53 protein-coding genes (1 of these 53 only partly in view) are annotated in these 56,654 nt (G+C 64.3%); 25 read left to right on the top strand and 28 right to left on the bottom strand.

The window, feature by feature from the left end; translation table 11 throughout:
• The 4 genes from X738_RS64180 to X738_RS64165 all read left to right on the top strand — a co-directional run.
• A protein-coding gene (locus X738_RS64180; protein WP_023800570.1) for an ammonium transporter crosses the window boundary here: on the top strand, positions 1-785 show its 3' portion. It extends 643 nt beyond the left edge of the window; only the last 785 of its 1,428 coding nucleotides appear in the window; its start codon lies off the left edge, out of view; it ends in the stop codon at positions 783-785.
• Positions 786-1,157: 372 nt separating this feature from the next.
• On the top strand, positions 1,158-3,791 hold the full coding sequence (locus X738_RS64175) for an FtsK/SpoIIIE family DNA translocase (protein WP_023800569.1): 2,634 nt from the start codon (positions 1,158-1,160) through the stop codon (positions 3,789-3,791).
• 167 nt (positions 3,792-3,958) lie between these two features.
• On the top strand, positions 3,959-4,642 hold the full coding sequence (locus X738_RS64170) for an outer-membrane lipoprotein carrier protein LolA (protein ID WP_023800568.1): 684 nt from the start codon (positions 3,959-3,961) through the stop codon (positions 4,640-4,642).
• 368 nt (positions 4,643-5,010) lie between these two features.
• Positions 5,011-5,817 (top strand): exodeoxyribonuclease III, encoded by an 807-nt coding sequence (locus tag X738_RS64165; protein ID WP_023800567.1) that lies wholly within the window; start codon positions 5,011-5,013, stop codon positions 5,815-5,817.
• A 273-nt stretch (positions 5,818-6,090) separates the two neighbouring features.
• On the opposite strand, the gene X738_RS64160 is transcribed toward X738_RS64165, so the two are convergent.
• Together X738_RS64160 and X738_RS64155 are read right to left on the bottom strand one after the other, a co-directional pair.
• The gene (locus X738_RS64160) at positions 6,091-6,546 is read right to left on the bottom strand and encodes a cyclic nucleotide-binding domain-containing protein (protein ID WP_023800566.1); all 456 of its coding nucleotides are present in this window, start codon (positions 6,544-6,546) and stop codon (positions 6,091-6,093) included.
• Between the two features lie 232 nt (positions 6,547-6,778).
• Positions 6,779-7,462, bottom strand: a complete 684-nt coding sequence (locus X738_RS64155; protein WP_023800565.1) for a response regulator transcription factor — start codon at positions 7,460-7,462, stop codon at positions 6,779-6,781.
• An 84-nt stretch (positions 7,463-7,546) separates the two neighbouring features.
• Between X738_RS64155 and X738_RS64150 the strand changes: the two genes are divergently transcribed.
• A complete protein-coding gene (locus X738_RS64150) occupies positions 7,547-8,143 on the top strand; it encodes a L,D-transpeptidase family protein (RefSeq protein ID WP_027155920.1) in 597 nt (198 codons plus the stop codon).
• A gap of 119 nt (positions 8,144-8,262) precedes the next feature.
• On the opposite strand, the gene X738_RS64145 is transcribed toward X738_RS64150, so the two are convergent.
• On the bottom strand, positions 8,263-8,499 hold the full coding sequence (locus X738_RS64145; RefSeq protein WP_023800563.1) for a hypothetical protein: 237 nt from the start codon (positions 8,497-8,499) through the stop codon (positions 8,263-8,265).
• A gap of 164 nt (positions 8,500-8,663) precedes the next feature.
• On the opposite strand from X738_RS64145, the gene gcvA reads away from it, so the two are divergent.
• Positions 8,664-9,599 (top strand): transcriptional regulator GcvA, encoded by a 936-nt coding sequence (gene gcvA / locus X738_RS64140; protein ID WP_023800562.1) that lies wholly within the window; start codon positions 8,664-8,666, stop codon positions 9,597-9,599.
• 60 nt (positions 9,600-9,659) lie between these two features.
• On the opposite strand, the gene X738_RS64135 is transcribed toward gcvA, so the two are convergent.
• The 6 genes from X738_RS64135 to tsaD form a co-directional block, all read right to left on the bottom strand.
• Positions 9,660-10,082, bottom strand: coding sequence for a DUF1761 domain-containing protein (locus X738_RS64135; protein ID WP_023800561.1), 423 nt, complete (start codon positions 10,080-10,082; stop codon positions 9,660-9,662).
• 132 nt (positions 10,083-10,214) lie between these two features.
• Complete coding sequence (locus X738_RS64130; RefSeq protein WP_245277728.1) at positions 10,215-10,814, bottom strand: class I SAM-dependent methyltransferase; 600 nt, start codon at positions 10,812-10,814, stop codon at positions 10,215-10,217.
• A gap of 53 nt (positions 10,815-10,867) precedes the next feature.
• Positions 10,868-11,293: an EVE domain-containing protein gene (locus X738_RS64125; protein ID WP_023800559.1), complete on the bottom strand. Its 426-nt coding sequence runs from the start codon at positions 11,291-11,293 to the stop codon at positions 10,868-10,870.
• A 123-nt stretch (positions 11,294-11,416) separates the two neighbouring features.
• Positions 11,417-11,713 (bottom strand): YciI-like protein, encoded by a 297-nt coding sequence (locus X738_RS64120; RefSeq protein ID WP_023800558.1) that lies wholly within the window; start codon positions 11,711-11,713, stop codon positions 11,417-11,419.
• A gap of 25 nt (positions 11,714-11,738) precedes the next feature.
• On the bottom strand, positions 11,739-12,749 hold the full coding sequence (locus tag X738_RS64115) for an NAD(P)H-dependent glycerol-3-phosphate dehydrogenase (RefSeq protein ID WP_023800557.1): 1,011 nt from the start codon (positions 12,747-12,749) through the stop codon (positions 11,739-11,741).
• Positions 12,746-13,831: a tRNA (adenosine(37)-N6)-threonylcarbamoyltransferase complex transferase subunit TsaD gene (gene tsaD, locus X738_RS64110; RefSeq protein WP_198032846.1), complete on the bottom strand. Its 1,086-nt coding sequence runs from the start codon at positions 13,829-13,831 to the stop codon at positions 12,746-12,748. The genes X738_RS64115 and tsaD overlap by 4 nt, the downstream gene beginning before the upstream one ends.
• Positions 13,832-13,934: 103 nt before the next feature.
• Between tsaD and hemC the strand changes: the two genes are divergently transcribed.
• The 6 genes from hemC to X738_RS64080 all read left to right on the top strand — a co-directional run bounded on the left by hemC (position 13,935) and on the right by X738_RS64080 (position 20,050).
• Positions 13,935-14,861, top strand: coding sequence for a hydroxymethylbilane synthase (gene hemC / locus X738_RS64105; RefSeq protein ID WP_023800555.1), 927 nt, complete (start codon positions 13,935-13,937; stop codon positions 14,859-14,861).
• 1 nt (position 14,862) lies between these two features.
• Positions 14,863-15,579, top strand: coding sequence for a uroporphyrinogen-III synthase (locus X738_RS64100; RefSeq protein WP_023800554.1), 717 nt, complete (start codon positions 14,863-14,865; stop codon positions 15,577-15,579).
• Positions 15,580-15,670: 91 nt separating this feature from the next.
• Positions 15,671-17,164 carry a COG4223 family protein gene (locus X738_RS64095; protein ID WP_023800553.1) on the top strand — a complete coding sequence of 498 codons (1,494 nt, stop codon included), beginning with the start codon at positions 15,671-15,673 and terminating at the stop codon, positions 17,162-17,164.
• A gap of 10 nt (positions 17,165-17,174) precedes the next feature.
• A complete protein-coding gene (locus tag X738_RS64090) occupies positions 17,175-18,776 on the top strand; it encodes a heme biosynthesis protein HemY (protein ID WP_023800552.1) in 1,602 nt (533 codons plus the stop codon).
• Positions 18,777-18,840: 64 nt separating this feature from the next.
• The gene (locus tag X738_RS64085; protein ID WP_023800551.1) at positions 18,841-19,320 is read left to right on the top strand and encodes a TerB family tellurite resistance protein; all 480 of its coding nucleotides are present in this window, start codon (positions 18,841-18,843) and stop codon (positions 19,318-19,320) included.
• A gap of 13 nt (positions 19,321-19,333) precedes the next feature.
• Positions 19,334-20,050, top strand: coding sequence for a glutamine amidotransferase (locus X738_RS64080; RefSeq protein WP_023800550.1), 717 nt, complete (start codon positions 19,334-19,336; stop codon positions 20,048-20,050).
• A gap of 36 nt (positions 20,051-20,086) precedes the next feature.
• Here the strand turns inward: X738_RS64080 and X738_RS64075 are convergent, their stop codons facing one another.
• From X738_RS64075 to X738_RS64050, 6 genes are all read right to left on the bottom strand, one after another.
• A complete protein-coding gene (locus X738_RS64075) occupies positions 20,087-21,322 on the bottom strand; it encodes an MFS transporter (RefSeq protein WP_023800549.1) in 1,236 nt (411 codons plus the stop codon).
• A gap of 301 nt (positions 21,323-21,623) precedes the next feature.
• Positions 21,624-22,085, bottom strand: coding sequence for a MucR family transcriptional regulator (locus X738_RS64070; RefSeq protein ID WP_023800548.1), 462 nt, complete (start codon positions 22,083-22,085; stop codon positions 21,624-21,626).
• A gap of 147 nt (positions 22,086-22,232) precedes the next feature.
• On the bottom strand, positions 22,233-22,937 hold the full coding sequence (locus X738_RS64065; protein ID WP_023800547.1) for an ROK family protein: 705 nt from the start codon (positions 22,935-22,937) through the stop codon (positions 22,233-22,235).
• Positions 22,938-22,953: 16 nt separating this feature from the next.
• Positions 22,954-24,330, bottom strand: a complete 1,377-nt coding sequence (gene zwf, locus X738_RS64060; protein WP_023800546.1) for a glucose-6-phosphate dehydrogenase — start codon at positions 24,328-24,330, stop codon at positions 22,954-22,956.
• A gap of 16 nt (positions 24,331-24,346) precedes the next feature.
• Entirely contained in the window at positions 24,347-25,363 is a 1,017-nt protein-coding gene (gene gnd, locus X738_RS64055) for a phosphogluconate dehydrogenase (NAD(+)-dependent, decarboxylating) (RefSeq protein ID WP_023800545.1), read from the bottom strand.
• Between the two features lie 120 nt (positions 25,364-25,483).
• Entirely contained in the window at positions 25,484-27,880 is a 2,397-nt protein-coding gene (locus tag X738_RS64050; RefSeq protein WP_023800544.1) for a glucan 1,4-alpha-glucosidase, read from the bottom strand.
• A 201-nt stretch (positions 27,881-28,081) separates the two neighbouring features.
• Between X738_RS64050 and X738_RS64045 the strand changes: the two genes are divergently transcribed.
• Genes X738_RS64045 through X738_RS64030 form a run of 4 tightly spaced genes read left to right on the top strand, consistent with a single transcriptional unit; the run spans position 28,082 to position 32,599 of the window.
• Positions 28,082-29,095: an ABC transporter substrate-binding protein gene (locus X738_RS64045; RefSeq protein ID WP_023800543.1), complete on the top strand. Its 1,014-nt coding sequence runs from the start codon at positions 28,082-28,084 to the stop codon at positions 29,093-29,095.
• 49 nt (positions 29,096-29,144) lie between these two features.
• The gene (locus X738_RS64040) at positions 29,145-30,665 is read left to right on the top strand and encodes an ATP-binding cassette domain-containing protein (RefSeq protein WP_023800542.1); all 1,521 of its coding nucleotides are present in this window, start codon (positions 29,145-29,147) and stop codon (positions 30,663-30,665) included.
• 1 nt (position 30,666) lies between these two features.
• On the top strand, positions 30,667-31,647 hold the full coding sequence (locus X738_RS64035) for an ABC transporter permease (RefSeq protein ID WP_023800541.1): 981 nt from the start codon (positions 30,667-30,669) through the stop codon (positions 31,645-31,647).
• A gap of 4 nt (positions 31,648-31,651) precedes the next feature.
• Positions 31,652-32,599 carry an ABC transporter permease gene (locus X738_RS64030; protein ID WP_023800540.1) on the top strand — a complete coding sequence of 316 codons (948 nt, stop codon included), beginning with the start codon at positions 31,652-31,654 and terminating at the stop codon, positions 32,597-32,599.
• A gap of 37 nt (positions 32,600-32,636) precedes the next feature.
• Here X738_RS64030 and X738_RS64025 read toward each other — a convergent pair whose 3' ends face one another.
• The 8 genes from X738_RS64025 to X738_RS63990 form a co-directional block, all read right to left on the bottom strand.
• Positions 32,637-34,145 carry an aldehyde dehydrogenase family protein gene (locus X738_RS64025; RefSeq protein WP_023800539.1) on the bottom strand — a complete coding sequence of 503 codons (1,509 nt, stop codon included), beginning with the start codon at positions 34,143-34,145 and terminating at the stop codon, positions 32,637-32,639.
• Positions 34,146-34,164: 19 nt separating this feature from the next.
• The gene (locus tag X738_RS64020; RefSeq protein ID WP_023800538.1) at positions 34,165-34,509 is read right to left on the bottom strand and encodes a cupin domain-containing protein; all 345 of its coding nucleotides are present in this window, start codon (positions 34,507-34,509) and stop codon (positions 34,165-34,167) included.
• A 24-nt stretch (positions 34,510-34,533) separates the two neighbouring features.
• Positions 34,534-34,884, bottom strand: coding sequence for a cupin domain-containing protein (locus X738_RS64015; protein ID WP_023800537.1), 351 nt, complete (start codon positions 34,882-34,884; stop codon positions 34,534-34,536).
• Between the two features lie 82 nt (positions 34,885-34,966).
• Positions 34,967-36,241 carry a glycosyltransferase gene (locus tag X738_RS64010; protein ID WP_023800536.1) on the bottom strand — a complete coding sequence of 425 codons (1,275 nt, stop codon included), beginning with the start codon at positions 36,239-36,241 and terminating at the stop codon, positions 34,967-34,969.
• Positions 36,242-36,257: 16 nt separating this feature from the next.
• Complete coding sequence (locus X738_RS64005; protein ID WP_023800535.1) at positions 36,258-37,331, bottom strand: ABC transporter ATP-binding protein; 1,074 nt, start codon at positions 37,329-37,331, stop codon at positions 36,258-36,260.
• Positions 37,328-38,122, bottom strand: a complete 795-nt coding sequence (locus X738_RS64000; protein ID WP_023800534.1) for an ABC transporter permease — start codon at positions 38,120-38,122, stop codon at positions 37,328-37,330. Before X738_RS64000 ends, X738_RS64005 begins: the two co-directional genes overlap by 4 nt.
• Entirely contained in the window at positions 38,115-38,957 is an 843-nt protein-coding gene (locus tag X738_RS63995) for an ABC transporter permease (protein ID WP_036269997.1), read from the bottom strand. The genes X738_RS64000 and X738_RS63995 overlap by 8 nt, the downstream gene beginning before the upstream one ends.
• Before the next feature lie 365 nt (positions 38,958-39,322).
• A complete protein-coding gene (locus tag X738_RS63990) occupies positions 39,323-40,387 on the bottom strand; it encodes a polyamine ABC transporter substrate-binding protein (protein ID WP_023800532.1) in 1,065 nt (354 codons plus the stop codon).
• 238 nt (positions 40,388-40,625) lie between these two features.
• Here X738_RS63990 and X738_RS63985 point away from each other — a divergent pair, with 238 nt between their 5' ends.
• The 8 genes from X738_RS63985 (at position 40,626) to X738_RS63950 (ending at position 50,496) form a co-directional block, all read left to right on the top strand.
• Entirely contained in the window at positions 40,626-41,564 is a 939-nt protein-coding gene (locus X738_RS63985; RefSeq protein ID WP_023800531.1) for a GntR family transcriptional regulator, read from the top strand.
• 17 nt (positions 41,565-41,581) lie between these two features.
• Positions 41,582-42,865, top strand: coding sequence for a glycosyltransferase (locus tag X738_RS63980; protein WP_023800530.1), 1,284 nt, complete (start codon positions 41,582-41,584; stop codon positions 42,863-42,865).
• 4 nt (positions 42,866-42,869) lie between these two features.
• Entirely contained in the window at positions 42,870-44,255 is a 1,386-nt protein-coding gene (locus X738_RS63975; protein ID WP_023800529.1) for a glutamine synthetase family protein, read from the top strand.
• Complete coding sequence (locus X738_RS63970) at positions 44,255-45,547, top strand: NAD(P)/FAD-dependent oxidoreductase (protein ID WP_023800528.1); 1,293 nt, start codon at positions 44,255-44,257, stop codon at positions 45,545-45,547. Before X738_RS63975 ends, X738_RS63970 begins: the two co-directional genes overlap by 1 nt.
• A 163-nt stretch (positions 45,548-45,710) precedes the next feature.
• Entirely contained in the window at positions 45,711-46,742 is a 1,032-nt protein-coding gene (locus tag X738_RS63965) for a BMP family protein (protein ID WP_023800527.1), read from the top strand.
• 246 nt (positions 46,743-46,988) lie between these two features.
• Complete coding sequence (locus X738_RS63960) at positions 46,989-48,500, top strand: ABC transporter ATP-binding protein (protein WP_023800526.1); 1,512 nt, start codon at positions 46,989-46,991, stop codon at positions 48,498-48,500.
• On the top strand, positions 48,500-49,552 hold the full coding sequence (locus X738_RS63955) for an ABC transporter permease (protein ID WP_023800525.1): 1,053 nt from the start codon (positions 48,500-48,502) through the stop codon (positions 49,550-49,552). Before X738_RS63960 ends, X738_RS63955 begins: the two co-directional genes overlap by 1 nt.
• Positions 49,552-50,496 (top strand): ABC transporter permease, encoded by a 945-nt coding sequence (locus X738_RS63950; protein ID WP_023800524.1) that lies wholly within the window; start codon positions 49,552-49,554, stop codon positions 50,494-50,496. The genes X738_RS63955 and X738_RS63950 overlap by 1 nt, the downstream gene beginning before the upstream one ends.
• Before the next feature lie 20 nt (positions 50,497-50,516).
• On the opposite strand, the gene X738_RS63945 is transcribed toward X738_RS63950, so the two are convergent.
• From X738_RS63945 to X738_RS63930, 4 genes are all read right to left on the bottom strand, one after another.
• Positions 50,517-50,837 carry a hypothetical protein gene (locus X738_RS63945; protein WP_023800523.1) on the bottom strand — a complete coding sequence of 107 codons (321 nt, stop codon included), beginning with the start codon at positions 50,835-50,837 and terminating at the stop codon, positions 50,517-50,519.
• 4 nt (positions 50,838-50,841) lie between these two features.
• Entirely contained in the window at positions 50,842-51,150 is a 309-nt protein-coding gene (locus X738_RS63940) for a YggT family protein (RefSeq protein ID WP_023800522.1), read from the bottom strand.
• Positions 51,151-51,257: 107 nt separating this feature from the next.
• A complete protein-coding gene (locus X738_RS63935) occupies positions 51,258-53,123 on the bottom strand; it encodes a sodium:solute symporter family protein (RefSeq protein ID WP_023800521.1) in 1,866 nt (621 codons plus the stop codon).
• Positions 53,124-53,137: 14 nt separating this feature from the next.
• Positions 53,138-53,392 carry a DUF4212 domain-containing protein gene (locus X738_RS63930; RefSeq protein ID WP_023800520.1) on the bottom strand — a complete coding sequence of 85 codons (255 nt, stop codon included), beginning with the start codon at positions 53,390-53,392 and terminating at the stop codon, positions 53,138-53,140.
• Between the two features lie 294 nt (positions 53,393-53,686).
• Between X738_RS63930 and X738_RS63925 the strand changes: the two genes are divergently transcribed.
• The gene (locus X738_RS63925; protein WP_023800519.1) at positions 53,687-54,319 is read left to right on the top strand and encodes a hypothetical protein; all 633 of its coding nucleotides are present in this window, start codon (positions 53,687-53,689) and stop codon (positions 54,317-54,319) included.
• 6 nt (positions 54,320-54,325) lie between these two features.
• Here the strand turns inward: X738_RS63925 and X738_RS63920 are convergent, their stop codons facing one another.
• Positions 54,326-56,476, bottom strand: a complete 2,151-nt coding sequence (locus X738_RS63920) for a DUF294 nucleotidyltransferase-like domain-containing protein (protein ID WP_245277724.1) — start codon at positions 56,474-56,476, stop codon at positions 54,326-54,328.
• Positions 56,477-56,654: the final 178 nt, after the last annotated feature.

The following is a 56,654-nucleotide window of genomic DNA, read 5'->3' as shown; positions in this document are numbered from 1 at the left end:
GCTTCGGCGCCATCGACTTCGCCGGCGGCACCGTCGTCCACATCAATGCGGGCATCGCCGGCCTTGTCGGCGCGCTGATGATCGGCAAGCGCATCGGCTACAACAAGGACGTCATGGCGCCGCATTCGATGACACTGACCATGGTCGGCGCGTCGCTGCTGTGGGTCGGCTGGTTCGGCTTCAACGCCGGTTCGAACCTCGAAGCCAACGCCTATGCGGTGCTGGCCATGGTCAACACCTTCGTCGCCACAGCGGCGGCGGCAGTGACCTGGATCGTGCTCGAAACGCTGCTGCGCGGCAAAGCCTCCATGCTTGGCGCGGTTTCGGGCGCTGTTACCGGCCTTGTCGCCGTCACGCCCGCCGCCGGCTTTGGCGGACCGATGGGCGTCATCGTGCTCGGCATCGTCGCCAGCTGCGTCTGCTACTTCTTCGTCTCGGTCGTGAAGAACAAGTTCGGCTACGACGACAGCCTCGATGTCTTCGGCATCCACTGCGTCGGCGGCATCATCGGCGCGCTCGGCACCGGCATCCTGGTCAATCCCGCCCTCGGCGGCGCCGGCATCGTCGATTATTCGACGGCCGACTTCGCCGCCGGCTATGCCGGCACGGCGACCCAGTTGTGGTCGCAGTTCAAGGGTGTCCTGGTAACCGTCCTGTGGTCGGGCATCGGCAGCGCCATCCTCTACAAGATCGTCGATATGATCGTAGGCTTGCGCCCGACAGCCGATGCAGAGCGCGAAGGGCTCGACCTCACCGCGCATGGCGAAGCGGCCTATCACCCGTAAGCCAGGCCACCTGTGGGTCTTGTCTGGGGCGGCCTCGGCCGCCCAACACCTTCCCTCCCGTCGTGACGCTCCCGAAAAGGGCTCACGCATTGAGGCCCGGACCGGTTCCGGGCCTCTTTTTTCGTGCGATGCCGCGCCCGGTGGCAGTCCAGGCTCGGTCACAATCGCTTGATCGGGCGCCTGATCGATCTTGGCGATGAAACATCGGGCTGGCCAGCGTGCCCGCCATTTGTGTGACTGGTTTCCAATCGGGGAGCGCCGGCACGCACCCATGGTTAATGCGGCCTTAACCTTCCCGCCGATAGTCTGGCATCCGAATCTGCCGGAGTGCGTCATGCGTCCGGCCAGTCCAAGACAGACGGGGAACGACGAATGCGTTCAGGGGCTACAGCACCGCTTGCGCTGGCCGATACGGGGCACGGCATCCGGGCGTTCGCGCGGCGTCAGGTCGGCCGGCTGCTTGGCGCCGGCCTGTTTGCGCTGGTCGCCTTCGGCGTCGCCAGCCTCGCCACCTGGAACGTCGCCGACCCAAGCTTCTCCCACGCCACCGACAACATCGTCACCAACGCCATGGGCTATGTGGGCGCTGTCTTCTCTGACCTAGCCATGCAGTTCTTCGGCCTTGCCGCGGTCGCGGCGCTGGTGCCGGCGGTGGCCTGGGGATTTCTGCTGTTTTCGGCACGCGGCGTCGACAGGCTGCCGAAGCGCGGGCTCGCCTGGTTCGGTTACGCGGTGCTTGCCGCGGCCATGGCCGGCTGCGTGGTGCCTCCCAAGACCTGGCCGCTGCCGACCGGTCTCGGCGGCGTGTTCGGCGACATGGTGCTGAAGATTCCCGGCCTCGTCGTCGGCGGCTATCCGACCGGTCTCATCGCCAGCGTGCTCGCCGTGCTTCTGGCCGCGCCGGCACTGTGGCTGTTTGCCTACGGCTCGGCGCTGATTGCACGCAAGAATGGTTTCGCCGTCCTGGAGCAACCGGCCGCAGCCGACCAGGACGACCTGCTTTTCGACAATGATGAGGACGAGGGCGACGAGGGCATTCTGGCGCTAGGCGCGATCACGCATTGGTGGCTGTCGTTGCGGGCCTATCTCCGCCGCCGCGCCGCTCGCCGCCGCGAGCGCGACGATTTCGAACCGGAGCCGCGCGCCAGCGCCTGGCGGCGCGCTGCCGAACGGGTCGAATCGGCCGAATTCGCCGAATCGCGGATGAGCGCCGACGGCCGGGCCCGCGTCGAGCCGGAATTCTTCGCCGCCATGGTCAACGACCGCAGCGCCTCGCTCGATCCCGACGACGCCGATGTTTTTGACGATGACATGGATTTTGCGCCGGAGCCCGCGGGCCAGCGCAGCGCTGCGCCCAATGCGAAGGTGCAGCCGTTCCGCTCCGATGCAGCCACCCGCGTCGCGGCGCCGGCGCCGCGGCCGGTTCCGGGCGCGCGTGTCCAGCGCGAAGCGCAGTCCTCGCTGATCGGCTCCGAACAATTCGAAATGCCGTCGCTGCATTTCCTGTCCGAGCCGAAGAACGTCGTGCGCGACGCCAGCCTGTCCAAGGACGCGCTCGAGCAGAATGCCCGCCTGCTCGAAGGCGTGCTGGAGGATTTCGGCGTCAAGGGCGAGATCATCCATGTCCGCCCCGGCCCGGTCGTCACGCTCTATGAGCTGGAACCGGCGCCCGGCATCAAATCGTCGCGGGTCATCGGCCTGTCCGACGACATCGCCCGATCGATGAGCGCGATCGCCTGCCGCGTCGCCGTGGTGCCGGGCCGCAACGCCATTGGCATCGAGCTGCCGAACGCCAAGCGCGAGACCGTCTATCTCAGGGAAATCATGGCCAGCCGCGATTTCGAGACCACCAAGGCCAAGCTGGCGCTGGCGCTCGGCAAGACCATCAATGGCGAGGCGGTCATCGTCGACATCGCCAAGATGCCGCACGTGCTGGTCGCCGGCACCACCGGCTCGGGCAAGTCGGTCGCCATCAACACCATGATCCTGTCGCTGCTCTACCGACTGACGCCACAGGACTGCCGGCTGATCATGATCGACCCGAAAATGCTCGAACTCTCGGTCTATGACGGCATCCCGCATCTTCTGACGCCTGTCGTCACCGATCCGAAGAAGGCGGTGGTGGCGCTGAAATGGACCGTGCGCGAGATGGAGGACCGCTACCGCAAAATGTCCAAGGTCGGCGTCCGCAACATCGACGGTTTCAACGCGCGGGTGCAACAGGCCGAGAAGAAGGGCGAAAAAATCTCGCGCACCGTGCAGACCGGCTTCGACCGCCAGACCGGCGAAGCGGTCTATGAGACGGAAAACCTCGATCTCGAGCCAATGCCTTACATCGTCGTCATCATCGACGAGATGGCCGATTTGATGATGGTCGCCGGCAAGGACATCGAAGGCGCGGTGCAGCGCCTGGCGCAGATGGCGCGCGCCGCCGGCATCCACGTCATCATGGCGACGCAGCGGCCGTCGGTCGACGTCATCACCGGCACGATCAAGGCCAACTTCCCGACCCGCATCTCCTTCCAGGTGACGTCGAAGATCGACAGCCGCACCATTCTGGGCGAGCAGGGCGCCGAACAGCTGCTCGGCATGGGCGACATGCTCTACATGGCCGGCGGCGGCCGCATCCAGCGCGTTCACGGTCCCTTCGTTTCCGATGACGAGGTCGAGAAGATCGTCGCGCATCTGAAGCTACAGGGCGTGCCGGAATATCTCGATGCCATTACCGAGGATGACGACGAGGACGACGATGAGCCGTCGGGCAAGGGTGGCTCGGGCGGTGGCGGCGGCAATTTCGAGGATTCCGACGATCCCTATGACCAGGCGGTTGCGGTGGTGCTGCGTGACGGCAAAGCCTCGACCAGCTACATCCAGCGCCGGCTCGGCATCGGTTACAACCGCGCCGCCTCGATCATCGAGAAGATGGAGAAGGAAGGCATTGTCGGCCCGGCCAACCACGCCGGAAAACGCGAGATTCTGGTGCCGACGGAGGACGACAAGTTCTGATCCGCCCGGCACCAACCGACAGGATTTTCGCGGTTGCAAGCTGACGGCAGCAACTTTGAACCTTCTGGCGCGTTTGCAACGACCAAGCGCTGTTCGGCCGCCAAACTTAAGCCCAACTGGGGAGCCAAACACTGCGACAACAGATGAACCAGACGAGAGTAACCGGCATGAAAAACTCTTCTTTCGCCATGATCAGCGATTTTGCCCCGACCCGCCGCCAACTGCTTGGCCTCGGTCTGGTGCTGGCAGGTGCCGCGGCCATCAATGTCGTGCCCGGGGTCCAGTTGCTGGCGTCGGCGCAAGCGGCGGTGCCAGCCACCGCGCAGAAGATCGCCGACCATTTTTCCTCGGTCAAATCGATGGCCGGCGAATTCGTGCAGTTCGGACCCAAGGGCGAGCAGACCGGCGGCAAGTTCTTTCTGGAACGGCCGGGCAAGATACGCTTCAACTATGATGGGACGTCGAATTTCCGGGTGATTTCCGACGGCAAGTCGGTGGTCATCCTCAACAAGCGGCTGAAAACGTCCGATCTCTACCCATTGTCTAAAACGCCGCTCAAGCTGCTGCTCGACACCAGGATCGACCTCTCCGGCGGCCGCGTCAAAAGCGTCAAGGAAGAGAACGACGTCACCACCATCCAACTCGCCGACAAATCGGTGTTCGGCAGTTCGAAGATCACCATGATGTTCGATCCGAAAACCTACGAATTGCGCCAATGGACGATCACCGACGCGCAAGGCAAGGACACGACGGTGATGATCTTCAACGTCAGGGAAGGCGTAAGCTTCGCCCCCGACACTTTTGCCATCGACTATACGGCCAACCGCGAACTGAACACCAAGTCGCGGTAGGTTGCCAACGCTGGCGGAAGGTTCCAGGCGTTGGTGCTGCCCCTCACCTGCCTGCCGGCATCCTCTCCCCGTATAGGGACGGGGAGAGGGGACCCTTCATCAATGATTTCGCCAACCATTTGTCAGCGTAGCAAAACGAGCGCCAAGGGTGAGGTCAGCCCCTTCTCCCCGTCACATACGGGGAGAAGTGCCCGGCAGGGCGATGAGGGGCGGCGCCGAGGTCGACCATGACATCAACAGGCCCGGCCAACCGCTGCCGGCTTGTTTTTGCGGTGGGCGGCTGGCAGTAGTTTCCGGGATTGACTTTGAAAGACCTCGTTCCCGTCGGAGCCATCTGGCGGACCTTGCACTGTCCCGGAATCCCAAACATGCCCTTTTCGATCGCGACCTGGAACATCAATTCCGTCCGCCTGCGCATGCCGCTCGTCGAACGCCTGCTTGTCGAACAGGCACCGGACGTGCTCTGCCTGCAGGAAACCAAAGTTCCGGACGAACTGTTTCCTGAGAAGGCGTTTCGCAAGCTCGGCTATCAGCACATCGCCTTCCACGGCCAGAAGGGCTATCACGGCGTGGCGACGGTGGCGCGCCGGCCGATCGCGATTGTCGAAAAGCGCCGCTTCTGCGAGATCGAGGACTGCCGACATCTGTCGGTCACCGTGCGGGCCGGCGGCAAGGCGATCCTGCTGCACAATTTCTACGTTCCGGCCGGCGGCGACGAGCCCGACCCCATCATCAACCGCAAGTTCAAGCACAAGCTGGATTTCGTCGCCGAAATGAACGCCATCCGCGCCGAGCACGACGAAGTCTCCGGCTCGATCCTGGTCGGCGACCTCAACATCGCGCCGCTCGAGCACGATGTCTGGTCGCACAAACAGCTCCTGAAAGTGGTCAGCCATACACCGGTCGAGACGGAAAATTTCGAGGCGATGCGGCTTGCCGGCGACTGGGTCGACCTGATGCGGCTCAACGTGCCCTACGAGCAGAAGCTCTACACCTGGTGGAGCTATCGCGCGCAGGATTGGCAAGCGTCGGATCGCGGCCGGCGGCTCGACCATGTCTGGTCGTCGCCCAACCTGGTGCCGAGCTTTGCCGGCTACGAGATCCTGCGGCCGGCGCGCGGCTGGCGACGGCCGTCGGACCATGTGCCGGTGATCGCTCGGTTCGACCTGGATTAAGTGTATCGATATTCAGATGAGGCCGGCCTGCGAATAGTGGTCTCCTGCGCTTCCGGCCTTCGCCGGCCGAAGCACTCATGAGCGGTCGCAGCAGTTACAGGCTACGGCCGGCGTAGGCCGGTGCTCACGTACCCAAAAGTACGCTCCGGTTCTCGGATCCCACCATTCTCGGCTCGGCCTGATCTGAATCTCGACACGCATCAGCCCCTGCCGCCCCTGATCCGATTGGCTTTCACGGTCTGTTGCGAGAGCGAGTTGCAAAAGCATCCGGTGTCAGTCGTCGAAACGCGGCGCCAGCTTCTCGATGCGGCGGATCATTGCCAGAAAATCCTCTGAGATGCGCTGGTGCAGGTGGACCGCGATATCGGGGTATTCCTCCAGGATGCGGTGGAACATCTTGCGGCTGAGCCGCAGCACTTCTGAATCGATCTCGGCGGATGCGCTGGTCAGCCGGTTGGTGTCGGCGATCAGCGCCAGTTCGCTCAGCATCGTACCGGGGCCGGCCGTGCCTATCGGGACACGGGCACCATCCTGCTCGCGATACAGCACGATGCGCCCGCTGACCACGATATAGGCGCAATCGGCCTCGTCGTCCTCGCGGTAGAGCTTGTGGTCGGCCTGCAGCCTGGTGGTTTCCGCGCCAAAGGCGAGCAGACGCAGCTGTTCCTCCGTGAAGCTTTCGAAGAGCCTCACGGCGGATAGAATGCGGATGTCGTCATCCAACGCCATCTAGCTGTGTCCCCGAACGGCCAGTCCAATCCCTCCATTGGAGCGCCGAGCGTTCCTTTGGACGCGGCAAAGGACGCTCTAAACGCTTTGAAATCGACGCATCGGGCTTTCCAAAAAACGAATCGGGTTTTTGGGCCGTTGCGCCAGCGAGCTCGATCCAGAACCACCTCCAGTCTCAGGATCGTACCCGAAAGCGGCGCCTCCCCTAACCGCTGATTGAATGATTAAATATTTAAGGAACCAGCTTGTAGCCACCACTTTCTGTCACAAGAATTTCTGCGTTGGAAGGATCGCGCTCGATCTTCTGGCGCAGCCGATAGACATGGGTTTCCAGCGTGTGCGTGGTGACGCCGGAATTGTAGCCCCACACTTCCTCGAGCAGCACGTCGCGCGTCACCACCTTCTGGTCGGCGCGATAGAGATACTTGATGATCGAGGCTTCCTTTTCGGTCAGCCGCACCTTGGCGCCGCGCTGGTCGATCAGAAGCTTCTGGCTAGGCTTGAAAGTGTAGGGGCCGACCGAAAAGGTGGCGTCTTCGCTCTGCTCATGCTGGCGAAGCTGGGCACGGATGCGGGCCAGGAGAACCGCGAAGCGGAACGGCTTGACCACATAGTCGTTGGCGCCGGCTTCGAGGCCGAGAATCGTGTCGGAATCGGTGTCGTGTCCCGTCAGCATGATGATAGGCGACTTGTAGCCGCCCTTGCGCAGCATCTTCACCGCCTCTCGGCCATCCATGTCGGGGAGGCCGACATCCATGATGAGCAGATCGATGATGCCGCCGCGGGCCGTGGCGATGCCTTTGGCGGCGGTTGATTCCTGCAGGACGTCGAATTCTTCATAGAGAGACAATTGCTCGACGAGCGTGCCGCGCAGGTCGTCATCGTCATCGACGATCAGAATGGTGCGTGAAGTCATGGATCAATCCGTTGTTTTGAAAAGAAAATTCAGTTGACCGCTGCCTGTTTATGCGGAAGCTGACCGGCACAACAGCCGATCACAATGATTTGTTCCGTGGCACGATCATACAAGAAAAAACGCGCGTGCAATGAGGCGAGCGCATTTTTGCGAAAAGGGCTTCGTGTTCTCACCGTGCGCGCCAGGCCCGGCCACCCCAGCCAGGGACTTCTGCAGGCTGGCAAACTGGTGTTTTCCTGTGCGCTGGGGCGCGGCGGCATATCGGCCGGCAAGCGCGAAGGCGATGGCGCCACGCCGCTTGGGTCGATGCGGATACTGTCGGGATATTTCCGTAACGATCATTTTCCCGGCGGCCGCAAAACCCGGCTGGCGATGGCGCCGATCGGTCGCGATCTTGGCTGGTGCGAAGTGCCTGAGGACCGCAACTACAACCGTCCGGTCAAGATTCCCTATGGCGCCAGCCACGAGCGGATGCTGCGCGCCGACCGGCTTTATGACGCCTGCCTGGTGCTCGACTGGAACATTGCGCCGCGTCGCCGCGGACGCGGCAGCGCCATCTTCTTTCATTTGGCGCGCCCCGACTTCACACCGACGCAAGGCTGCGTCGCGGTGACAGCACGCACGATGGCCCGGCTGCTGCCGCTGCTGTCGGACCGCACGGTGATGAGGGTGGTGAGGTAGGGGAATAGGGGAATAGGGGAATAGGGGAATAGGGGAATAGGGCAGGAAGAAAGTGTCAGTAGGATTGCGCGGACGCGCCGCGTCCTTTCGTTTTCGTACTCCCCTACTCCCCTACTCCCCTACGTCCGCGGCCTCTGCCAGCCGATACCGAGCAGACCCAACCGGCCGAGTTCCCGGTCCATCGCGCGCGCGACATCCTTGCGCTCGGCGCCGATGTCGCGCAATTGCCGGTCCGAAAGGTCGTCGACGTTCTCGGGCGGGAGGTTGACCGCCATTTTTGCATGGCGGAACCAATCAGACACCGCGCGCAGCCAGGCCGGGCGGATGGTTACAGGACTCAAGACGATGTGAGACATGGTGCAATCCGGCTTCTCCGGACATCAAGTCCGGTTTGATGTTCGTTCGATGGTCACATCATGACGGATTGAAATTAAAACGAGAAACGAGTAGTTTTCTCTGCATCTTCAAGTTTTGTTTGAGGATTGAAAATGCTCGACCGACCTCTCCTCGTCCTATTCTGATGGCGCGCCTGCTGCCTGGAACCCGTGCCCTGAGGACGCTGGAAGCAGCCGCCCGGCACCTCAATTTCACCCGCGCCGCGGACGAACTTGGCCTGACCCCGGCCGCGGTCAGCCACCAGATCAAGGAGATCGAGGATCAGCTCGGCATCGTGCTGTTCACGCGCACCAGCCGCACCATCCGGCTGACCGAGGCGGGCGCGGTGCTGTTCGAGGCCTCGACCGACGCGCTCGACCTGCTTGGCCGCGCCGTCTCACGGGCCCACAAGCTGGCGCGTGGAACGGCGTTGCTGAAAGTGACACTCGACGCCCAGTTCGCGACAAAATGGCTGATGCGACGCGTCGACGATTTTCGCAAGCAGCGACCGGGCATCGAGCTCCGCTTCGACATTGCCTCTGAATTGCGCGATTTCGACCTGGACGACGTCGATGTCGGCATCCGTTTCGGCGCGGGAAAATATCCGGGACTTTGCACCCACCGGCTGTTCGACAACATCATCATCCCTGTGTGCAGCCCCAGCCTTCTGGCCTCCGGCCCGCCGCTGCGCGAGCCACGCGATCTCTTCCATCACACGCTCGCCCATATCGAGTGGGCGCGACAGGGCGTGACCTGGCCAAACTGGCGGATGTGGATGGCGGCGGCCGGCGTCGACGATTTCGACGACAGCCGGACGATCGTTTTCGGCACCTCGACCGACGCCGTTCAGGCCGCGCTCGACGGCAATGCCGTTGCGCTCGCCGATTTTGCCATGGTGGCGAACGACCTTTCCGAGGGCCGGCTGATCCGGCCCTTCGAACTTGGCATCAAGGTTCCGCCCGAATTCGCCTACTTCCTGGTCTATCCCGTCGCATCCGCCAATGATCCCAGGATCGTGGCGTTCAGGGATTGGCTGCTCAACGAAGTTCACAACCCGCAGCCGGAGCCGACGCTTGGATGAGCTTCAGGTCGCTCTGAGTGATCAGCTGGCAGTCGTCGACCTATTTTCATGGCGGCAGCGTCAGCCCGCGACATCCGCCGCGCCGAACCAACCGATCACCGCGCCGATGATAAGCAGCACGCCGAGCCAGTGGCCGCAGTCGATGATGGTCAAGTCCCAGTCGAACCCTTGGTAGCGATGATTGGCGGATAGCGTCGTGGCGACGAATCCGAACCAGAGAACGAAGCTGAAGACGAGCCCGGCAACGAGGCTCGGTTCGCCACCGGTCATCGCTGCGACGATCAGAGGCATGACGAGCGCCATGACAATTTCCGCGACGAAGCTGATTACGAAGGGCAGCGGCGATTTACTCATGTTCGCCGGATCAAGCCTGGTGGCCTTTAGCCACGGCTTGCTCAGGCCCATGTACCAGGCAGCGCCGAACAACCACGCCACCACCGCGGCGACGATCACTGCCAGCCAGTTCACTGCTGAAAAATCCATGATTTCCTCCCCGGAAGCATATCGCTCAAAAGCATGCCCCCGGGCCCGAGCCGGGGTGCCCAGCGGTTTTGGGACAACGGCATGCGTATTCTCAAAATCGAAGCGTGATGGAACGCCTGTTCGGCGATGCCGTCAAGAAAACCGCCAGACGGTGGTGCGTTTGACCAGCGCGTCTTCCAGCGCCCGGGTTACCGCCACGTCGTAGACGGCGAGCGGCTCCAGTCCAGCTTTCGGCAGATAGGAGCGGCCGGGATCGCCAACGAGGATGTCGGCGCCACGCGCCTTGAGCGTCGCGAACCATGGCTTCAGCCGGTCGGCGAAGGATTTGTCGTAGAAGACGTCACCGGCCAGGACCACATCCCAGCCCGCATCGGTTCCGATGCAGTCGGTGCCAAGAAACATTATCCCGACGCCATTGGCCTCGGCGTTGAGGCGGATCGCGGTCGCGCAGAACGGGTCGATGTCGGCGGCGATCACCTCTGCCGCGCCGGCCTTCACTGCCGCAATGGCGACAAGGCCGGAACCGGAGGCAAAGTCGAGCACGCGCTTGCCCTGCACATCAGACGGATTGTCGAGGATGTAGCGGGCAAGGCCCTGGCCGCCGGCCCAGGCGAAGGCCCAGAAAGGCGGCGGCAGACCGATTTCGGCCAGTTCGTCCTCTGTCCGCTGCCACAGATCATGCGCCTCGTCGGCCAGATGCAGCAGCATCTCCGGCACATGCGGCGGTGCCATCAGCGCCGTGTTGTCGAGGATGAAGTTTCTCGCGCTGTTTGGCGTCAGCGTCGTCACGGCGCCGGCGTCAGGTCGCCCATGCGGCAGACCTCTTTCCATTCGGCCGGCGTCACCGGCTGCACGGAAAGTCGTCCGAGCCGGACCAGCGCCATCTCGGCAAGCTTGGGGTTGGCCTTGACCTGCTCCAGCGTCACCGGCTTCGGCACATCCTTGACGGCGCGGATATCGACACATTCCCAGCGCGGATCGTCAGTAGTGGTGTCCTGATGGGCCAGCGCGCAGACCTCGACGATGCCGACCACGTCGAGCCCGTCGTTGGAATGGTAGAAGAAGCCGAGATCGCCGATCTGCATCGCCTTCATGTTGTTGCGCGCCGCATAGTTGCGCACGCCGTCCCATTGCGTGCCGGCCTTGCTCTTCGCCTTGAGGTCCTCGAAGGAGAAGACCGAGGGTTCGGATTTGAACAGCCAGTAGTTCATTTTTTGCTCCTCCGCGGCTGGAGATCAGCTGCAGCGCCGCGCGTCTTTCAGACGCGCAAAGGACGCTGTAGCACTTTGATTTTGCGCATGATCCTCTCCGAAAATCGATTCCGATTTTCGGAGTCATGCACTCACTGGCTTGTTGAAGGTCCAATTCCATTGCCGGATTTCGACGCTTTCGAACAGCCCTGCCCTGGCAAAGGGGTCTGCCGCCGATAGCGCTTCTGCCGCCTCCAGATCGAGCGCCTCAACCACGACGAGGCTGCCGTTCGGCTTGCCGTCGGCGTCGAGGAACGGACCGGCGAAGGCCAGCTTGTTCTCGCCGTTCAGTCCCTCCAAAAAGGCAACATGCTCGGGCCGCGTATCGAGCCGCACCTGCAGGCTTCCAGGCTTGTCCTTGCAAATCAGCGCAAACAGCATCTTTCCATCTCCGGATTGTTCAACATTACACGTCGGTTTCGGTCTTCAGCGGCCTTGTCATCAGCGCCGACACAGCCTGGCGGATGGTGATCGTGCCGTCCAGTATGGCGGCGACGGCCGTGATGATCGGCGCGTCGATGTTGCGCTCGGTGGCGATGCGGGCGGCGATCGCCGCCGTCGGCACCCCTTCGGCCAGGGGCAGCCCGGCAAGCGGCTTGCCTTGCCCCAGCGCCAGCCCGTAGGCGAAATTGCGCGACTGGGCGGACGAGCAGGTGAGCAACAGGTCGCCGAGACCGGAAAGTCCCATCAGCGTTTCCGGCCTGGCGCCGAAGGCGGCGCCGATGCGGCGCAATTCGACAAAGCCGCGCGTCACCATGGCGGCCTTGGCGCTGGCGCCGAGCTCGGCGCCGGTGACCGCACCGGCGGCAATGGCGAAGACGTTCTTCAGCGCGCCGCCGATCTCGACGCCGATGAGGTCGTCGCTCGAATAGCAGCGCAGATTCTGCGCCGAAAAGCGTGCGGCCAGGTCGGCCGCCAGACCCTCATTGCCGGCGGCGACCACCACGGCCGTCGGCAGCCCCCTGGCGACGTCAGTGGCGAAGCTCGGCCCGGACAGGGCGGCGACCGGATTTTCAGGCAGGGTCTCTCCAGCGACCGCCGACAGCAATGCGCCGGTGTCGCGCTCGATGCCCTTGGCGCAGAGGACCAGCGGGACGTCCTTCGGCATATGGGCTTTCGCGGTGGCCAGCATGGCGCGCAGCGACTGCGCCGGCGCCACCGCCAGAACGCAGTCGGCGCCGTCGAGCGCAGCCTCGATGTCGCTCGTTGCCACGATGCCGGCCTGGAGCGCGATGCCCGGCAGATAGCGCGGATTTTCGCCACGGTCGATCGCGGCGACGGTCTCCGGGTCGCGCGCATAAAGGCGGACGAAATGGCTGGCGCGCAGCATGGCCAGCGCCAGCGCCGTGCCCCAGGCACCGCCGCCGAGCACGGCAATGCGCCAGCCGCTTGGTACCTCGTGCCCGCTGCCGCTCATGCCTTGGCTCCGCGCCGGCCCGAGCCGACCATCGGAGCGGAGATGCTGTCCAGCGGCCAGCGCGAACGCGGCACGAAATCAGCGGTGTTTTCACCCGATATGCCGGCGCGCAGCCGCTCGATGCCGGCCCAGGCGATCATCGCCGCATTGTCGGTGCAGAGCTTGAGCGGCGGCGCGACGAAAGCAAAACCGGCCTTCTCGCACAGGGCTTCGAGTGTCGTCTTGATCGTCCGGTTGGCGGCGACACCGCCTGCAACGACGAGCGCAGGCTTCAGCTCGCTCGGAAACTCCTGGCGGAAACGGTTCAGCGTCCTCGAAACACGGTCATCCAGCGCATCCGCAACCGCCGCCTGGAAGGAGGCGCAGATGTCGGCGACGTCCTGGTCGCTCAAAGGGGCAATGGCCGTCGCTGCTTGGCGCACGGCGGTCTTCAGCCCGGAAAAGGAAAAATCGGGCTGCGCCGAGCCCTTCATCGGCCGCGGGAAGGCGAAGCGCGCGGCGTCGCCGGTCGCCGCCGCCTTCTCGACATTCGGCCCGCCTGGATAGGGCAGGCCGAGCATCTTGGCCGTCTTGTCAAAAGCTTCGCCGAGCGCATCGTCGATGGTCGTCGCCCAGCGCTGGTAGTCACCAACGCCGCGCACCGCGACGATCTGCGTGTGGCCGCCGGACACCAGCAGCAACAGATAGGGAAAGTCGAGCCCGTCGGTCAGCCGCGCGGTCAGCGCATGGCCTTCGAGGTGGTTGATGGCGATCAGCGGCTTGTTCGCCGCGGCTGCGATCGCCTTGGCCGTCATCAGCCCGACGATCAGACCGCCGACGAGGCCGGGGCCGGCGGTCGCAGCGATCGCGTCGATATCGGCGAGATCGACGCCTGAATCGGCAAGCGCGGCCTCGATGATGCCGTCCAGCGCCTCGACATGGGCGCGCGCGGCGATTTCCGGGACGACGCCGCCGAAGGCGGCATGCTCTTCGATCTGGCTGAGCACGATATCAGCCAGGATTTTCGGCGCGCCGCCGCCGTCCAGCGCTACCACGCTGGCGGCGGTCTCGTCGCAACTCGTCTCAATGCCCAGAACGCGGATCAATTCGTTGCCATCCCTGGAGATTGTGCAACCAGCCTTTCCCCGTTAGGAGAAAGCCCGGAAACGGCCTCGATCTGCCGGGGGTTATCACGGACAGCGCGCCATGCAAACAACCTTGAAAATCGGAACACGCGGCAGCCCGCTGGCGCTGGCGCAGGCGCATGAAACGCAGGCGCGGCTGATGGCCGCTCACGGCATGCCGGTTGAGGCATTCGAGGTGGTCGTCATCTCGACCAGCGGCGATCGCATCCAGGACCGGCCGCTGTCGGAAGCCGGCGGCAAGGGGCTGTTCACCAAGGAAATCGAGGAGGCGCTGCTGGCGCGCCGCATCGACATCGCCGTGCATTCGTCGAAGGACATGCCGACGGTGTTGCCCGACGGGCTGGAACTGTCTGCCTTCCTGCCGCGCGAGGATGCCCGCGACGCCTTCGTCGGCAAGGCGGCCAAAACGATCGCCGGATTGCCGCACGGCGCGAAGGTCGGTTCGTCGTCGCTCCGGCGTCAGGCGCTGATCCGGCGGATGCGGCCGGATCTCGACGTGGTGATGTTCCGCGGCAATGTGCAGACGCGGCTGCGCAAGCTCGACGAGGGCGTCGCCGACGGCACCATCCTTGCCTATGCCGGGCTGAAGCGGCTCGGGCTCGAAGATGTCGTCACCGACCTGATGCCGCTCGACAGCTTTCCGCCGGCGCCGGGGCAAGGCGCGATCTGCATCGAAAGCCGCATCGGCGACCTCGATGTGGAAAGAATGCTGACGGCAGTCCACGACGTGCCGACCGGGCAGGCGCTGGCCTGCGAACGCGCTTTCCTGGCGGCGCTCGACGGTTCCTGCCGCACGCCGATTGCCGGCCATGCGACGATATCGGCCGAAACGGTGTTCTTCGGCGGGCTGATCATCTCGCCGGACGGCGCGCAATCGCATGAGGTCAAGGCGGAAGGCCCGGCGCAGGATGCCGCGCGCATCGGCGACGATGCCGCCAGGACCGTGCGGGCCAAGGCCGGCGAAAAATTCTTCGACGGCTGGGCCTGATATGCGTCGCGTCCTGGTGACGAGGCCGGAGCCGGGCGCCTCGCGCACGGCACAGCGGCTTGAGGACCTGGGTTTTAAGCCGATCCTGCTGCCGCTGACCGAAACGGTGGCGCTGCCGGTTGATCCGGACAGGGTCGCAGCCAATACCGCGGCCGTTGCCGTCACCAGCGCCAATGCCGTGCGCCATGCGCCGAAAGAAATCAGCGCGGCGCTCGCCGGTTTGCCTTGCCATGCCGTCGGCAGACGGACAGCGCAGGCCGCCCGTGCGGCCGGGTTTCTGTCGGTCAGCGAAGGGCCGGGCGATGCCGAGGCGCTGGCGGATGCGCTTGCCGGCGATTGCGCCGGACAAACCATCGTCTATTTGTGCGGGCGGGTGCGTTATTCGGGTTTCGAGCAGCGGCTGCAGTCGGCAGGCGTTCAGGTTCGCGCCGTTGAGACCTATGACACTGTCGCGCTGGATTATTCCGATGAGGCCGTTCTTGCGCGCTTGTCCGGCCTGCCGGTCGAGGCGGTGCTGCTCTTTTCGGCCAAGGCCGCCACAGCGCTGCAGGCACTGGCTGGGCGGCCGGCGCTGCGTGAGCTTTTTAAAAAGACATGTTTTTTTGCGCTGTCCGGACGTATCGCCGCAGCCTTGGAGACGGTTGCCTCAGAACAGCTCCGCGTTGCGCCGGAGCCCAGCGAGGAGGCGCTGCTGGAGCTTTTGCGGACGTCGCCTTGACCCCGTGTCATCACGCCGCCCCTTTTCACCGCTTGGTGATGTGCTAGACCCTTCCTGAACCATCCCGAAGCGAAATTTGCGGAGCCCAAGCATGGTCAAGACGCCGAAGATGCGGCATTCGAAAAGCCGTCGCGAGCCGGTGACCATCGAGCTCGATCCCGGCGCTGTCTCGCGCGTTGCCGACGAGAATGCCGCCAACGGGCGGACCGACGAGGCGAAGGCGGAGGAGGCGGCAAGCGCGTCGCAGCCGGAAGCGCCTGAAGAACCCGTCCATGCCGGCCAGACCGACATCGAGCCGTGGGAACATGCCGAAGCGGCCCCGCCGGACGGCTCGGAACAGCCGGCCGAGGGCGGTGCCAAAACTCCTGAAGGGCCCAAACCGACTTATCCGGCCGGATCGGAGGCATCGGCGAAGCGGGCCTTCGACTACAGTTTCGACGACGCATCGGCCAAGGACGCTTCGGCCAAGGCGGGCGCCGCAGACGCGCCGAAGGAAACCCAGGCAGGGACTGAAGACATGGCAGCGCAGCCGAAGCGCGGCGGCATCAACGGCATCGCTGCCGGCATTATCGGCGGCGTCATCGCGCTGGCTGCCGCCGGAGGGCTGCAGTTTGCCGGCCTGCTCGGCGCGCCAGGGGTTGGCGATTTATCCTCGAGCGGCGTGTCGCTCGATGGCGTCAACAGCGAAATCGCTGCGCTGAAGAGCGAGATTGCCGGGCTCAAGGATACAGCCGGCAACAATGACGCCTCGGCCAAGGTGGACGGGCTGTCGTCAGCGCTGGATCAGGTCAAAACGGATGTCGCGGCGCTGAAATCGGCGATCGAGCAGGGCGGAGCAGGCGACACAGCCGGGCTTGCAGCCCTCGGCGACAAGGTCAGGCAGATCGAGACGGCGGTTGCGGCGCTTGGCCAGACCGGCAACACGGCGCCGGTCGATCTCGGACCGCTCAACGAAAAGCTGGCCGGGCTCGACGCGGCGGTGAAATCCGCCGGCGAGACGGCGAAGGCACAGGACGGCCGGCTTGCAGCGCTGGAACAGTCGGTGTCTCAGCTTTCCGGCAAGGTCGAGGCACAGGCCGGGCAGCCCAAGGTTGCGCTCGCCATCGCCGCATCGGCGCTGAAGGCAGCACTCGACCGTGGTGCGCCATTCGCCGCCGAACTCGAAACCTTTGCGGCGATTTCGCCGGATGCTCCAGAGATCGCAGCCTTGCGTCCCTACGCCGAAACGGGCGTTCCGACCCGGGCGGAGATCGCAACCGAAATGCCTGCCGCCGCCAATGCCATGGTCGCTGCCTCCGAGCCCGTCGACCCGAATGCCGGCTTCCTGCAAAACCTGCTGTCGAGCGCGCAATCGCTGGTCAAGGTCAGGCCGATCGGTGCAGTCGAAGGCGCTGGCGCTCCGGAAATCGTCGCTCGCATGGAGGTGGCGGTCGATCAGGGCGATTACGCCAAGGCGCTCAGCGAATACGATATGCTGCCCGAGGCGGTGAAGGCGGCCGGCGCCGATTTTGCCGGCAAACTGAAGGCGCGAATCGAGGTCGAGAAGCAGGTCGACGCGCTGATCGCCAGTGCGATGAAGGCGTGAGGGAAACCCGATGATTCGCATTCTGCTTTTTTTCGCCGTGGTTTTCGCGCTCGGGCTGGGCTTCGCCTGGCTGGCCGACCGGCCAGGCGAGATGGTCGTCACCTTCAGCGGCTATCAATACCAGGTCAGCCTGATGGTGGCAGCGGTGGCGGTCGTTGCCGTGGTTGCCGCGGTGATGATCGTCTGGTGGCTGCTCAAGGCGCTGTGGAACAGCCCCTACACCATCTCGCGCTATTTCCGCGTGCGCCGTCGCGATCGTGGCTATCAGGCGCTGTCGACCGGTATGATTGCCGCCGGCGCCGGTGACGGGGCGCTCGCCCGCAAGAAGACCAAGGAAGCGGCAAAGCTGATCCGCTCCGACCAGGAGCCGCTGATCCAATTGCTGGAGGCGCAAGCCTCGCTGCTCGAAGGCGACCATGAGGGTGCCCGCGAAAAGTTCGAGACCATGCTCGACGATCCCGAAATGCGGCTGCTCGGCCTGCGCGGGCTTTATCTCGAGGCCGAACGCCTCGGCGACCGCAACGCGGCGCGGCACTACGCCGGCCGCGCCGCGGCGATGGCGCCGCAGTTAGCCTGGGCCGCCGAATCGACGCTGGAAGACCTGACCGGGCGCGGCGACTGGGACGGCGCGCTGAAACTGGTCGAGGCGCAGAAATCGACGCGGCAGATCGAGCGCGATGCCGCCAACCGGCGTCGCGCCGTGCTGCTCACCGCCAAGGCGCAGGCGCTGATCGACAGCGATCCCAATGCCGCCAAGACCGCTGCTCTGGAGGCCAACCGGCTGCGGCCGGATTTCGCGCCGGCGGCGGGGATCGCAGCCAAACTGCTGTTCAGACAGAATGATGTGCGCAAGGGCGCGAAGATCCTCGAAACGGCGTGGAAAGCCGAGCCGCATCCAGAGATCGCCGAGCTTTACACCCACGCCCGGCCAGGCGATGCCGTGCTCGACCGGCTGAACCGGGCGAAGAAGCTGCAGGAGATGAAGAAGAACCACGCCGAATCGTCGCTGGCGGTGGCGCGCGCCGCGCTCGACGCGCAGGACTTTTCAACCGCCCGCAAAGAGGCCGAGGCGGCTATCCGCATGGATCGCCGCGAAGGCGCCTATCTGCTTCTGGCCGACATCGAGGAGGCAGAGACCGGCGATCAGGGCAAGGTGCGGCAGCTTTTGTCCAAGGCAGTGCGTGCACCGCGCGATCCGGCCTGGGTCGCCGACGGCGTCGTTTCCGAACGCTGGGCGCCGGTGTCGCCGATCACCGGCAAGCTCGACGCCTTCGAGTGGCGTGCGCCGATGGAGCGGCTCGGCCAACTCATCGACAGTGACGAGGATGCGCCGGACGCCGCGGTGCCGACAATTGCAGCGCCAACGAAGCCGGAAAAGGAAAATGTGATCGAGCTGAACCCCGCTGGTTCGGCCGAAAGACCGACCGCCGTGGCGGCATCGGAAACTGACGAAGACGATGTTGCGCCGGTCACCGCCACGGCGTCTGCCGCAGTGCCGCCGGATGGCGACGCTGCCGAACCGGCGGAGGAAATGGCCCGGTTGCCCGACGATCCCGGCGTCGATCCGGATGACGAAGAGCAAAAATCACCACGCAAGTTTCGATTGTTTTGATTTGGCTGAGCTTGAAAAGTTTGGCTGAGCTTGAAAGTTTTGGCGGATGGGAAGCAGGAATCACATGTTAGAACGCGTTCTGTCGTTTCTGAAGGACCTGCCGGCAGACGGCCGCGCCCGCAACAACGCCGATGATCCGCGCGTTGCTGCATCCGCCCTTCTCTACCATGTGATGAGTGCCGACGGCGTGCGTCAGGATGCCGAATGGGAGCGGTTCAAGGCGGTGCTGGCGGAAAGCTATTCGATCAGCGGCGACGAGCTCGACGCGCTTGCCGCTGCCGGCGAGCGGGCCGACAATGAGGCGATCGACCTCTACGCCTTCACCAGCGTTTTGAAGCGTCAGCTCGATCCGGACGCGCGAAAAGCCTTCATCGGCCTGATGTGGGAAATCGTCTATGCCGATGGCGAATTGCACGAGCTCGAGGACAATATCGTCTGGCGCGTCGCCGAGCTGATGGATGTCGAACGCCACGACCGCGTCGAGGCACGCCGCAAGGCGGCCGCCGAAGTGCCGGGCGCGGCTGGAACATCGAGCGACGAATAGACGGGATTTCCCCATGCCACCCACGCCGAGGCCGAGACCAAAAATCCTGATCGTGCTGCATCAGGAGAGTTCGAGCCCCGGGCGCGTCGGCCACATGCTTATCGAAGAAGGCTTCGACCTTGATCTCCGCTGCCCGCCGCTCGGCGACGCCTTGCCGGAAACACTGGACGGTCATGCCGGAACCGTGGTGTTCGGCGGACCGATGAGCGCCAATGACGAGGACGATTTCGTCCGCCGTGAGACCGACTGGCTAAAAGTGCCGCTCCGGGAGAACCGGCCGTTGCTCGGCATCTGCCTCGGCGCGCAGATGCTGGTCAACCATCTTGGCGGCAAGGTCGAGGGTCATGGCGAGGGGCTGGTCGAGATCGGCTGGTATCCGCTGACAGCGACCGAGGACGGCAAGAAGCTGATGCGCTGGCCTGAGATGGTCTATCAGTTTCACCGCGAGGGCTTTTCGCTGCCGAAGGACGCGACGCTGCTGGCGACGGCCGAAACCTATCCCAACCAGGCCTTTCGCTATGGCGACAATGCCTGGGGCATCCAGTTCCATGGCGAATTGACAAGGGCGATGATGCAGCGCTGGGTCGTTCGCGGCGCGCATCGCTTCGAGTTGCCCGGCGCGCAGCCCGGTCGCGATCATCTCGGCGGCCGGCTGATCTGGGACATGCATCTGAAGCGCTGGCTTGGCGAATTCCTGCAGACGATCTTCGGCAAGCCGGCGCTGTCCTGATCTGGTCTGGTTTGCCCGGATCAGAGCGCCCTGGGATCAGTTTCGCCCGTTGAGGTGGCGGACCTTGCGCAACTGCGGGAACAGCACCGCCCACAGCCCGGCGACAACGACTGCCCCGACGCCGCCGATCACCACCGCGGGCACAGTGCCGATCAATGCCGCCATGGTGCCGGCGCGGAATTCGCCAAGCTCGTTGGAGGCGCCGACGAAAACCTGATTGACGGCGTTGACGCGGCCGCGAACCTTGTCCGGCGTCCACAGCTGGATCAGCGTCTCTCTGATATAGACGCTGAACATGTCGGCGGCGCCGAGCAAGGCGAGCGCTGCGATCGACAGCCAGGTGATGGTGGAAAGGCCGAACAGCACCGTGAAGGCGCCGAACAGCGCGACGAAGCCGAGCATGACCACGCCGGCATGGTTGCGGATCGGATGTCCGGCCAGCCAGATGGCAACGCAGATGGCGCCGATGCCCGGCGCCGAACGCAACAGTCCCAAGCCCCATGGGCCGAGTTCGAGGATGTCGCGCGCATAGACCGGCAGCAGCGCCGTGGCGCCGGACAAAAGCACGGCGAACAAATCGAGCGAAATGGCGCCGAGCACGATCTTCTCGCTCCAGATATAGCCGAAGCCGGCAAACAGGGTCTGCATCGTCGGCCTGTCGGCCTCGCTGCGCTCGGCAGGCTTCGGGATGGTGAAGACCAGCACCGCTGCGACAAACATCAGAACGGCAGCGGTGCCGTATGCCGCTTGCGCCGAGAGCCCGTAGAGCAGGCCGCCGGCAACCGGTCCGACGATGGTCGCCGTCTGCCAGGCGGACGAATTCCAGGCGATCGCGTTGCCGAAATCCTCCGGCGGCACGAGGTTGGCGAACAGCGACGCCGCGGCCGGTCCGAAGAAGGCGCGCGCGATGCCGAACATGGCGAGCACGCCGAAGATCAATCCCGGTCCGCTAAGGCCGCGCAGCGTCAGCAGCAGCAGGGCCAGCGCGCAGATCGCCTCCAGCAGCACCATCAGCGCCATGATCAGGCGGCGGCCGAAACGGTCTGCGACCACCCCGGTGATCAGCACCAGCAGCAGCGAAGGCAGGAACTGGACAATGCCGACAAGGCCGAGATCGAACGGATCGCGGGTCAGGTCGTAGACCTGCCAGCCGACGGCGACGGATACGATCTGGGTGGCGAATGTGGCGAGGAAGCGTGCCGCCCAATAGCTCAGGAAGGGTTTGTGCCGGAAGGCGGCATAGCGCCGGTCGGGCGGTGCGTGAGGTGTCATGAATCAGGCCCCGTGGCAAGGAAGTCGGCCGGCGGGGCACTTCCACGAGGGCGCTGGTCCGACCACCGCGCTTTTAGCGCAGTTCGGTGCGAGGCGCGCGCAAAAATCGGCTCTGGATCAAGGATTTCCGGCTACCATGCTAATTGCACAGCTCGGCGGAGGTGGAAGAGTTATTAGGCGCGCAGGTCGAGTTCTCCCCGCGCCCCCTCTTGTCCTGCCGGACATCTCCCCCCCAAGGGGGGAGATTGGACGTCGCGACGGCTTTCGCCAATCTCGAGCGTCAAAGGCGACTTCGAGCGCGTCAGACCGTGGCCTTGGGCTTCCTGGTCTTCTTGACCGGCGCCGGCGGGGCGGCCTTGCGGCCAAGGCCGATCGCCTTCGCCAACTGCGAGCGCGAGGCCGCATAGGTCGGGGCGACCATCGGATAGTCAGCCGGCAAGCCCCATTTGGCTCGGTAGGCATCCGGCGTCAGTCCGAAATGAACGCCGATATGGCGCTTCAGCGATTTGAACTTCTTGCCGTCTTCGAGGCAGATGATGTAATCCGGCGTCACCGATTTCTTGGGATTGACCGCCGGGATCAGCGGTGCTGCGACCGGAACGGCGGGCTGGCCGAGCCCACCTATCGACGCGCTGACGCTGGCGATGAGATCGCCGAGGCCGGAAGCGGGCAAGCGGTTCTTCTCGACGTAAGCGGACACGATGTGAGCGGTCAGCTCGAGAAGGTCGATGTCCTTGCGGGCTTTGTTGCTGTCGTCGGTCAATCTATTTTCTCCGTTAGTGGGGTCGCAGAATTCCTAGTCGGCAAATCTGCATAACGCAATGACGCCGCACCACGCTACACATTATTTTGAATAACAATACTAACGGCCGGGCCAGATCAACAGGTTTGGGCCCGAACCGCTATAATATCAGACAATCAGGGATTTGTCGCGCCACAGTCGAAATCCCCCGTCGAAGGCGCGTGTGTTGTCGCCACGCCTGCAACCGGCAGGCAATTCGTCGAGTTTGTCGACATTGCCGCCGCCGATGACCACATAGTCAGGCTGAAGGGCGGCGCGCAGCCGCTCGACGATGTCGAAGACGTGTTTGCGCCATTTCTTCTTGCCGCGCTTTTCAAGGCCGCGTTCGCCGACATAGTCCTCGAAGCTGCCGCCCTTCTTGTAGGGAAGATGCGCGAGCTCCATCGGCTGGGCGACGTTGTCGAGGACCATCGCAGCACCGAGTCCGGTTCCGAAACCCAGGAACAGCATGCGCCCGCCTTCATAGCTGCCGACGGCCTGCATCAGCGCGTCGTTGACCAGCTTCACCGGCTTGCCGAACTGCGTTGCGAAGTCAAATCCGACCCAACCCTTGCCGAGATTGGCGGGGTCGGCCAGCGGCCTGTTGTGGTGCACCGGGCCGGGATAACCGATCGAGACGACATCGTAGGGCAAGCCATCGGCGAGCGTCTGCGCGGCGGCGATCATCTGCTGCGGCGTCAGGCCGGGTCCGGAATCGGCTCTGCGCTCCTCGCCGCCGGCGCTGGTGAGGATCTTGACATGGGAGCCGCCGATATCGATCGCAAGCACGATCTTTTCGCTGTCCGGTGCTTGCTTTTTCGCCGCCTTGGCCATTGCGTCGCCTCCGAGTTCATTTCGCCGGGTTGATCCAGCCGTTCGGCGGTCCGAACCCGGCCATCGCATCGGCCGGACCCCATGCTCCCGGCTCATAGAGGTGTGGCGGCGTGGTATCGCCGAGCACCGGGCCGACGATCCGCCAGGCAAGCTCGCTGGCGTCCTGGCGGGTGAACAACTGGCCGTTGCCGTTCATGGCGTCGCCGATCAGCCGCTCATAGGGCGGCATGTCGCCCTTGCTGTCGTCGAGCGCGGTGAGTTCGACCTGCTCGCCGATCATGTCGTCACCAGCGGCCTTGCGCTGGGCGCCGATCGAGATCGCCACCTGCGGGTCGATGCGGAAACGGACGTGATTCGCATCTCCGGGTTTGATCGGGTCGAAGACGTCGAGTGGCGGCCGCTTCAGCCGCACGATGACCTCGGTGGCGTGCACCGGCATGCATTTGCCGGCGCGGATGAAGAAGGGCACGTCCCGCCAACGCCAGGTGTCGACGAGGAAACGCACCGCCGCGAAGGTCTCGACCGGCGAATTCGGCGCGACGCCCGGCTCGCTGAGATAGCCTTTGAACTGGCCGCGCACGACATCGTCACTGGTCAGCGTCCGGATCGCCCGCAGCACCTGCACCTTCTCGTCGATCAGATCGTCGGCCGAGCGGCCAACGGGCGGCTCCATGGCCAGCAGCAGCAGGATGTTGAGCAGATGGTTCTCGATGACGTCGCGGATGCAGCCGACCTCGTCGTAGAAGCGGCCGCGGCCTTCGACGCCGAAATCCTCGGCCATGGTGATCTGCACGCTCTCGACGAAATTGCGGTTCCAGATCGGCTCGAGAAAGGAATTGGCGAAGCGGAAATAGAGCAGGTTCTGGATCGCCTCCTTGCCGAGATAATGGTCGATGCGAAAGATCGACTGCTCGTCGAACACCAGGTGAAGGACCCGGTTCAGCCAGCGCGCCGATTGCAGATCGTGACCGAACGGCTTTTCCACCATCAGGCGCGCGCCCTGGGCTGCGCCCGACTGTTCCAGGCCCTGGATGACCGTCTCGAACATGGTCGGCGGCACCGCCAGATAGTGCAGCGGGTGCTGCGCGGTCCCGAGCGCGCTTTTCAGCTTCTCGAATGTCGCGGCGCTGCGGTAGTCGCCGCTGACATAGCGAAGCAGCGAGGCAAGTTTCGCGAATATCTTCTCGTCGACCTTGCCGATGGCCTTGACGATGCCGTCGTGGGCCCGCGCCTGCAACTGCTTCAGGTCCCAGCCGTCGAAAGCGACGCCGATCACCGGTTCGGTGAGCGTTCCCTTGGCGACCATGGCGTAAAGTGCCGGGAAGATTTTTTTGTGGGCGAGGTCGCCGGTCGCCCCGAAAAGCACCAGCGTGTCGGACCGTTCCTGGTTCATGAGCGTGTCTTCCCCGTCACGAGCCGGTCTTCGGCTTTTCGACATGGCCGCCAAAGGCATAGCGCATGGCGGACAGCAGCTTGTCGGCGAATTCGGATTCGCCTTGCGAGGCGAACCGGTCGAACAGGGCCGAGGACAGAACCGGCGCCGGCACGCCGGTGTCGATCGCCGCCTTCAGCGTCCAGCGGCCTTCGCCGGAATCCGAAACCCGTCCGCCGAACTGCGTCAGCCCCGAATCGGCCTTCAATACGCCCGCCGTGAGGTCGAGCAGCCAGGAGCCGATGACGCTGCCATGCCGCCAGACCTCGGCTACCTCGGCGATATCGATGTCGAACTGGTAATATTGCGGGTTTTCCAATGGACTGGTTTCGGCGTCGGCCGTCCGCTGTCGCTTGCCGGCATTCGCCGACTTCAGGATGTTCATGCCCTCGGCATAGGCGGCCATGACGCCGTATTCGATGCCGTTGTGGACCATCTTGACGAAATGGCCGGCGCCGCTCGGTCCGCAGTGGAGATAGCCGAACGGGGCGGTTCCGGCATCCTTGCCGGGGGCGGGCACCCCGGCATCGGCGCCTGGAGCCAGGGTGGCGAAGACCGGGTCGAGATGCTGGACCGCGCTGTCGGGGCCGCCGATCATCAGGCAATAGCCGCGCTCGAGGCCCCAGACGCCGCCGCTGGTGCCGACATCGACATAGTTCAAGCCTTTCAATGCCAGGCGCGCGGCATGGTCGACAGCCTCGTGATAATAGGAATTGCCGCCGTCGACGATGATGTCGCCCGGCTCCATCAGGTCGGCCACCTGATCGACGATCCGGCTGGTGATCGCCGCCGGCAGCATCAGCCAGGCGCTGCGCGGCTTGGTCAGCTTGCCGACGAACTCCTCCATCGAAGCGGCTCCGATCGCGCCAGCCGACACAAGGGCTTCAACGCTGGCCGGGTTGATGTCGTAGACCACGCATTCATGGCCATCGCGCAGCAGGCGCCGCACCATGTTGGCGCCCATCCTGCCCAGTCCCATCATTCCGATCTGCATGTTTTTCGTCCTGCTTCTTGAGGGATAGAAGATCTACTGGCTCTATTGTTGGAGCATGATCTTTTCCGAAAACCGGTTTCCACTTTTCGCTAACGCGGACCTTCGGTTCGGGATCATGCTCTAGTCCGGCTTGTCGATACCGATGGAAAAGTCGACATTCTCCCAACGGCCGGCATCGGGCCAGAAAAAAGTAAAGACGATCATATTGCCCGGCGGGACATCGGCAACGGGCAGGTCCGTGAGATGGATGCCGAAGGCGTTCTCGATCGTCGCGGCGTCATGGATGGTTGCCCAATCGTCGTTGCTCCAATCGACCACCGCCCGGGCCAGCAGTTCGACGCGCAGCAGCTTGCCGGCGGGCATGGCGCGGAGCTTGTGATTGAAGCGCCATGTCCGGCGCGGCGCCACGGTCCTGTCCTCGATGTAGCGCTTCACGCCTTGCGGCGGCATGTCGAAGACGGCGCCGTCATTGAGCGAGCGCAGCAGCTTGATATGCTCCGAATGCGCCCAGACCAGAGGCATGGCGCTGCCCGACGGTCCGCCGTGCCGCAGTTCGTGTTCGGCGATGTCGGGACCATCCCAGACCTGCTCCGGCAGCAGCCCGCCAGACCCGGCCGAATCCTCCAGGGTCTTTAACAGGCTCGCTGCCTTGTCCTTGCGGCCCGCCGCCAGTTCGTAATGGGCGCGCTCGCCGACCAGCAGCGGCCAGGGCCGGCCCTGGCCGGACCCGTCGAAGGGCGCGCCGTCGGCGTGCTCGCCATAGCCGTCGCTGGTATAGCGATACCAGACGGGCCCCTGCGGCAGGTCGCAGCGCAGCCGCGCATCGATGACCCTGACCGTGTCGACGATGCGCGGATCGTCGGCGGCCCTGAGGCCGAAGCGGACGAGCGCCAGCGCATCCGGGCTGACGATCGCCTCGGCCGGCCGGTCGCTATCGCCCGGCGGCCGGTTCTTGATCGGCACATAGCCGTCCTTCGGCGACGCCGCGCCGGCGGTGTCGGGCGGCGCGATGCGGACGTAATAGCCCTCGACGCCGACCTCTTCGCCGAGTGGAGTGCCGGTGACATAGGTCCAGCGCTCGATCTGGTCGTTCCAGACATCGGCGGTTTCCCGCAGATAATTTGCCGGCTCTGCTTTGCCGCAAGTTTCGAACAGGTCGGCCGCGGCCAGCAGGGCTGCGATCTCGACGGCCAGCGTGAACGGGCTGTAGCCGGCATCCTCTTCCCAGCGGTCTTCGCCGGTGACCGGACCGTTGCGCACGACGTAGGAAGCGGCGCGCTCGACCATCGGCATGAAGGAGCGCAACGCGGCGTCTGCCAGATGCCCAGCCCGGCGCAGCGCGTCTGCGAGCAGCAGCGGAAACGCGCATTCGTCCATCTGGATGCCCGGCCAATAGGCTGATCCGTCGAGCCAGGCGTTCTGCGGCCAATGCCCATCCGGCTGCTGGATCGAGCGGAGATAGGCGAGGATCTCAAGCGCTTGCGCCGGATCGCCGGCGGCGAGGAAACCGCCCGCGGTTTCGACCAGGTCGCGCGGCCAGACCAGATGATAGCCGCCTATATCGTCGTCGCCCTTGCTGAAGCCCCACGGGGTCGACAGGCTGGCGACGGCCGCGCCGGTGGATGAACGATGCGTTGCCAGAACTGCCGTGCTGACACGATAGGTGTTGATCCACGCACCATGCCGGTCCAGCGGCAGCAAGCCAGCCTGCCACTCCCGCCATTTTTCGATAAAGGATTTGGCCGCGGGCTCAAAACCCCGCTTCAGACTGGCCGAGGCATTTTCCGCCGCCTCTTGCGGCGTCGTTCCGAAACCCAGCGCCAGCAACGCCGTCGGGTTCGCAGCCGAAAAGCCGATCTCGCCGGTCAGCGCGACATTGCCGTCCTCGGCCCTGCGGCAAGCCGGGTCGAGCCGGCCGTCACGACGGAGCTGCTGCCAGCCGTCGGAGACACCGACATAGCCGGCCGAGCATGCTCCCCAGGGCAGCGACGAGGCGAGCGCCAGGCAAACGCCACGTCCCGATGCAAACAGGACAGGCCTTCCCTCGTGGTCGCCGACCCAGGCGGTGTTGGCCATGCCGGCGTTGACCAGATGCGGCGCCAGCAGCGCGTAGACGCGGTGGTCGGCGTATGTGCCGCTCAGCGGCGTGAAGCTGATTTCCTGCAGCAAAACAGGATGTTTCGGATCCGTAACGATGCGCTTTTCGATCCGGTAGGTGGCGGCGGTGTTGACCAGCCTGTAGGCGGGCACCCCATCCTCGAACGGCTCGAGGCTGTGCACGGCATCGCGCTTTTCTTCCGAGAAATAGAAGCCGGGGCCGGTGACGACCAGTCCCATGTCTCGGGTGCAGGCGCTGTCGAGGCGGGGATAATAGACCTCGTTGAGGATGCCGTGGCTGATCGTGAACCAGACAGGGCAGGCCGGCGAAAGCGCGGTTCCGACGCCGCTCTTGGTGCTCGACGTCCAGCGCGCCGGAATTCCGGGTGGGCCCAGCGCATCAGTCGGCGTCGCTGCCATCTTGATTTTGGTCTCCTGCCCCATCCCTAGACCAGGAGCCGAAGCCTTTTCAATCATTGCACCGCAAGTTGATCGTCAAACCGTCATCGATCGCTGTTGACAAGTGCGCCCATCTAAATTTGTCTGACAATATTGAAACGAGGGTCGTCATAACAGCCGCCAGCAGCCAACAACGACCAGCAATCCATGGGAGGATAACAGATGAAGAAGATACTCGTCTTGAGTGCCCTTGCGGCGATGCTCGCATCAGGCGCCGCGTTTGCCGACACCAGCGACAAGAAGATCGCCTTTTCCAACAATTATGCCGGCAATTCGTGGCGGCAGGCGATGCTCGACAGCTATGCCATCGTCACCAAGAAGGCGGTCGCCGACGGGTTGGTCGCCGCCGCGGACATCTTCACGACGGCCGACAAGGAAGTGCCGACCCAGGCTGCCCAGGTTCAGAACCTGATCCTGCAAGGCTATGACGCCATCGTCATCAACGCCGCCTCGCCGGACGCGCTCAACGGCGCCGTCAAGCAGGCCTGCGATGCCGGCATCGTCGTCGTCTCCTTCGACGGCATCGTCACCGAGCCCTGCGCCTACCGCGTCGTCGTCGACTTCAAGGACATGGGCAGGCAGGAAGTCGAGCAGATGGCCAAGTTCCATCCCGAGGGCGGCAATCTGCTGGAAATCCGCGGCCTTGCCGGCACGTCGATCGACGACGCCATCCACGCCGGGATTCTGGAGGGCGTCGCCGCCCATCCCGAGTTCAAGATCGTCGGTTCGGTGACCGGCGACTGGGACCAGACCACAGCGCAGAAGGCGGTCGCGACGATCCTGCCGTCGCTGCCGGAAATCGTCGGCGTCGTCGATCAGGGCGGCGACGGCTATGGCGCGGCACAAGCCTTCGCCGCCGCCGGCAAACCGCGCCCGACCATCATCATGGGCAACCGCCAGGACGAATTGCAGTGGTGGAAGGAACAGAAGGACAAGGATGGCTACCAGACCTGGTCGGCGTCGATTGCGCCGGGCGTGTCGTCGCTGGCCTTCTGGGTGGCGCAGCAGGTGCTCGACGGCCGCACCGATGTGCCGCATGACCTGTTGGTGCCATACCTCGCCTTCACCCAGGATAATTTCGAGGCCGAGCTGCCGAACATCCCCAAGGGCGGCGTCGCCAGCCACGAATACACGCAGGAAGACGCCATCGCGGCGATCAAAGCCAACATCAAGTGAGCGTGGCACATCCAATGCCGCGCGCGTCGTCTTCCGGATTTCGCTAGGGATGCCCGAGGCCGGTGTAGACATCATCAGACTGGACGGAGCCGAAAAACATGTCGGCGCCGCCACTGTCGACATCATCAGGCTGGACGGAGCCGAAAAACATTTCGGCGCCGTCCGGGCGCTCGCCGGGGTGGATTTCCACGTCGGCGCCGGCGAATGCGTCGGTCTCGTCGGCCACAATGGCGCGGGCAAGTCGACGCTCATGCATATGGTGGCGGGCACGCTCGTGCCCGACAGCGGTCGGATCGCGGTGCGTGGCGGCATCGAGGACAATTATTCGGTGCCGCGCGCCCAACAACTCGGCATACGCTGCGTATTCCAGGAACTGTCGCTGTGCCCGAACCTCAGCGTTGCCGAGAACACCCGAATCAACCACCCGGCGCTGCGCGGCCTCGGCTGGCGGCGCAAGGCGGCCGATCTGATCGCCGCCAAGCTCGACGAGATATTTCCGGGCCACAGCATCTCCGCCGCCGATATCGCCAGCGACCTTTCCATCGGCAGGCGGCAGATGGTCGAGGTGGCGCGCGCCTTCACGGTGACGCAGGATCCGCTCGAATTGGTCATCCTCGACGAGCCGACATCCTCGCTCGACGCGCACACGGCCGGCCAGTTGCTGGGTTTCGTCCGGCGCTTTGTCGCCGGGGGCAAGAGCTGCATTCTGATCTCGCATGTTCTGGGCGAGGTGCTCGGGAATGCCGACCGCATCGTGGTGATGCGCGACGGCAAGGTCGTCGCGTCGGATGCGGCTAAGGCTTTCGATCGCGGCAGGCTGGTGACGACCATGGGCGGAGCGGCAGCGCGTGAGAAGATCGCGGCCGAAATCGCGACCCAAAAGCCGGAGACCGGCCCGTTGCGGGTCCGGGCCCGCCCAGCGCGGCAACAGGACGGCAACGAACTTGTGGCGCATGCCGGCGAGATCATCGGCCTTGCCGGGCTTGCCGGTCATGGCCAAACCGATCTGCTGCTGGCGATTTTCGCAGCCGCGGCGCGCACCAAAACCGGCATCGAGGTCACCGCGCCGGTGGCGCTGGTGGCCGGCGACCGCCAGTCTGACGGGATCTTTCCGCAATGGTCGATTGCGCAAAACATCGGCATCCGCTCGCTGGCGCGATTGCGCAACGGCCTGCTGATCTCGCCGCGGCGCGAAGCCGAGCTCGCCGACTTCTGGCAAAAGAAAATCGGCATCCGCACCCCCGACATGAACAACAACATCTTCTCGCTGTCCGGCGGCAACCAGCAGAAGGCCCTGTTTGCCCGGGCGCTCGGTTCCGACGCCAAGATCGTGCTGATGGACGACCCGATGCGCGGCGTCGACATCGGCACCAAGCTCGAGGTCTACGACCTTGTGCGCGAAGAGGCTGGCCGCGGCCGTACCTTCCTCTGGTACACCACGGAAACCGAAGAGCTCGACAATTGCCACCACGTCTATGTCTTCAAGAACGGCCGGATCGTCGCCAAGCTTGGTCGCGACGAGCTGACCGAGGAAAAGATCATCCAGTCCTCGTTCGGCGATGCGGCTTGAGATGACGGCAGCACCCGTCGAGAGCGGTCCCAAGAGTTCTTCCGAGCGAAGCGCGCTGGCGCGGGCGCGCCTGCTGCGCGGGCTGCTGCCTGCGATGTCGCTGGTGCTGGTGCTGCTGGCGATCGCCTGGCTCAACCCGCGCGCCATCAGCTATTTCGGCTTCAGCCTGATGCTCAACCTGGCGATCCCGATCGCATTGGCGACGATCGCGCAGATGTTCGTCATTGCCGGCAACGAGTTGGACCTGTCGATCGGCACCTTCGTCGGTTTCGTCGGCTGCGTCACGGCGACATGGCTGAAGGAGGCGCCGCTGGTCGGTGTCTTGATCCTTCTCGGGTCGATCGGCGTCTATGCGCTGCTCGGCGCGCTGATCCATCTGCGCAACCTGCCTTCAATCGTGGTGACGCTCGGCATGAGTTTTGTCTGGCAGGGTCTGGCCATCCTCATCCTGCCGAAGCCCGGCGGCAAGGCGCCGGACTGGCTGCTGTCGCTCATGGCCTTCAAGCCGCCCTTCGTCCCGTTCCCGATCATTGCGGCGCTGCTGATCGCGGCGGTCGTCCACTTCGGGCTGATGCGCACCTCGTATGGCGTGATCCTGCGCGGCTCCGGTGGCAATGCCGCGGCCCTCAGCCGTGCCGGCTGGTCGCTGCTCAAGACCAAGGTCGTGCTGTTCGCATTGACCGGCCTGTTCGGCGTTTTATCCGGCATGGCCCTGATTGGCATCACCACCTCGGCCGATGCCAATATCGGCAATGGCTACACGCTGCTGTCGATCGCCGGCGTCATCCTCGGTGGCGGCGAATTCGTCGGCGGCCGGGTATCGCCGATCGGCGCGGTGATCGGCGCGCTGACGCTGGCGCTCGCCGCCTCGCCGCTGCTGACCTTCATGCACATCCCGCCCGATTGGCAGGTGGCCGCCAACGGCGCCATCCTCATCATCGTGCTGGCGGCCCGGGTGCTGATCAGCCGCAAAGAGAGGTGAGGGGATGGCATCGTTGCGATTGCTGCTCGCCAAACCCTGGATCTGGTCCTTCATCGGCGCGCTGCTGGTGTGGCTGGCGACGGTCACCTTCACCGGCGGATATGGCGGCGGCGGCATGATCACGGCGGCACTTTCGCTCGCCGTCTTCACCGTCATCGTCGGTGTCGGCCAGATGTTCGTGATCACGCTCGGTCCCGGCAATGTCGACCTGTCGCTGCCCGCCAATATCGGCCTCGCCAGCGCCGTCGCCATGAAGGTGATGGACGGCAATGATTCAATGATCGCGGTCGGGCTGCTGGCGGCGCTGGCCTGCGGCATGGCGATCGGCGCCGCCAATTATCTGTTGATCTGGGCGCTGCGCATTCCACCGATCATCGCCACACTGTCGGCGAGCTTCATCATCCAGTCGATCGACATCAGCTATGGCCGCGGCTTGCAGATCAAGCCGCCGCCGGGCTTTGCCAGTTTCACCAACTGGCAGATTCTTGGCATTCCGGTGCTGGCGATCCTCACCGTGCTGTTCTCCATCGGCGCTGCGTTCGCGCTGCAGCGCATGATCTATGGCCGTTCGGTGCTGGCGATCGGCCAGAACATCCGCGCGGCGTGGCTGGCCGGCGTCAATGTCGGCCGCATCCGCTTTCTTACCTACACGCTGTCGGGCGCGCTCGGCGGCCTCGACGGGGCGCTGCTCGCCGGCTATTTCCGCGGCGCCAACGTCGATATCGGCAATGAGTACCTGCTGGCCTCGATCGCCGTCGTCGTCATCGGCGGCACGTCGGTAGCCGGCGGCAAGGCCAATGTGCCGGGTGTATGGGGCGCGGCCCTGTTCCTGGTGCTGCTTTTGACCATGCTCAACACGTTCGGCGTCAGCGCCGGCGTCCGTCTGTTGCTGACCGGGCTGATCATCGTCGGCGTCATCACTGCCGCCGGCGGGCAGAAAGCGCTGCGCTAGCAAGCGGCGGCCCTTGGCGGCGCTGACCTGTGTCATCTCATACGTGCTTGCGCCCGCCAGATTCGCGGAACCAGCTGTCGGGATAGGGATACCACCAGTCCTGGATCGCTGGCCTGTGGTCGATGATGACCATCTTCGAGCGGCGGAAGGAATCCAGCCCCTGGCGACCAAGTTCGCGGCCGAGGCCCGACGCCTTCCAGCCGCCGAACGGCAGTGCGTCGTTGTCGATCAGCGGATTGTTGACCCAGACCATCCCTGCCTCAAGCCGCTCCGCAGCCTCATGCGCCTCGGCAAGATCAGTGGTGAACACCGAGGCGCCGAGCCCGAACGGGCTGTCATTGGCAAGTTCTATCGCCTCGTCGAAATCCTTGACCCGGCAGATCGCGGCGACTGGCCCGAAACATTCTTCGCGCACGATCGCCATGTCGGGGGTGACGCCGGTCAGGATCGTCGGCTCGTAGAACCAGCCGACATTGTGCGCCGGCGGAATACGCCCGCCGGTGATCGCCTTGGCACCATTGCGCACGGCATCGTCGACCAGCCGCATGACTTTCGCCCGCGCCGCCTCGCTGACCAGCGGCCCGATCTCGGTCTTGTCGAGGCCGTTGCCGATGCGCAGCGCCCGTGTCTTCTGCGCAAACAGCTCGACAAAGCGGTCATGAACGGCATCGACGACGAAAAACCGTTCGGCCGAGGTGCAGACCTGGCCGGTGAGATGGAACGCGGCGGTGACGCTGCCGGCGGCCGCCACGTCGAGCGGGGCGTGTCGGCTGATGATCAGCGGATCGCTGCCGCCGGCCTCGATGACGCATGGCTTCATGCGCTCGGCGCAAGCGACGGCGACAGCATTGCCGGCGGCGACCGAACCGGTGAAGGCAACCGCATGGGTGCGGTCGGAGGCGATCAAAGCCTGCGCCGTGGCCGCCGCGCCGGGCAGGCAGGAAACCAGGCCCTCCGGCAGTGAGCGGAACACGGTCATGTAATCCAGCGTCGACAGTGTCGTCGCTTCGGCCGGCTTGATGACGCAGGCATTGCCGGCGGCAAGCGAGGCGGCAACGGTCCAGCACATCAACAGGATCGGGAAATTGTAGGGCATGATGTGCACAGACGTGCCGTAGGGCTCGTAGCGCGCATACTGGAACGAACCCGCCTGCGTCGTGCCGGCGATCTTGCCGGCATCGTCGCGCGCCATTTCGGCGTAGTAGCGGAAGATCGGCGCGCAATTGGCGATCTCGCCGATTGCTTCCGGATAGGGCTTGCCCATCTCGCGCACCATCAGCTCGGCGCAGCAGGTGAAGTCGGCCGCCTCGATCGCGTTGGCGACTGCATGCAGATGCCTGGCGCGGCTCTTGGCGTCGAGCTTTTTCCAGGCAGCTTGCGCCCTGGCCGCAGCGGTGAGCACGGCGTCGATCTCGCCGTCGGTTGCAGTCGCGATGGCGCCGACGGTTTCCAGTGTCGCCGGATCGATCACCGGTTTTGCCGCGCCGGTCATCGGCCGATAATCCGGATTGACGAAGAAGGCCGGCCGGTCAGGTGAGAAGTCCATGGTCGTCCTTTCAAGTCGCTCAGCGGATCATGTAGACCTTCTTGATGGTCTCGTGGACGGTGCAGACGCCCTTCCAGTCCTGCGGAAAGAACGCCGCGGTGTCGGGTTCGATCTCGATCACCTCGCCGGATTCGTGGACATAGGTGCAGCGGCCCTCTAGGAAATGGCAGAATTCGTCGCGGGTGACGTGGCAGTGCCATTTGCCTGGGGTGCAGACCCACAGCCCGCATTCGGAGCGGCCTTCCGGCCCCTTGTGCAGCAATTTGCCGGAGGTACGGGATTCGCCCTCGATCATCGTGGGGATGACGCCCCAGTCGACGAGGTCGGTGAGGGCAAGCGGCGATTTCATGATCGGTGTCGGCATGTCGTGAAGCTCCAGTGGCTGGCTTCAGGCCAGCATGTAAATGTTGCGGATGGTCTCGTGGACGGTGCATTCGCCGGTCCAGCCGGCCGGGAACATGACCACCGTGGCAGCGGAGACTTCTATCACCTCGCCGTTGTCCGATCGGTAGGTCGCGCGGCCGGCAACGAAATGGCACAGTTCGTCGCGCGGGATCGCCAGCCGCCAGCGGCCGGGCGTGCAGACCCAGATGCCGGATTCCGGCTGGTTGTTCGGCCCCTTGTGGACGAGCCTGCCGGTGGAGTGCGATGCACCTTCCAGCGCATCGGGCTGGGCGCCCCAGTCGATCAGGTCGGTGCGGGTGGAGGCTTGGTGGAGGTGTGGGGCGGAGGAGGTCATGTGGGAGCTCCGCCATGCTTGTGCTTGACGTGCCCGCGCTCTACGGCGGGGGCGCGAAGGAATGCCATACCCATCAGCCCGGTCACAGCAGTTTCTCCAGCAGCCCCGCTGCCTTCTCCGGGCCGTTCTGCGCCTGCATCTGCGCCGACGTCTTCGCCAGCTTGGCCCTGATTGCCGGGTCGGTCAGGCAGGTTTCGATCTTGGCGATCAGCTCGGCGTCGCTCCAGTCGTAGCGCGGCATGCCGAAGCCGTGGCTGGTCTCCTCGACCCGGGTCGCGTTGTCGTGGCCATCCCAGACATAGGGCATGATGATCGCCGGCTTGCCGAAGTAGAGACACTCGGTGAACGAGTTGTTGCCGCCATGGTGGATAACCGCGTCGACCTGCGGGATCACCGAGGGCTGCGGAAACCAGCTCTCGACGATGACATTGCCGGGCACTTGCGCGTATTGGTCCTTGTAGCCGCCGACATTGACCAGCGCCCGGTAGCGAGTCTCGGCCAGCGTCGCGATGATGCGCTTCAAGAGATCGACATCGCCGGCGCCAAGGCTGCCGAACGAGACGTAGAGCAGCGGCCCGTCATTATTCTCAGCAAAGGTCGGCACGGTGTAGGGCTTCTCCTGCCGCACGCAGCCTTCCAGATACTGGAATTTTGCCGGGTCGAGCGGATGGCGGCGCTTGAACTTTGCCGCCTCGGGATAAAGCAACAGGTTGAGGTAAGGCGAGGCCTCGAAGAATTGGCCGATCGGATACGGCGCTTCGTTGTTGGCTTTCAAAAACGTATTGAAGTCGTCATGGATCGGCTTGATTACCGCGTTGAAATGGTCGCGGTAGCGCTGATGGCAGGCGTGGTCGTTCTCGCCGCAGCCGGACAGATGCGGAGGGATGTCCTCGTCCTCGATCTCGTTTTCCGAGCAGGAGATGACACGCACCCATGGCTTGCCATACTGCTTGATCGCCGGGAACAGGATGACGTTGTCGACGCAGATGACGTCGGGCTTGATCGTCGCAAGCACGCCGGGCAGGTCCTTCTCAGCCCATTTGGCGCTGTCGACGATCGCCGTCCAGCAGTCCTTCACGTAATTGTCGACCTGGTCGTAGGGCGATTTGCGAAAATTCGGGATGTGGCCGTTGATGAAGTCTTCCCAGAACTTGGCCATCTGCTCGGGCGGCATCGGCTCGGACAGGTTCACCGGATGCGCCTCGAAGCCGTAGCCCTTGTAGACGTCGACGAAGCCGGGGTCCGACAGGAACACCGCTCTGTGGCCGCGCGCCTCGACCGCCTGGGCGATACCGACGGAGTTGAGCGCCGGGCCGTAGGCCGCTTCCGGAAAAAACGCGATGGTCTTCTGCGCCATGAAAGTTCTCCTTCAATCAATCTGCGAAAATTCTGACGTCGGCGGCATCCCAGCCGAGTTCGACCGCATCGCCCGACGCGACCGGGCGGCGGTCGGCGGCGTCGGCGGTGACGCGCACCAGGAACGGTTTTTGTGACAGAGCGGTGCGGACATGCAGCTGCAGGTCGAGCCCGTGATAGGCGAGCGCCTCGACGATGCCGGCAACACGGTTGGCCGTCTCTGGCGGCGGGAACAGCCGGATGCGCTCGGGCCGCACCGAAGCGACCGCCGCAGCGCCGGGCGAAAGTATTTCGGGAACCATGCCTGATATCCGCGCACCATTGGCTGCCAGCACGCCATCGTTGGCGGCTTTGCCCGGCACGAAATTCATGACGCCAATGAAGTCGGCGACGAAACGGTCGGCCGGATGTTCGTAGACCGCATGCGGCGTGTCGCATTGCAGCAGCTTGCCGTCCCTCAGCACCGCCATGCGGTCGGCCATAACGAGCGATTCCTCCTGGTCATGGGTGACGATGACGAAGGTGATGCCGACTTCGTGCTGCAGCCGCTTCAGCTCCAGTTGCATGGCGCCGCGCAATTTCTTGTCGAGCGCACCGAGCGGCTCGTCGAGCAGCAGCAGCCGCGGCCGCTTGACCAGCGCCCGGGCAAGCGCGACGCGCTGCTTCTGGCCGCCCGACAATTGCTCCGGCTTGCGGTCGGCGAAGGCGACAAGCTCGGTCGTCGCCAGGATGGCGTCGACGCGGGAGCGGATTTCGTTTGCCGGCAAGCGCTCCATTTCAAGGCCGTAGGAAACATTGGCCCGGACGCTCATATGCGGAAACAGCGCGTAGGACTGGAACATCAGGTTGACCGGCCGCCTGTTGGGCGGGGTTTTCGCGATGTCGCGGCCGTCGAGCAGGATGCGCCCCTCATTGGGCGTCTCGAAACCGGCCAGCATGCGCAGCAGCGTGGTCTTGCCGCAGCCGGAAGGTCCGAGCAAGGCGAAGAACTCGTTCTCGCGGATATCGAGCGAGATGCCGTCGACGGCCGTCACCCGGCCGAAGTTCTTCGACACCTTGTCGATCGCCAGCAGCGTGCGGGGCTCGCTCATTGGCCGATGACTCCGCGGTTGAGCCGCTGCGACAGGGTTAGCGCGGTGATTGAGACCGCCATGACGATGGTCGCCAATGCATTGATCTCCGGCGTGATGCCGAAGCGGATCATCGAATAGATCTGCATCGGCAGCGTAGTCGAGGCGCGGCCGGCGCCGGCGGTGAAGAAGGCGATGATGAACTCGTCGACCGAAAGGGTGAAGGCGAGCAGCGCGCCGGCGACGACCGCAGGCAGGATGACCGGCAATGTCACCCGCCTGAAGGTGGTGAGCGCGGAAGCGCCGAGATCGGCGGAGGCCTCGACGATCGACCAGTCGAAGCTTTTTAGCCGCGCGCGCACCACCGAGCAGACGAAGGCGAGGTTGAAGACGACATGGGCGAGGATGATGGTGTGCAGGCCGAGCGTGAAATCGAGCATAGAAAAGAAGCTGAGCAGCGCCACCGCCAGCGCGATGTCGGGAATGATCATCGGCGCAAAGATCAGCGCCTCGAGGCCGCTTCCGTACTGCCGGCGCATTTCGACGCCGATGGCCAGCAAGGTGCCGAGCAGCGTGGCGATGGCTGTCGAGACCAGCGCCACGATCAGCGTGTTGAGGGCGGCGGAAAGGATCGCGGCGTTTCCGGCGAGCGAGGCATACCATTTCAGCGAAAAGCCCGACCAGACGGTCGGCAGCCCGCCTTGGTTGAACGACAGCGCCACCAGTACGGCGATCGGAATGTAGAGGAAGGCGAAGACGAGCGTCAGCACGAGCCAGAGCGTACGCCGTGTGGCGGGCGAGCGCTCAGTCATCGGCGCCTCCTTTCGCTTCGGCGATACGGCCCGCGGCGCGATCGGCAGCCAGGGCCTGCGCCGTCAGCACCAAAAGCATGATGGCGATCAGCGCCATCGCCAGCGCTGCGCCGAACGGCCAGTCATTGGCGGTCAGGAACTGGTCGTAGACAAGATTGCCGATCATCTGGAAGCGGCCGCCGCCGAGCAGTGCCGGCGTGACGAAATTGCCGATCGACAGCACGAAGACGAAAACCGCCCCGGCGGCGATGCCCGGCACCGTCAGCGGCAGTATAACCCGGCGAAATGTGGTCATGGCCGAAGCGCCGAGATCGCGCGAGGCCTCGGCCAGCTCCGGATTGAGCCGCGACAGCGGCGCGTAGCAGGCGAGGATGACGAAAGGCAGGTAATTGTAGACCAGACCGGCGATGACGGCGCCTTCGGTATAGAGCATCGACGGCGGCTCGCCGGTATAGCCGAACCAGCGCAAGAGCTGGGTGATCAGGCCTTCGCGGTTGAGCAGCACGATCCATGCATAGGTGCGGATCAGGTAATTGGACCAGAAAGGCAAGACGGCGAAGAACAGGAACACCGGCTGCCACCGGCGCGGTGCTGCCGCGATCGCATAGGCGGCGGCATAGCCGATCACCACCGCGATCAGCGTTGCCGTGCCGGCGATGCGCGCCGAATTGAGGAAGATGCCGGCATAGAGCGGGTCGAGCACCAGCCCGAAATTCTCCAGCGTGAAGCTGTATTCGATGCCGCCATAAATGCCGCGCCGGAAGAAGGCGAGCGCCAGCACCAGCGCGCATGGCACCACCATCAAGGCGGTGAGCCAGGCCAGCGCCGGCGCCATCAGCAAGGAGGAGCGAGAAGGTGTGAACGATCTCATGTCGCACCCTCCTCTGGCCTTGAGGCCATCTCAAAGGCATCGAAATTGTGTTTGGACAAGCGCCCCCTCACCCGGATTGCCAACCGAATTGCGAAGGGCAATTCGGGGCAATCCGACCTCTCCCCGAGGGGAGAGGAGGTCGCCGACCTTGGCGTCAGCCTCTTCTCCCCAGCGGGGAGAAGGTGGCCGCGAAGCGGCCGGATGAGGGGGTGCTGCGCCGGAGATTGGCGAGCGGCTGCAAGCCAGCCGATCTCCCCCCTTGAGGGGGAGATGGCCGGCAGGCCAGAGGGGGGCGTGAAGGAACGCAAGCCTGATTCCAGATGCCGAAATTACTGCGCCGCCTTGATCTCGCTGACGATCTTCGAATAGTCGCGCTGGGCGTCGCCGACGTCGCGCAACTGCTCGAACTTGACCAGTTCGGCCACAGGCATGTTCATATTTGGGAATTTGGCGAGGAAATCCGCCGGCAGGCTTTCCATAGCCGGCTTGTTCGGCACCTTGTAATCGATGTTCTGAGCCGCCCAGGCGTGGTTCTTGGCGTCCAGCATGAAGTTGATGAACTGGAAGGCGGCGTCCTTGTTGGCCGATGCCTTCATCACCACCATCGTATCGACCCACAGGTCCGAGCCTTCCTTGGGTATGGTGTATTTAATCTGCGGATTCTCGGCGATGCCATAGTTGCACCAGCCATCCCATGCCTGCACCATCAGCGCCTCGCCCGAAACCAGCTTCGAATAGAAGGTGGTGTCGTCATAGGCGAGCAAGGTCTTCTTGGCCGAGATCAGCAGGTCCTTGACCTCGGCGAGCTTGGCCGGATCGGTTTCGTTGACCGAATAGCCCTTGGCGAGCTGCCCGGCGGCAAGCAGCCAGCGGTCGGTCGCCAGCATCGTGGTCTTGCCCTTGAGCGCCTCGGACGGGGCGAGAAGATCGTTCCAGCTGGCCGGCTCGGTCTTCACCAGATCCGAGCGGTAGCAGAGGCCGGTGGTGCCCCAGGTGTAAGGCACGGAAAAATTGTTGCCGACATCGTGCGGCAGCTTGGCCGCCTCAGGATAGAGATTGGCGAGATTGGGGATCTTGGCGTGGTCGATCGTCTCGATCAGGCCGAGATTGTTCAGCACTTCTGCGAACGGCGAGGAAACGAAGACCACGTCATAGCCCTTGCCGCCCGAAGCAACGAGCTTGCCCATGATCTCCTCATTGGTGGCGTGAACGACGACCTCGCCGGAAACGCCGGTCGCTGCTTTGAAGGCGGCCATGACGTCCGGCGCCATGTAGCCGTCCCAGTTGGAAATGACGAGGTCGGCGGCGGCCGCCGGCGCCGACATCGCCATAGCGAGGCCAAGCGCGATCGCGGAAGTTTTTAACGAACGGTGCCGCAGGGTGGTGGCGGTCATGACAGACTCCCATTCTGGTTGATCGTCGAATTCAATCAATCGTCGGACCAGCGCTTGCGACCATGCCGCCGCTCGATCCTGTTCCCCGGTCTTTTTATTGCCGATTGAACCCACAGTACTATTGCAGAAAAAAGTACGTCAATCCATAATTTGGAAAATCGCCGCGAAATCCAGCCGATCGCGCCCGCAAGGGCAATTGGTAAAACCGCAGCGGTCGAGCCCGTTCACGAGAAACGCCATGCAAGCCGTTGCCAGACGCCCGCGCACCAATCATCTTGATCTCGCGCAGCGCATTCTCGATGTAGCCCGGCAGCGCGGCTTCGAGGCCGGCGCCCATCTCCCGGAACAGCAGATCGCCTCGCTCTGCAACGTCTCGCGGACCCCGGTGCGGGCCGCGCTGCGCCTGCTCACCGAAAAAGGCGTCGTGCGATGGGAAGCCGAATCCGGCTATCGGCTGGCCGTTGACCTCACCAAGCAGGCGACGCTTGCCGCTGACCTGCCAAGCGCCGAGGAGGACGAACTCGCGGAGATGATCCTGCGCGATCGGTCGGCGCGTCGGTTGGATCAGACGGTGACCATCGGCGCGTTGATGCGGCGCTACAGTGCCGAACGAAGGACAGTACTAAAAGCGCTAAAGAAACTGACAGACGAAAATCTTCTGGATCGCGCACCGGGACAGTCCTGGCTGTTCAGGCGAGCGCCAGACGATCCGGAGGCACAAGGGGAAAGCTATGAGTTCCGCCTGATGCTGGAACCCGCCGCCATTCTGGCGCCTGGCTTTCGGCTGGACGGGACCCGCGCGGCAGCCTTGCGCCAGGGCATGGAGGCGCTGCTGGCGCTGCCCGACGCCACATTCGATATCAGAGAGTTCCAGCGGCTGGACATCGACTTTCACGGCCTAATCGCCGACGGCTCCAGCAACCGGTTCGTCGCCGACGCGCTGTCGGACCATCTCAGGCTGCGCCGGCTGCCGGGGACCTATGCCGGCGTCAACGTCTTCCGGCTGAAGCAATCGCTGCGCGAGCACCTGACCATACTCGACCAACTGGAAAGCCGGCAGTATGAGGTTGCAGCCGATCTGCTTCGCGTCCATCTGCGATTGTCCCGCAGCCAGCGACCGCAGGCGGCCAGTCGCGGCGCCCCCGCGTTGTTCGGCATGATCAGCCGGCCGGATTGACGAGGACCACGAGAACAGTGACGCGCAAAACCAGCCCGACTATCGCGTTGTTTCCCGAAGCGAGCTTCGGTGCCGCGCTCAATTGCGTCGGCATCGCGCAGGCCTTGCGCGCAAGGGGTGCGCGGCCGGTGTTCATCTGTCACGCCGGCTTTTCCGGCGTGTTCGCCGACTACGGGTTTCAGGAATACCAGTTGCCGACCGACGATCCGCTGACCGACAGCGAACGCCAGAGCTATTGGCAGGCTTTCGTGCGCCGGCATCTGCCGCATTTCAGGCTGAGCCCGATCGACCAGCTCGAAACCTACGTCGCCCCGACCTGGCAAGCGATCGTCGATACCGCGGTCAATGCCGAGGCGCCGCTGCGCAAATTGCTGACCCGGTTGAAGCCGGACGCCGTGGTGCTCGACAACGTCGTCATGTTCCCAGCACTTGCTGCCGCCGGTTGCCCATGGGTGCGCGTCGTCTCCTGCGCCGAGACCGAGCTGCCCGACGCCGATGTACCGCCCTATCTGTCCGGTCTCGCCGCCGACGACCCTGGTCGCGCGGCCTTCGAGGCGCGCTACCTGGCAGCCGTCGCTCCGGCACATGACCGGTTCAACCGGCTTCGGACCGACGCCGGCCTTGCGCCCTTGCCGGAGGGGCTTTTTCTCGAAGCTTCGCCCGATCTCAATCTGCTGCTGACCCCAACCATCGTGCGCAGGCAGCGCGCCGAGCCGCTCGACCCGGCCCGCTTCGTCTATCTCGAAGGCTGCGTCCGTTCGGAAGGGCCGTTCGACGTGCCGGTCTTTCCACGCAATGACGGGCCGCTGGTCTATCTCAGCTTCGGCAGCTTGGGCGCGATGGATGTCGGGCTGATCGAGCGCATGCTCGCCGTGTTCGACCGGCTTCCGGCCCGCTTCATCGTCAATGTCGGCGGTCTGCGCGACAGCTATCGCGCGGTTCCGGACAATGTCTATCTCGACGCCTGGTTTCCGCAACCGTCGGTTGTCGCCAAGTCCGATCTTTTCATCCATCACGGCGGCAACAACAGCTTTTGCGAAGCGCTGCGTTTCGGCGTGCCGTCGCTGATCATGCCCTATTGCTGGGACGGGCACGACAATGCGCAACGCGCCGAGGAAACCGGCGTCGGCCGCTACCTCAGCCGCGATGGCTGGAGCGACGACGAACTGGAACAGGCTATCCTTGGCCTAATGGCCGACGGCGAGATGCGCTTTCGCCTCAAGGAGAATGCGGCCACCATGGCGCGGGCGCCGGGAGCTGACGCCGCCGCCGAAGCCATTCTCGCCCTCGCAAGGACGTGACCTGATGCTCAACACCACGACAACGGATGCACCGCAAACGACCCCGACGGACGATCCGAAGCGATGGCTGGAGCAGCAGGGGATCAGGGAAGTCGAGTGCCTGGTGCCGGACGTGAACGGCGTCTTGCGCGGCAAGGCGTTGCCAACGGCCAAGTTCCTGAAGTCGCTCGAAGACCGCGCGCTCTACCTGCCGAGCAGCGCCTTCCTGGTCTGCATAGACGGCCGCTATTCCGGTTCCAACGACGAGGGCTTCGCCTATCAGGACCCCGACATGCGGATGGTGCCGGATGTCGCGACGCTCTGCCTTGCGCCCGGCGCTGGAGCTGAAAAGGCCTATGTCTTCACCGATGCGTTTCACATGGACGACCGGCCGTGGATGGCCTCGCCACGTCATGTGTTGAGGGCCGTGCTCGATCTCTATCACCAGCGCGGCTGGCGGGCAGTGGTGGCGCCGGAGCTCGAATTCTACCTGACCGCGCCCAATCCCGATCCCGATCGGCCGTTGATCGCGCCGGTCGGGCGCAATGGCCGCTCCGAAACCGTGCAGCACCCCTATGACATGGCGGCGCTGGAGGAATTCGAGCCGGTGATCCAGCGGCTCTACGACTATGCCGCAAAGGCCGGGCTGCCGCTCGATACGCTGATCCATGAGTCAGGCACGGCGCAGTTGGAGATCAATTTCCTGCATGGCGACGCGCTGCCGCTGGCCGACAAGGTGCTGCTGTTCAAGCGGATGACGCGCCGGGCCGCGCAGGATAATGGCATGCATGCGACCTTCATGGCCAAGCCGATCGCCGCACAAGCCGGCAGCTCCATGCATCTCCACATGTCGGTCATCGACGAGGCCGGGAATACGCTGTTCGCCGGGCGTGACGATGCCGACACCGAGATGTTCGGGCATTTCATCGGCGGCCTGCAGAAATACATTCCGGAGGTGATGCCGCTGTTTGCGCCGAACGTGAATTCGTTCCGCCGCATCCGGCCGAACCACAGCGCCCCCGCCAACATCGAGTGGTCGCATGACAATCGCTCCTGCGGCCTGCGCGTGCCGGCCGGCGGGCGGGCCGCACGGCGGGTGGAAAACCGGCTGCCCGGCGCCGATGCCAACCCCTATCTGGCGATGGCCGGCTCGCTGCTCTGCGGCTATCTCGGCGTCGAGGAAAAGCTCTCGCGTTCGCCCGAGGCATCGGGCAACGCCTATCGCAGCAAGAGCACGCTGCCGAAAACCATGGAGGAGGCGCTCGACCGTTTCGCCGCCTGCAGTCCGGTTCGGGACTTGCTCGGCGAGGATTTCGTCCAGACCTATTTGCGCGTCAAAAGCGTCGAGCTCGACCTGTTCCAGAGCGTCGTCACCAGCTGGGAACGCGACCACCTGCTGCTCAAGGTCTGATGATGGGCTTCAATTCCGGCCTGGACATCGGCAGATCCTACTATGTCGCGACCGCCAATCCAGCCCCTGATCATCCGGCGGCGCTGCAGGCCGACGTCGACGCCGATCTGGTGGTGGTCGGCGGCGGCTGCACCGGCTTGTCCGCAGCCCTTCATGCCGCCGAGCGCGGGCTGAAGGTGGTGCTCCTCGAAGGCGGCAAGATCGGCTGGGGGGCGTCGGGGCGCAATGGCGGCCAGATCATTCCAGGCCTGCGCAAGGGCGCCAAGGGCCTGGCCAAGCTTTATGGGCCCGAACGGGCGCGGGCGCTTTTCGATCTCGCCCTTGAGGCGCGCGGGCTGGTGCTCGACCTGATCGAGCGCCATGCCATCGATTGCAACCTCCGGCTCACCGGCCATCTGGCCGGTGCGATAAACGGCTCCGACCTGCGCGATCTCGAGGAAGAGGCCGAGTGCCTTGCCACAGTAATGAACTTTCATGAGGTCGAGATGCTGTCGGCGGCGCGGGCGCGTGAAATGGTGAACACGCCCTTTCACGGCGCCATGTACGAGAAGCTCGGCGGCCATATGCATCCTCTGAACTACACGCTGGGTCTTGCTCGCGCCGCGGCAGCGGTAGGCGTCACCATCCACGAGAATTCGGTGGCGCTGCGGCTGGAGCGGGAACCTTCCATCCGGGTTTCCACGGCCAAGGGCTCGGTCCGGGCCCGGCATGTCGTGCTGGCCGGCGACGCGCTGCTTCAGGGGCTCGAACCGCGCGTCAACAGCCGCATCATGCCGGTCGGCAACTACATCATCGCGACCGAGCCGCTGGACGACACCAGCGACGTCATCCCAAGCAATGCCGCCGTTTCCGACACACGCTTCGTCGTCAACTACTACCGGCTGTCGGCGGACGGCCGCCTGCTGTTCGGCGGTGGCGAGCGCTACACGCCGTCGCCGCCCGCCGACATTGCCGGCTTCGTGCGGCCGCATATGGAAAAAACCTTTCCGCAATTGCGCGGCCGCCGCATCGAGCATGCCTGGGGCGGGCTGGTCTCGGTGACGACATCGCGCCTGCCGGATGTCGGCCACTATGGCGAGGTCTATTTTGCGCATGGCTATTCAGGCAAGGGCGTGATCCTGTCGACGCTGTCGGGCAAGCTGCTTGCCGAGGCGATCACCGGCGATCCGTCGCGGCTCGATCTGTTTTCGACGCTGAGGCCAATGCCGTTTCCCGGCGGTGCCGCCCTGCGCGGCCCGCTCTATGTGCTCGGCATGCTCTGGTACGCCATGCGCGATCGCATCAAGCATTGAGCAAGTGATCCACTGCCGCCGTGGTTTTGCGACGGAGGGCGGCAACGCAGCTTCGCGACAAATTTGACCATGTGGACAAAGGTCGGACGCCGTTCCATAGTTCCCTCGCCTGATATCCAAAGAAACAGCCGGCTCGACACGGCGCCAATCAGAGGGGCATGCAATGGAAAACGGGAAGAGCAAAATCCAGTCGAAACGCGAAGGACTTTCGCGACGCGATTTGCTGGAACTCGGCGCGCTCGGCCTGGCGGCAGCCATGCTGCCGGGCCAGGTCTTGGCGCAGGACAAGAAGCTGAAGGTGGCGGCGATCTTCGCCACGCCGACCGAGGAGCCATGGGTCCACCAGATCCATGTCGCCCTGCAGAGGGCCGAGAAGGAACTCGGCATCGAGTACAAATGGTCGGAGAAGGTGCAGACGGCCGATTTCAGCCGTGTGATGCGTGAATATGCGCAAGGCGGCTATGACCTGGTGCTGGGCGATGCGTTCGCTGCCGAACGCGAATCCCGCCGCACCGCCAAGCAATTTCCGAAGGTCGCCTTCCTGTTCGGCTCCGGCGCCGGGCCGGCCGAACCGAATTTTGCAGTCTTCGACAATTGGATCCACGAGCCCGCCTATCTCTCCGGCCTGATCGCCGGAAAGATGTCGAAATCAGGCACGATCGGCGCCGTTGCGGCGATGGGCATTCCGGAAGTGAACCGGCTGGTCAATGCCTTCTTTGCCGGCGCCCGCGAGGTCAATCCTGACATCAAGAGGAAGGTCGCATTCATCGGCTCCTTCTTCGACCCGCCCAAGGCCAAGGAAGCGGCTATCGCCCAGATCGACGCCGGCGTCGACGTGATCTATGCCGAACGTTTCGGCGTCATCGAAGCGGCGGTCGAGAGGAAAATCCTCGCCATCTCCAATATGTCCGACCAGTCCAACCTCGGCCCGGACACGGTGATCACCGGCCCGGTCTGGGACATGTATCCGACGGTCGAGCATGCGATCAAACTGGTCAAGGCCGGCGTCTTCACCGCGCAGGATTACGGCGATTTCTCGCGCATGGCCAAGGGCGGCTCCTTTCTGGCGCCCTATCACAAATTCGACAAGACGCTGCCCGCCGACGTCAAGGAGCTGGTCGAGAAGAAGAAGGCCGAAATCCTCGACGGCAATTTCCGTGTCGTCGTCGACGAGAACACGCCGGTTTCGGATTGAGCGTAGTCTTTTGGGGTTGGCGCTGCACCCCCCTCTGGCCTGCCGGCCATCTCCCCCTCAAGGGGGGAGATTGGCAACTTCGCCGACAGCGCCTCTGCTTCAGCGTTGGCGATTTGCGAAAGCCGAAGTGACATCCAATCTCCCCCCTTGAGGGGGAGATGGCCGGCAGGCCAGAGAGGGGTGCAGCGCTTCCCGTCGATCAAAGCTGAGTTGTAGAGCCATCTCCCACCAGGAGCACCTTCGCCTTTGCCCGCCCCTCTCATCGAAATGCGCGGCATCTCCAAGAGCTTCGGCGCCGTCATGGCGAACGAGGCCGTCGATCTTGGCGTCGCACCCGGCGAGATTCTCGGGCTGCTGGGTGAAAATGGCGCCGGCAAGACGACGCTGATGAACGTGCTGTTCGGCGCCTATGCGCCCGACGCCGGCGAGATCCTGGTTCAGGGCCGGCCGGTGACGATCAACAGCTCGGCCGATGCGCTCGCCGCCGGCATCGGCATGGTGCACCAGCATTTTCATCTGGCGCCGCGGCTTTCGGTGCTGGAAAACCTGCTGATAGGCATTCCCGGCAAATCGGGCCGGATCGACCGCGCCGGCGGGCTGGCGCGACTGGCGGAGATCGGCCGCCAGCATGGCCTCACGCTCGATCCGGACCTTCCCGTCTCGGCGCTGTCGATCGGCGAGCAGCAGCGGCTCGAAATCGTCAAGGCGCTGTTTCGCGGTGCAAGGCTGCTGATCCTCGACGAGCCGACGGCGGTGCTGGCGCCGACAGAGGTCGACGGGCTGTTTTCGGCGCTGCGGTCGATGGCTGCCCAGGGTCTCGGCATCATCTTCATCTCGCACAAGCTCAACGAGGTCAGGGCGTTGACCCATCACTGCGTCGTGCTGCGGCATGGCCGCGTGACCGGGCGCGTCGACGCACCTGCCAGCACGACATCCTCGGAGATGGCGCGGCTGATGTGCGGCCACGAGATCGTTCCGCCGGCCAGGGGACCGTCGACACCGGGTGCCGCGGTGCTGACCCTGGACGGCATCTCGACGTCGCGCCATTCCGGCATGGCGCTGCGCGATGTCTCGCTTTTGGTGCGCGCCGGCGAGATCCTCGGCATTGCCGGTGTCTCGGGCAACGGCCAGCGGGCGCTTGCCGAGGTGATCTCCGGCGTTCGCGCGCCCGATGCCGGCCGGATGACGATAGCCGGCAAAGCTGTCTCGCGGTTCTCGCCGCGCGAGGTGCAGGCGCTCGGTCTCGGGCGCATCCCGGAAGACCGGATGACGACGGGACTGGTCACCAACCTGCCGCTTGCCGATTCGATGGTGCTGCCGCGTATCGGCACGGCGGCGTTCAGCCGCAACGGACTGCTCAGGCCGGATGCGATCCGCGCCTTCGCCGAGGCGCAGATCAAGGCGTATGACATACGCTGCCCCGGGCCGATGACGCGGGCCGGAGCGCTGTCCGGCGGCAATCTGCAAAAGGCGCTGCTGGCGCGTGAGCTCGCCTTCGACCCCAAGGTGCTGATCGTGTCGCAGCCGACGCGCGGCCTCGACATTGGTGCGGCGCGCTTCATCCACGAAAAGTTCCTCGACATGCGTGCCAGGGGCTGCGGCATCGTCGTCATCGGCGAAGACCTCGAAGAGCTGCTGATGCTCTGCGACCGCATCGCGGTGATGTATGAGGGGCGCATTGCCGGCACGCTGGCCAGCGCCGACGCCACCATCGCGCGGCTCGGCCTGATGATGACCGGGGCGGAGGGCCATGGTTGATGTTCCGCCTCGAAGCCCGCACCTCAACGCCCGCCTGGTTCAACCTGGCTCTGCCGTTGCTGGCCATCGGCGCGACATTGGTGCTGTGCAGCGGCCTCATCGCGCTGGCCGGCGCCGGGGTGATCGAGGCCTATGGCGTGATGTTCGCGGCGTCGCTGGGCGACAGCTACGCGATCACCGAAACGCTCGTGCGTGCAACACCGATGATCTTCACCGGGCTTGCCGTGGCGGTCGCCTTCCGCGCCAAATTCTGGAATATCGGCGCCGAGGGGCAGTTGCTTGCCGGTGCGGTGGCGAGCTGTGCCGTCGGCGCCATTCCGATGCCGGGGCCGCTCGCCATGCTGCTGATGGCGCTCGCCGGCGCCGCCGCAGGTGCTGCGGTCGCCCTGATCCCGGCGACGCTGCGGGTGAAATTCAAAGTCGATGATGTCGTTAGTTCACTGCTGCTCAACTCGGTCATCTTCTATGCGTTGATGGCACTGATTGAAGGCCCTTGGAAAGACAGCTTCAGCGGCTACCCGATCTCGCCGCCGATCGAGGATTCAGCGAATTTCCCGGTGCTGCTCGAAGGCACGCGGCTGCATCTCGGCGTCGTGGCGGCTTTCGTGGCCGCACCGGTCATCTGGTTCCTGATTGCGCGCACGACGCTCGGCTTCAGGATCAGGGTGATCGGCGAAAATCCCGAGGCCGCGCGCTATGGCGGCATCCATGTCGAGCGGGTGCTGATCTCGACGGCGCTGCTGTCCGGGGCGCTCGCCGGCCTTGCCGGCGTCAGCGAAGTCGGCGGCGTCCACTTCCAGGTGATGAGCGACATCTCGCCGGGCTATGGCTATTCCGGCATCGTCGTCGCCATGCTGGCGAGGCTCAACCCGCTTGGCGTGATGCCGGCGGCGCTGTTCCTCGCCGCCGTCATGACCGGCGCCGAGGCGATGTCGCGGGCCACCGGCGTTCCGGCCTTCCTCAGCGACGTCATCCAGGGCACCGCGCTGCTCGCCATGCTGGTGGCGCTGCTGTTCACGGCCTATCGCATCCGCCGCGTCGGAGCCGCATGATGAGCGTCGTGCTCGAACAGATTTTTCAGGTCGGCTTCCTCGCCGCGATCATCCGCATCGCCACGCCTTTGGCTTTCGCGACGCTGGGCGAGATGTTTTCGGAGCGGGCCGGCGTGCTCAATCTCGGCATCGAAGGCATCATGCTGTTGTCGGCGATGACCGGCTTCACCGCGACCAGCCTCAGCGGCAGCCTGTGGCTCGGCGTGCTTGCGGCGGTGCTGACCGGTGCGCTGATGGGTGCCGTGCATGCGCTGTTCACGGTGGCTCTCGGCCTCAGCCAGCATGTCTGCGGCATCGGCGTGACGCTGTTCTCGTCGGGCCTCGCCTATTTCCTTTACCGGCTGATCTTCGGCCAGCAATCGGTGCCGCCCAGCATCAAGAGTTTCGAAACGCTGCCGATCCCTGTTCTCTCCGACATCCCGGTGCTCGGACCAGCGGTGTTCAACCAGTTTTCGCTGGTCTACATGGCGATGGCAGCCGTTCCCCTTGCCGCCTTCGTGCTCTATCGGACGCCGTGGGGCCTGTCGGTGCGCATGGTCGGCGAAAATCCGCGCGCCGCCGATTCGGCCGGCGTCGGCGTCATCGCCACGCGCTTCCAGGCGGTGATCCTTGGCGGTGCCCTGATGGGGCTGGCCGGGGCTTTCCTGTCGATGGTGCAGTTCAACGCCTTCACCTTCGGCCTCGTCTCCGGGCGTGGCTGGGTGGCGATCGCGCTCGTCGTCTTCGGCCGCTGGGATCCCTGGCGTTCGGCAGGGGCCGCCCTGCTGTTCGCCTTCGTCGATGCCCTGCAACTGCGCATGCAGGCGAGCGGGCTCGGCCATATCCCCTATGAGGCGTTCCTGATGCTGCCCTTCATCTTCACCATCGTCGCCATGGCGGTGATGTCACGCAACGCCGTCGCGCCTTCGGCGCTGCTCAAGCCGTTCCGCCGCGAAGAACGCTGACAGGCCGGGGATGGGAATTCTCAGCCACTGCTTAGCGCCCGCATCACATTCGGCAGCGCCGGCAGCGTCAGCAAAACCGTGCCGGCAAGCCAGATCGACGCGACGACGATGCTCCTGGGGCGCGCCGACCAGCGCTCATAGAGCGCGGCCGGCACGCCGGCGAGCATGATGGTCATCGTCGACAGGATCAGCGCACTTGCCATGTAGACGATCTGGCTCAGGGGAGGCGCCCAGCCCGGATACCAGATCGGATAGAACAGGAACACCATCAGCACCCACGGCGAAAAGATGCCGTTGACGATGGCGACCGCCATGACCGGGACAAGAGCGTTTTTGTCCATTGCCTCAACCCCCCTGCGAAGCCATCGGCGCAATGCCGAAATTGATCAGAAAGACGAGGTAGAACACGCGCAAGGCCATAAGCCAGAGCACGCTGAAGACGATCACCACCGGCAGGGTCAGGATCGACGGCGTAATGCCCCGCACGACCCGCAGGAACGGGTCCGTGACAGTCTTGAAGAAGCGCCAGATGTAGTTGTCCCAGCTTTCGGGCACGAAGAGGCCGAGCACGAGACGCCCGATCAGCGTGTACATCACCGCGGCAAGGACGAAGTTCGGGATGTGGAAATACCAATAGGACCAGAAATCGTTCACGTGGGAGTTTCCAAGCAGCGGCGCGCCGCGTTATGCCAGCGACGCCTCCAAAATGAAAGCGGGGTCCGTCACCGGACCCCGCCTTGAGCGCCGATCGCTATGCGCGATCAGGCAGTCTTTTCTTCCATCATCTGCTTGCCACGCGGCACACGGATTTCCTCGATGAAATCCTGCATATCCCGGGACGGCGCCCTGGTGAGAAGGCTGACGATGATCATAACGGCGAAGCCCACCGGCAGACCGAAGGCCGCCGACGAAATGTTCTTCACGCCCCACCACAGTTCCATATTCGGCGTCGCCTTGTCGAAGTCGGCGCCGTACTGGGTCATGACAAGGTAGAAGATGGTGATGCCGAAGCCCGCGATCATGCCGGCGACCGCACCGGCCGAGTTCGCCCGCTTCCACCAGACGCCGAGCACCAGCGCCGGGAACAGCCCGCCTGCCGCAAGCGAGAACGCCCACGACACCATCGACAGTATGTCGGACGGCTTGGTCGACGCGACGTAGGCGGCCAGCACGGCGACCATAACCAGCAGGATGCGGGACACGATCAGGCGCCGCGACGTGGGCGCATTCTGGTCGATCATCTTGTAGTAGATGTCGTGGCTGAGTGCGTTGGCGATGGCCAGCAGCAGGCCGTCCGCCGTCGACAGCGCGGCGGCAAGACCGCCGGCGGCGACGAGGCCCGAGATGACGTAAGGCATGCCGGCCATTTCCGGCGTCGCCAGCACGATCATGTCGGCGTTGAGGTTGATGTCGGCAAACGAAAGTGCCGTCACGCCCTTTTCGGCGCAGGCCGCGACGATCGCCGCGCTATCTGTCGCCGCCTTGCCGCAGATCTGCACGAGCGTATTGTCGGCAGCGGCCCAGCGCATCATCCATCCGGCTTTCTCGGCGATGTTTTCGGGCGTAAGGCCCGACGCCACCAGGTCGAGCATCGTCCACTTGGCGAACGCCGCATAGGCCGGCGCGGTGAAGTAGAGGATGAAGATGAACAGCAGCGACCAGGCGACCGAGACACGCGCTTCACGCACCGACGGGGTGGTGAAGTAGCGCATCAGGACGTGCGGCAATGACGCCGTTCCGACCATCAGGCAGAGGATGAGCAGAAAGTAGTTCTTGGCATCATAGCCGCCATGCGCAAATGGGGTGATGTGATGCAACGTGATGCCCTGCGCCGTCTCAAGCGCGGTGATGTTCGCCAGCGCCTGGCCTTGCATCAGTTGTGGGATCGGCACGCCGGTTTTCACCGTCGACATCCAGATGACAGGGATGAGATAGGCGATGATCAGCACGATGTACTGGGCGACCTGCGTCCAGGTGACGGCGCGCATGCCGCCCAACATGGAGCACACCAGGATGCCGGCCAGTCCGACATAGACCGCGACGTTGAAGTCGATGCCAAGGAAGCGGGCCGAGATCAGCCCGGTGCCGAAAATCTGCGCGACCACATAGGTAAATGAACAGGAGAACAGAACGATCACGCCGATGAAGCGGGCAAGATTGCCGCCGTAGCGCGCCGACAGGAAGTCGGGAACGGTGTAAGCGCCGAACTTGCGCAGATAGGGCGCAACGAGGATGGCCACGAGCACGTAGCCGCCGGTCCAGCCGAGCACGAAGCCGAGACCATCATAGCCGAGCAGATAGAGCGAGCCAGCCATGCCGATGAAGGAGGCCGCCGACATCCAGTCGGCGCCGGTCGCCATGCCGTTGTAGAGCGCCGGTACGCGACGCCCGGCGACGTAATATTCACCAACGTGCATGGTGCGGCTCAGGACGCCGATCACCGCGTAGATGACGATGGTGAAGCCCATGAACAGGTAGCCGATGACAACATTCTCGACGCCCATGGCGCTCAAGACAGCCATCAGGATGATGAAGGCTATGAAGCCGCCGGTGTAGATGCCGTAGATGCGGCCGAGATTGGAGGTGAAGTCGCCTCCGCCTGCGGTGGTGGATGTCGTGTTAGCCATTGAAGTTCCCCCGATCAATCTTCATGGACGCCATGCTCTTCGTCGATCGCGTTCTGGCGCCGTGCGAACCAGAACAGCATGACGACGAAGGCGATGAGCGAACCCTGAGCGGCCATGTAGAAGCCGAGCGGAAAGCCAAAAATGACGATGGTGTTGAGTTGCTCCACGAACATGTGGATGACGTAACCGAAGAACACCCATAGGCCGAGCATGACGAACATGAGGCTCTTGGTCTTGTTCCAATAACTTATGCGGTCTGGCGTCGCCATAGCGTTGAACCCTCCCTAGGTTGGCAGCTTGCGAACCGTCTCGACCGCAAGGCGCCGTTTAAAGCTTGCCTCTTCCGCTGACGCGGAAGCCCTCCGGCATATGTCGCGGCCAAGCATAGAATCAGCCGACCGTAACTGTGGAGGAGTATCACTTTTTGTCGCGGCTGTTCATACGACTTTAGAATCGGTGAAAGGACTGGAGAATCGGTGAGAGGACTTGAATCGGCAAGAGGGCTGGCGGTGCGGCATCGCGGAGGCTAAACGGTCAACGGTTGGAACCGAAGGGAGAGCGCCATGGGCCTGCTGAACGACCTGTTGCCCGCGTTCCTGCGCAAGCCGCAGCCGATCGGCCGCGTCGGCGAACTGGCTGACTTCATGGATTCGCGGGCCGCCTTCCTGGCGCAGAAAAGCATCGTCGAGTTCTGCCGCGTCAGGGCAGGGGTATACTGGCAGAAGCTGTTCAGCGAGAAGGAGTTCCAGGCGGCGCTCAACCATTCGCGCTGGCGCGCCTATCCTGCGTGTTACGCGATGGTGGCGGAAATGGTGGAGGGTGCGCTGCGTGAACCCGCCGGCTTGCGCCAGCGGGGCCTGCCGGCGGCGCTGGAAAAAGTCGCCCTGGCAAGCTTCTCCAAATATGCCGTTCCGGCGGGCTCGCCCCCCACTTTCTGGGAGGACGCCGCCGAGCTCACCCGCCAGCGCCTCGCCGCCACCCAGATCGGCCCGCCGCGGCCGGTGCGCGAGATCCCCGAGCCGCTGGCGCGAACGGTTTTCGAGATGGTACCGATCCACCCCAATCTGCTGACCAACGATTACGACTATATCTTCAACTTCCTGAGAATGAATCTGCTGCGCGCGCATGAGGATTTCCTGGTGCAGGCCGACCGCAGCGCCCTCGTCGACCAACTGCTTGGCGCCGCGCGCAGCTGAGTTTGTTTACTGTCCGAGCGTCGCCGGCGATGCGAACATCAGGTCCCGCACCAGGTCGGGTGCCGACTGAAGGCGCTTGATGAGGCTCTTGAGCTGTGCCTGCTGCTCGCGCGCCAGCGCATTGATCTCGACGCGGTTGGATACCGGTATACCGGCGTAGATGTCACGCGTCTGCTGAGCGAGCACCAAGCCGATCAGCATGGCGTGGCCGGCCAGCATCGCCTTCATGTCGGGCCCGCCGCCAATATCCAGCGCGATCAGTCGCTCGAGCCGGGCACGCGTGCTCCGCTCGCGGATGCCGTGGCGAATTGCGAGCGTGCGTGCGGTCGCGACGATTGGAAAAAGGCCATGCTTCTTGATGTCCAGCCGGCCATTTTCAAGCTGAAGGCCGCCAAAGACAGTGAAGGGATTGCCGGTCGTCATCTGCTCGCCGAGCAGCTTCGCGAACACCGGCTCGGCGTGGGCACGGTCATAGGCATATTCGACGAACTGCGCGGCCAGCGTGGTGTCGCCATGCACCGGCCGCAGGTCGTAGACGATATCGACGTTGAGCAGGTCCTGAGGCCGCAGACGGCGAACCCAATCCTCGACGCGCCGCTTCCAGGTGTCGAGGCTTCCGCGGAATGCGGCATTCGAGGCCATTACACCGCCTTTGCAATACGGCACGCCTGAGATGTCGAGCATGTCGGCGAGCTTGGCGCCGAGATTCTTGAACCAGCGATCTTCGGGCCCATCCGGCTCGCCATCTGCAAAGACGATTGCGTTGTCCTGGTCGGGGGCCATCAGGCTTTCGCCACGGCCGCCCGAGCCGAGCACAAGCACGGCGTAGGCGCAGGGCGGCGGGCCGTGACCTTCGATCTGCATCTGCTGTTCGGCAAGCACCGCGGCGCGGCGGGTAAGCGAGCAAAGTTCGTCGCTGATGATTTCCGCCACCACGCGCGGGTCGATTGCTTCGCCGATGAGCGATCGTACCACGCCCGGCAGCATCGACCAGCTGGCCGCCAGTTCGGCGGCATCCCTGGCATGTTCGATCGTGTCGTCGAGATCGATGGCAGCGGCGGCGCGAAGCCTCAGCAGGTCGCGCGCCGAAAGCACGCCGACCAGCATGCCGCCTTCGTCGCGGACGGCGAGGTGGCGGACCTTCAGCCGATCCATGCGGCCGATCGCCCGATAAGCGAAGGCGGCGGCGCGGATGCTTATCAGCGGTCGCGTCGCGATTTTTCCGACCGGCATGTCAAAAGCCCGCTCGGCGTCGGACGATATGCGGCGCAGCAGGTCACGCTCGGTAACGATGCCATACGCCTCAATCGCTTGATCCGGCGTTCCACGCTCGGACACGAGGACCGAGCTGATCTTGCGCTTGACCATGAGGTCGATGACCTGCCTTGTCGGTTTGGTCGACTTCACCACGACTGGCGGGCTGCTCATGAGGCTGCCGACGCGATGGCGATAGGCATAGGGATCAACCGGCTGAAACGCCGGAGCCTGGGGTCGCGACACCGGCTCGGCCCAGCCGGCGCGATGGCCGGCTTCGAGAGCGTCCGAAAGGGCAAGGCAGGCAACCTCGGCCTCTCCAAGTGTTCGGATGTTGCGTTTGCGCAACTCCGGAATCAACGCGGCAAAGATGTCTCCGGCCGCAATCGCATCGCCCAGAGCCGAATGGCGGCCAGCTATCTCCAGGCGAAGCCAGACGGCGATCGTTTCCAGCGAATGGTCTGCCAGATTGGGATTTGCTATGGTTGCAAGAAGCCGGACGCACAGCGCCCGAGGCTTTTTCCAGGGCAAACGGGAGCGTCGGCATTCGCGCTCCAATACCGCCAGGTCGAAGCCGATCGAGTGTCCGACGAGAATACGGTCGCCGACGAACTGCTGGAATTGCGCCCATGCATCCGGGAAGCTCCCGGCTCCGTCAACATCGGCATCGGTGATGCCGTGGACGAGCGAAGCCTCGGACGGGATTGCTTCACCGGGATCGATGAGGAGATCGAGCTGAGTTTCCCGGACGACCTTGCCATGCGCGATGCCGATCGCGCCAATCTGGACCACGCGCGCCCTGGTGGCGTCGGGCCCGGTTGTTTCGGTGTCGACGGCGGCAGCCGCAATTGCTATCAGCGGTGTCGCGCCGCTCGGCGGCTTCAATTCCGTCTCCTTCGGCATAGCCGATAGCCTTCCTCTGCCGGATGTCTTGCCCAGACAATGCCTGTCCGAGGCAGCGCCTGTCGGTGCGGAAAGGTTCGATCCGGCTTGCCATGCAACATAGAGGGCGCCGGCCGGCCGCGTCGATGGCCGTATTTCAGGCTGTTGCGTTCGCAAAGTTGCGCTGGGGAGTCGCGCG

The sequence above is a fragment of the Mesorhizobium sp. L48C026A00 genome, from assembly GCF_000502375.1.
GTDB lineage: Bacteria > Pseudomonadota > Alphaproteobacteria > Rhizobiales > Rhizobiaceae > Mesorhizobium > Mesorhizobium muleiense.
Note: the sequence above shows the minus strand (reverse complement) of the source record. Positions and strands in the feature narration are given on the sequence as shown.

What these genes read in the sequence shown, in the direction of transcription:
- X738_RS64030 (WP_023800540.1), top strand. Translation starts at nt 31,652, where the DNA reads ATGGCATCGTTGCGATTGCTGCTCGCCAAACCCTGGATCTGGTCCTTC.
- X738_RS63970 (WP_023800528.1), top strand. Translation starts at nt 44,255, where the DNA reads ATGATGGGCTTCAATTCCGGCCTGGACATCGGCAGATCCTACTATGTC.
- X738_RS64075 (WP_023800549.1), bottom strand. Translation starts at nt 21,322, where the DNA reads ATGACACCTCACGCACCGCCCGACCGGCGCTATGCCGCCTTCCGGCAC.
- X738_RS63975 (WP_023800529.1), top strand. Translation starts at nt 42,870, where the DNA reads ATGCTCAACACCACGACAACGGATGCACCGCAAACGACCCCGACGGAC.
- X738_RS64080 (WP_023800550.1), top strand. Translation starts at nt 19,334, where the DNA reads ATGCCACCCACGCCGAGGCCGAGACCAAAAATCCTGATCGTGCTGCAT.
- X738_RS64120 (WP_023800558.1), bottom strand. Translation starts at nt 11,713, where the DNA reads ATGCTGTTTGCGCTGATTTGCAAGGACAAGCCTGGAAGCCTGCAGGTG.
- X738_RS64000 (WP_023800534.1), bottom strand. Translation starts at nt 38,122, where the DNA reads ATGACTGAGCGCTCGCCCGCCACACGGCGTACGCTCTGGCTCGTGCTG.
- X738_RS63955 (WP_023800525.1), top strand. Translation starts at nt 48,500, where the DNA reads ATGTTCCGCCTCGAAGCCCGCACCTCAACGCCCGCCTGGTTCAACCTG.
- X738_RS64130 (WP_245277728.1), bottom strand. Translation starts at nt 10,814, where the DNA reads ATGGCACCGCCGCATGTGCCGGAGATGCTGCTGCATCTGGCCGACGAG.
- X738_RS63930 (WP_023800520.1), bottom strand. Translation starts at nt 53,392, where the DNA reads ATGGCGACGCCAGACCGCATAAGTTATTGGAACAAGACCAAGAGCCTC.
- X738_RS63935 (WP_023800521.1), bottom strand. Translation starts at nt 53,123, where the DNA reads ATGGCTAACACGACATCCACCACCGCAGGCGGAGGCGACTTCACCTCC.
- X738_RS63995 (WP_036269997.1), bottom strand. Translation starts at nt 38,957, where the DNA reads ATGGCGCCGGCGCTGGCCTGGCTCACCGCCTTGATGGTGGTGCCATGC.
- X738_RS64035 (WP_023800541.1), top strand. Translation starts at nt 30,667, where the DNA reads ATGACGGCAGCACCCGTCGAGAGCGGTCCCAAGAGTTCTTCCGAGCGA.
- zwf (WP_023800546.1), bottom strand. Translation starts at nt 24,330, where the DNA reads ATGAACCAGGAACGGTCCGACACGCTGGTGCTTTTCGGGGCGACCGGC.
- X738_RS64085 (WP_023800551.1), top strand. Translation starts at nt 18,841, where the DNA reads ATGTTAGAACGCGTTCTGTCGTTTCTGAAGGACCTGCCGGCAGACGGC.
- X738_RS63965 (WP_023800527.1), top strand. Translation starts at nt 45,711, where the DNA reads ATGGAAAACGGGAAGAGCAAAATCCAGTCGAAACGCGAAGGACTTTCG.
- X738_RS63990 (WP_023800532.1), bottom strand. Translation starts at nt 40,387, where the DNA reads ATGACCGCCACCACCCTGCGGCACCGTTCGTTAAAAACTTCCGCGATC.
- X738_RS64045 (WP_023800543.1), top strand. Translation starts at nt 28,082, where the DNA reads ATGAAGAAGATACTCGTCTTGAGTGCCCTTGCGGCGATGCTCGCATCA.
- X738_RS64065 (WP_023800547.1), bottom strand. Translation starts at nt 22,937, where the DNA reads ATGGCCAAGGCGGCGAAAAAGCAAGCACCGGACAGCGAAAAGATCGTG.
- X738_RS64155 (WP_023800565.1), bottom strand. Translation starts at nt 7,462, where the DNA reads ATGACTTCACGCACCATTCTGATCGTCGATGACGATGACGACCTGCGC.
- X738_RS64015 (WP_023800537.1), bottom strand. Translation starts at nt 34,884, where the DNA reads ATGACCTCCTCCGCCCCACACCTCCACCAAGCCTCCACCCGCACCGAC.
- X738_RS64010 (WP_023800536.1), bottom strand. Translation starts at nt 36,241, where the DNA reads ATGGCGCAGAAGACCATCGCGTTTTTTCCGGAAGCGGCCTACGGCCCG.
- X738_RS64050 (WP_023800544.1), bottom strand. Translation starts at nt 27,880, where the DNA reads ATGGCAGCGACGCCGACTGATGCGCTGGGCCCACCCGGAATTCCGGCG.
- X738_RS64150 (WP_027155920.1), top strand. Translation starts at nt 7,547, where the DNA reads ATGATTTGTTCCGTGGCACGATCATACAAGAAAAAACGCGCGTGCAAT.
- X738_RS63950 (WP_023800524.1), top strand. Translation starts at nt 49,552, where the DNA reads ATGAGCGTCGTGCTCGAACAGATTTTTCAGGTCGGCTTCCTCGCCGCG.
- gnd (WP_023800545.1), bottom strand. Translation starts at nt 25,363, where the DNA reads ATGCAGATCGGAATGATGGGACTGGGCAGGATGGGCGCCAACATGGTG.
- X738_RS63985 (WP_023800531.1), top strand. Translation starts at nt 40,626, where the DNA reads ATGCAAGCCGTTGCCAGACGCCCGCGCACCAATCATCTTGATCTCGCG.
- X738_RS64170 (WP_023800568.1), top strand. Translation starts at nt 3,959, where the DNA reads ATGAAAAACTCTTCTTTCGCCATGATCAGCGATTTTGCCCCGACCCGC.
- X738_RS64100 (WP_023800554.1), top strand. Translation starts at nt 14,863, where the DNA reads ATGCGTCGCGTCCTGGTGACGAGGCCGGAGCCGGGCGCCTCGCGCACG.
- X738_RS64160 (WP_023800566.1), bottom strand. Translation starts at nt 6,546, where the DNA reads ATGGCGTTGGATGACGACATCCGCATTCTATCCGCCGTGAGGCTCTTC.
- X738_RS64025 (WP_023800539.1), bottom strand. Translation starts at nt 34,145, where the DNA reads ATGGACTTCTCACCTGACCGGCCGGCCTTCTTCGTCAATCCGGATTAT.
- X738_RS64165 (WP_023800567.1), top strand. Translation starts at nt 5,011, where the DNA reads ATGCCCTTTTCGATCGCGACCTGGAACATCAATTCCGTCCGCCTGCGC.
- X738_RS64115 (WP_023800557.1), bottom strand. Translation starts at nt 12,749, where the DNA reads ATGAGCGGCAGCGGGCACGAGGTACCAAGCGGCTGGCGCATTGCCGTG.
- X738_RS63945 (WP_023800523.1), bottom strand. Translation starts at nt 50,837, where the DNA reads ATGGACAAAAACGCTCTTGTCCCGGTCATGGCGGTCGCCATCGTCAAC.
- X738_RS64020 (WP_023800538.1), bottom strand. Translation starts at nt 34,509, where the DNA reads ATGCCGACACCGATCATGAAATCGCCGCTTGCCCTCACCGACCTCGTC.
- X738_RS64175 (WP_023800569.1), top strand. Translation starts at nt 1,158, where the DNA reads ATGCGTTCAGGGGCTACAGCACCGCTTGCGCTGGCCGATACGGGGCAC.
- X738_RS64090 (WP_023800552.1), top strand. Translation starts at nt 17,175, where the DNA reads ATGATTCGCATTCTGCTTTTTTTCGCCGTGGTTTTCGCGCTCGGGCTG.
- X738_RS64125 (WP_023800559.1), bottom strand. Translation starts at nt 11,293, where the DNA reads ATGAACTACTGGCTGTTCAAATCCGAACCCTCGGTCTTCTCCTTCGAG.
- X738_RS64005 (WP_023800535.1), bottom strand. Translation starts at nt 37,331, where the DNA reads ATGAGCGAGCCCCGCACGCTGCTGGCGATCGACAAGGTGTCGAAGAAC.
- X738_RS64095 (WP_023800553.1), top strand. Translation starts at nt 15,671, where the DNA reads ATGGTCAAGACGCCGAAGATGCGGCATTCGAAAAGCCGTCGCGAGCCG.
- X738_RS64040 (WP_023800542.1), top strand. Translation starts at nt 29,145, where the DNA reads ATGCCCGAGGCCGGTGTAGACATCATCAGACTGGACGGAGCCGAAAAA.
- X738_RS64135 (WP_023800561.1), bottom strand. Translation starts at nt 10,082, where the DNA reads ATGGATTTTTCAGCAGTGAACTGGCTGGCAGTGATCGTCGCCGCGGTG.
- gcvA (WP_023800562.1), top strand. Translation starts at nt 8,664, where the DNA reads ATGGCGCGCCTGCTGCCTGGAACCCGTGCCCTGAGGACGCTGGAAGCA.
- hemC (WP_023800555.1), top strand. Translation starts at nt 13,935, where the DNA reads ATGCAAACAACCTTGAAAATCGGAACACGCGGCAGCCCGCTGGCGCTG.
- X738_RS64145 (WP_023800563.1), bottom strand. Translation starts at nt 8,499, where the DNA reads ATGTCTCACATCGTCTTGAGTCCTGTAACCATCCGCCCGGCCTGGCTG.
- X738_RS63925 (WP_023800519.1), top strand. Translation starts at nt 53,687, where the DNA reads ATGGGCCTGCTGAACGACCTGTTGCCCGCGTTCCTGCGCAAGCCGCAG.
- X738_RS63920 (WP_245277724.1), bottom strand. Translation starts at nt 56,476, where the DNA reads ATGCCGAAGGAGACGGAATTGAAGCCGCCGAGCGGCGCGACACCGCTG.